Origin of the sequence: Rhodococcus sp. LB1, assembly GCF_001583455.1 — a bacterium.
In the GTDB taxonomy this organism is placed as follows: Bacteria; Actinomycetota; Actinomycetes; order Mycobacteriales; family Mycobacteriaceae; genus Rhodococcus_F; species Rhodococcus_F opacus.
Map to the genome: position 1 here is coordinate 1 of NZ_LTCZ01000156.1, position 46102 is coordinate 46102.

General features: G+C 65.3%; 37 protein-coding genes and 2 pseudogenes. 18 read left to right on the forward strand and 21 right to left on the reverse strand.

What is annotated here, in order from left to right; genetic code table 11:
* Positions 1-296: 296 nt before the first annotated feature.
* Positions 297-434 (forward strand): annotated as a pseudogene (locus tag AZG88_RS55635) (lipase); the annotation flags it as partial.
* Positions 435-443: 9 nt separating this feature from the next.
* Here AZG88_RS55635 and AZG88_RS21645 read toward each other — a convergent pair.
* Genes AZG88_RS21645 through AZG88_RS21665 form a run of 5 tightly spaced genes read right to left on the reverse strand, consistent with a single transcriptional unit; the run spans position 444 to position 6809 of the window.
* Complete coding sequence (locus AZG88_RS21645) at positions 444-1625, reverse strand: cytochrome P450 (RefSeq protein WP_061698961.1); 1182 nt, start codon at positions 1623-1625, stop codon at positions 444-446.
* A gap of 11 nt (positions 1626-1636) precedes the next feature.
* Positions 1637-2848, reverse strand: coding sequence for a cytochrome P450 (locus AZG88_RS21650; protein ID WP_061698964.1), 1212 nt, complete (start codon positions 2846-2848; stop codon positions 1637-1639).
* Positions 2848-3873: an ABC transporter substrate-binding protein gene (locus AZG88_RS21655; RefSeq protein WP_061698965.1), complete on the reverse strand. Its 1026-nt coding sequence runs from the start codon at positions 3871-3873 to the stop codon at positions 2848-2850. The genes AZG88_RS21650 and AZG88_RS21655 overlap by 1 nt, the downstream gene beginning before the upstream one ends.
* Positions 3874-3900: 27 nt before the next feature.
* The gene (locus tag AZG88_RS21660) at positions 3901-5667 is read right to left on the reverse strand and encodes an ABC transporter permease (RefSeq protein WP_061698967.1); all 1767 of its coding nucleotides are present in this window, start codon (positions 5665-5667) and stop codon (positions 3901-3903) included.
* On the reverse strand, positions 5664-6809 hold the full coding sequence (locus tag AZG88_RS21665; RefSeq protein ID WP_082833418.1) for an ABC transporter ATP-binding protein: 1146 nt from the start codon (positions 6807-6809) through the stop codon (positions 5664-5666). Before AZG88_RS21665 ends, AZG88_RS21660 begins: the two co-directional genes overlap by 4 nt.
* A 168-nt stretch (positions 6810-6977) precedes the next feature.
* On the opposite strand from AZG88_RS21665, the gene AZG88_RS21670 reads away from it, so the two are divergent.
* Entirely contained in the window at positions 6978-7910 is a 933-nt protein-coding gene (locus tag AZG88_RS21670) for a PaaX family transcriptional regulator (protein ID WP_061698969.1), read from the forward strand.
* A 527-nt stretch (positions 7911-8437) separates the two neighbouring features.
* Here AZG88_RS21670 and AZG88_RS21675 read toward each other — a convergent pair.
* The 9 genes from AZG88_RS21675 to AZG88_RS21715 form a co-directional block, all read right to left on the reverse strand.
* A complete protein-coding gene (locus AZG88_RS21675) occupies positions 8438-9673 on the reverse strand; it encodes an MFS transporter (RefSeq protein WP_061698971.1) in 1236 nt (411 codons plus the stop codon).
* 7 nt (positions 9674-9680) lie between these two features.
* Positions 9681-10943, reverse strand: a complete 1263-nt coding sequence (locus tag AZG88_RS21680) for a 2-hydroxyacyl-CoA dehydratase family protein (protein ID WP_061698974.1) — start codon at positions 10941-10943, stop codon at positions 9681-9683.
* A complete protein-coding gene (locus tag AZG88_RS21685) occupies positions 10940-12106 on the reverse strand; it encodes a 2-hydroxyacyl-CoA dehydratase family protein (protein ID WP_061698977.1) in 1167 nt (388 codons plus the stop codon). Before AZG88_RS21685 ends, AZG88_RS21680 begins: the two co-directional genes overlap by 4 nt.
* Positions 12103-13341: a CaiB/BaiF CoA transferase family protein gene (locus AZG88_RS21690; protein WP_061698978.1), complete on the reverse strand. Its 1239-nt coding sequence runs from the start codon at positions 13339-13341 to the stop codon at positions 12103-12105. Before AZG88_RS21690 ends, AZG88_RS21685 begins: the two co-directional genes overlap by 4 nt.
* Complete coding sequence (locus AZG88_RS21695) at positions 13341-14495, reverse strand: CapA family protein (RefSeq protein WP_197487893.1); 1155 nt, start codon at positions 14493-14495, stop codon at positions 13341-13343. The genes AZG88_RS21690 and AZG88_RS21695 overlap by 1 nt, the downstream gene beginning before the upstream one ends.
* Positions 14492-15313 carry an amino acid ABC transporter ATP-binding protein gene (locus AZG88_RS21700; RefSeq protein ID WP_061698980.1) on the reverse strand — a complete coding sequence of 274 codons (822 nt, stop codon included), beginning with the start codon at positions 15311-15313 and terminating at the stop codon, positions 14492-14494. Before AZG88_RS21700 ends, AZG88_RS21695 begins: the two co-directional genes overlap by 4 nt.
* Positions 15310-16140: an amino acid ABC transporter permease gene (locus tag AZG88_RS21705; protein ID WP_197487894.1), complete on the reverse strand. Its 831-nt coding sequence runs from the start codon at positions 16138-16140 to the stop codon at positions 15310-15312. The genes AZG88_RS21700 and AZG88_RS21705 overlap by 4 nt, the downstream gene beginning before the upstream one ends.
* 152 nt (positions 16141-16292) lie before the next feature.
* Positions 16293-17210: a transporter substrate-binding domain-containing protein gene (locus AZG88_RS21710; RefSeq protein WP_061698983.1), complete on the reverse strand. Its 918-nt coding sequence runs from the start codon at positions 17208-17210 to the stop codon at positions 16293-16295.
* A gap of 102 nt (positions 17211-17312) precedes the next feature.
* Positions 17313-18176 (reverse strand): PaaX family transcriptional regulator, encoded by an 864-nt coding sequence (locus AZG88_RS21715; RefSeq protein ID WP_061698986.1) that lies wholly within the window; start codon positions 18174-18176, stop codon positions 17313-17315.
* 242 nt (positions 18177-18418) lie between these two features.
* Between AZG88_RS21715 and AZG88_RS21720 the strand changes: the two genes are divergently transcribed.
* Positions 18419-19321 carry a PaaX family transcriptional regulator gene (locus AZG88_RS21720; RefSeq protein WP_063886861.1) on the forward strand — a complete coding sequence of 301 codons (903 nt, stop codon included), beginning with the start codon at positions 18419-18421 and terminating at the stop codon, positions 19319-19321.
* Between the two features lie 272 nt (positions 19322-19593).
* Here AZG88_RS21720 and AZG88_RS21725 read toward each other — a convergent pair whose 3' ends face one another.
* The 4 genes from AZG88_RS21725 to AZG88_RS21740 form a co-directional block, all read right to left on the reverse strand.
* The gene (locus AZG88_RS21725; RefSeq protein ID WP_005243533.1) at positions 19594-19875 is read right to left on the reverse strand and encodes a hypothetical protein; all 282 of its coding nucleotides are present in this window, start codon (positions 19873-19875) and stop codon (positions 19594-19596) included.
* A gap of 788 nt (positions 19876-20663) precedes the next feature.
* Positions 20664-22343: a PucR family transcriptional regulator gene (locus AZG88_RS21730; RefSeq protein WP_231914125.1), complete on the reverse strand. Its 1680-nt coding sequence runs from the start codon at positions 22341-22343 to the stop codon at positions 20664-20666.
* Between the two features lie 91 nt (positions 22344-22434).
* Positions 22435-23937, reverse strand: a complete 1503-nt coding sequence (locus AZG88_RS21735) for an amidase (protein ID WP_061698993.1) — start codon at positions 23935-23937, stop codon at positions 22435-22437.
* 162 nt (positions 23938-24099) lie between these two features.
* The gene (locus AZG88_RS21740; RefSeq protein ID WP_005243548.1) at positions 24100-25209 is read right to left on the reverse strand and encodes a ring-opening amidohydrolase; all 1110 of its coding nucleotides are present in this window, start codon (positions 25207-25209) and stop codon (positions 24100-24102) included.
* Between the two features lie 789 nt (positions 25210-25998).
* Between AZG88_RS21740 and AZG88_RS21745 the strand changes: the two genes are divergently transcribed.
* The 8 genes from AZG88_RS21745 to AZG88_RS21780 all read left to right on the forward strand — a co-directional run bounded on the left by AZG88_RS21745 (position 25999) and on the right by AZG88_RS21780 (position 36089).
* The gene (locus AZG88_RS21745; RefSeq protein ID WP_061040943.1) at positions 25999-26784 is read left to right on the forward strand and encodes an SDR family NAD(P)-dependent oxidoreductase; all 786 of its coding nucleotides are present in this window, start codon (positions 25999-26001) and stop codon (positions 26782-26784) included.
* Between the two features lie 302 nt (positions 26785-27086).
* On the forward strand, positions 27087-27791 hold the full coding sequence (locus AZG88_RS21750) for a FadR/GntR family transcriptional regulator (RefSeq protein WP_231914126.1): 705 nt from the start codon (positions 27087-27089) through the stop codon (positions 27789-27791).
* Positions 27792-28004: 213 nt separating this feature from the next.
* Positions 28005-29645 carry a GMC family oxidoreductase gene (locus tag AZG88_RS21755; protein ID WP_061040942.1) on the forward strand — a complete coding sequence of 547 codons (1641 nt, stop codon included), beginning with the start codon at positions 28005-28007 and terminating at the stop codon, positions 29643-29645.
* Positions 29642-30067, forward strand: coding sequence for a hypothetical protein (locus AZG88_RS21760; protein WP_061040941.1), 426 nt, complete (start codon positions 29642-29644; stop codon positions 30065-30067). Before AZG88_RS21755 ends, AZG88_RS21760 begins: the two co-directional genes overlap by 4 nt.
* 44 nt (positions 30068-30111) lie before the next feature.
* Positions 30112-31593 (forward strand): aldehyde dehydrogenase family protein, encoded by a 1482-nt coding sequence (locus tag AZG88_RS21765; RefSeq protein WP_082833419.1) that lies wholly within the window; start codon positions 30112-30114, stop codon positions 31591-31593.
* Between the two features lie 91 nt (positions 31594-31684).
* The gene (locus tag AZG88_RS21770) at positions 31685-33181 is read left to right on the forward strand and encodes a gamma-aminobutyraldehyde dehydrogenase (RefSeq protein WP_005243559.1); all 1497 of its coding nucleotides are present in this window, start codon (positions 31685-31687) and stop codon (positions 33179-33181) included.
* Between the two features lie 83 nt (positions 33182-33264).
* Positions 33265-34311 (forward strand): proline racemase family protein, encoded by a 1047-nt coding sequence (locus tag AZG88_RS21775; RefSeq protein ID WP_061040940.1) that lies wholly within the window; start codon positions 33265-33267, stop codon positions 34309-34311.
* Positions 34312-34553: 242 nt separating this feature from the next.
* Entirely contained in the window at positions 34554-36089 is a 1536-nt protein-coding gene (locus tag AZG88_RS21780; RefSeq protein WP_061698995.1) for an APC family permease, read from the forward strand.
* A gap of 359 nt (positions 36090-36448) precedes the next feature.
* Here AZG88_RS21780 and AZG88_RS21785 read toward each other — a convergent pair whose 3' ends face one another.
* The gene (locus AZG88_RS21785) at positions 36449-37327 is read right to left on the reverse strand and encodes a dihydrodipicolinate synthase family protein (RefSeq protein WP_061698997.1); all 879 of its coding nucleotides are present in this window, start codon (positions 37325-37327) and stop codon (positions 36449-36451) included.
* A gap of 298 nt (positions 37328-37625) precedes the next feature.
* Here AZG88_RS21785 and AZG88_RS21790 point away from each other — a divergent pair, with 298 nt between their 5' ends.
* Positions 37626-38321 (forward strand): response regulator transcription factor, encoded by a 696-nt coding sequence (locus tag AZG88_RS21790; RefSeq protein ID WP_231914127.1) that lies wholly within the window; start codon positions 37626-37628, stop codon positions 38319-38321.
* Between the two features lie 149 nt (positions 38322-38470).
* Positions 38471-38625: pseudogene (locus AZG88_RS53900) on the forward strand (acetyl-CoA C-acyltransferase); the annotation flags it as partial.
* Here the strand turns inward: AZG88_RS53900 and AZG88_RS50255 are convergent.
* Positions 38625-39047 carry an MmcQ/YjbR family DNA-binding protein gene (locus AZG88_RS50255; RefSeq protein ID WP_005243574.1) on the reverse strand — a complete coding sequence of 141 codons (423 nt, stop codon included), beginning with the start codon at positions 39045-39047 and terminating at the stop codon, positions 38625-38627. The pseudogene AZG88_RS53900 and the gene AZG88_RS50255 overlap by 1 nt on opposite strands.
* Before the next feature lie 163 nt (positions 39048-39210).
* Here AZG88_RS50255 and AZG88_RS52740 point away from each other — a divergent pair, with 163 nt between their 5' ends.
* On the forward strand, positions 39211-39693 hold the full coding sequence (locus AZG88_RS52740) for a GntR family transcriptional regulator (RefSeq protein ID WP_197487895.1): 483 nt from the start codon (positions 39211-39213) through the stop codon (positions 39691-39693).
* Here the strand turns inward: AZG88_RS52740 and AZG88_RS21800 are convergent.
* Positions 39681-40589 (reverse strand): hypothetical protein, encoded by a 909-nt coding sequence (locus AZG88_RS21800; RefSeq protein WP_061040937.1) that lies wholly within the window; start codon positions 40587-40589, stop codon positions 39681-39683. The genes AZG88_RS52740 and AZG88_RS21800 overlap by 13 nt on opposite strands.
* A gap of 377 nt (positions 40590-40966) precedes the next feature.
* Between AZG88_RS21800 and AZG88_RS21805 the strand changes: the two genes are divergently transcribed.
* Genes AZG88_RS21805 through lpdA form a run of 4 tightly spaced genes read left to right on the forward strand, consistent with a single transcriptional unit; the run spans position 40967 to position 45935 of the window.
* Positions 40967-41932 carry a thiamine pyrophosphate-dependent dehydrogenase E1 component subunit alpha gene (locus AZG88_RS21805; protein ID WP_025431990.1) on the forward strand — a complete coding sequence of 322 codons (966 nt, stop codon included), beginning with the start codon at positions 40967-40969 and terminating at the stop codon, positions 41930-41932.
* A 14-nt stretch (positions 41933-41946) separates the two neighbouring features.
* The gene (locus AZG88_RS21810; protein ID WP_005243580.1) at positions 41947-42978 is read left to right on the forward strand and encodes an alpha-ketoacid dehydrogenase subunit beta; all 1032 of its coding nucleotides are present in this window, start codon (positions 41947-41949) and stop codon (positions 42976-42978) included.
* 2 nt (positions 42979-42980) lie between these two features.
* Positions 42981-44516, forward strand: a complete 1536-nt coding sequence (locus tag AZG88_RS21815) for a 2-oxo acid dehydrogenase subunit E2 (RefSeq protein WP_061699002.1) — start codon at positions 42981-42983, stop codon at positions 44514-44516.
* A 9-nt stretch (positions 44517-44525) separates the two neighbouring features.
* A complete protein-coding gene (gene lpdA, locus AZG88_RS21820) occupies positions 44526-45935 on the forward strand; it encodes a dihydrolipoyl dehydrogenase (protein ID WP_005243582.1) in 1410 nt (469 codons plus the stop codon).
* The last annotated feature ends 167 nt before the right edge of the window (positions 45936-46102 follow it).

The window sequence follows — 46102 nt, forward strand, 5'->3', positions numbered from 1 at the left end:
CATATCCCCCGCAAGTGTGCCTCACAGTTGGGTGTCCACAGCGCGGGCGCGATCACTGCCGGTGTATCCGGCAGTGGGCTACGCCGACCCTGCGAATCCCCGCCTCGTCGCCACCGAAACAGATGATGGATACACCATTACCGGGCAGGCGACAGGCAAGGGAAGAGCACGATGGGTGGCGAGGTGGAAGCCGGCTCTCAATGCGTTTGCAATGACGTTCGAAGGGCGAATCATCCTGAGTAAGAACTAAACCGATGCGCCAGAGCTAGATCCACCGAAAACCTGACACTCCCTAATGCACCCTCGGCGTCGCAGTGCAGTCGTTGTTCACACCCTGTCCTGACCACCTGTCGGCGGCGGTGCTCGGTCTCGTGCCCGGCCTGGAATGGACGGACGCCCGATTCCGGGGAGACCCTGCACCGAGCACGTGCTGACGGGCGTAACTAGGACTTCGCGTCTATCCGGACCGCCTGGTATCCGAGTTCCGGCATCCGGGTAGGTACCGGCTCGCTGACTAGCGTAAGAGCCGTTGAGCCGTCGAGGATTGCGTCGAGCGCGACGTTGATGATCCCGCGGGCCAGGTGCATTCCGACGCACTGATGCCTGCCGATTCCGAAGCCGAGGTGTTGGGCGATGTTTTCTCTGTCGAGCACGAACTCGTGTGGATTGTCGAAGATGGCTGGGTCACGATTGGCTGCCGCATAGGTCAGGGTGATTGGCTCGGCAGGGGTGATGGTTGTCCCTCGGATCGTCGTCTCGCGGCTGACTGTCCGGGCGAATCCGCGATAGGGCGTGAAGAGTCGGATGTATTCCTCCGCTGCCGATGGTCTGATCAGGCGGTTGGAACGGAGTTGTTCCTGCAGTGCGGGTTCGGTAGCCAGGTGTCTGGCCATGGAGCCGATGAGCAGTGGCGGTGCCACCATGCCCACAACTAGCGATTGCCGGATCGCGCCGATGACGAGGTCCGTCTCGAGGGGTTGACCGTCGACGCGTTCGCTCAACAGCGAGCTGGCAGGGTCGGATGCGACGTCCCGGGGGTTGCTGGTTCGGTCGTCAACCAGCCAGCGTGCGACCTGATACATTTCCTCGCTGAATCGGGTGACCTGCTGAGAGTCCTGGTTCCGCCATGCGTCGACCCAGTCTGTCGCTGTTGTGGCGAGCCATTCGACACGCTGCTCGTCGAGGTTCAGCCACGTTGCTGCGGCGTACGCGGGAAGCAGGGTTCCGAAGGATCGCGCGATGTCCTGGTCCTGGCCCTCGACAAAGTCGGCGAACAGCGCGGCGGCGCGGGGGCGAAGGGCCTGCACGATCTGTCCGACCCTGGTGGTGGAGAGGGTCCTGAGTAGTGCACGTCGGAATGGAGTGTGCTTGGGTGCGTCGAAATTGAGGGGTGGTCGTCGGATCCCGCGGGGATCGCTGGGCACTACGGCCTTCACGGAGGAGATGAAGAGATCCGCGTTGACCGCCGCGTCGCGTACGTCGTCGTAGCGGGTCAGGGCCCAGTATCCGCCGTAGTCGGAGGTGTGTGCGACGGGACAGTTGGCTTGCAGATCCTGATACACCTCGAATACGTGGTCGGGATCGTCGTTGCCCGCAATGCTGAAATCGTCCGTGGTGGTTCCCATTCGTTGGTTCCTTACAGTCCGATGAATTCCAGCGGAACCGAGCGGGTGCCCCACTCCGCCCACATGGCCATGCCAGGTGAGTCCGTGAGGAGGAATTCGGCGCGGGAGAGGGCTTCTTCGAGAGTGACTGTGAGCATGATGCGCGCAAGTGGGGCACCGGGGCAGCTGTGGGTTCCTCTGCCGAAGCTGATGTGGTCTTTGATGTTGGGACGGTCGAGGATGAACTCGTCGGGGCGTTCGAACACGCGGGGGTCCCGGTTGGCGGCCGTGTACACCAATGCTATCGGGTCGTCTTGCAGAATTTCTTGGCCACCGACCGTGGTGGTGTCGCGGGCAGTGCGTGCCATGCCGCGGTACGGGTTGTACAGACGGAGGAATTCTTCGACCGCGGCGGGAATCTTGTCGGGGTTGGCACGGAGGAAGGACTGCAGTTCGGTATCGCGGCCGAGGTGTACGAACATGTTGCCGATGAACACGCTGGGCGCGACCATCCCGGTCACGATGAGTTGCCTCACGCATCCGAGGATCATCGCGGCCGGGAGAGGTTCGCCGTCGTGGGTGCCGTCGAGGAGGGCTGCGGTGAGGTCTTCATCGGGACTGTACGACCCGCTCGTTCGGTCGTCGATGATGGCCTGGGCGACTTGGTACAGTTCGCGGCTCAGTCGGCGGACGGTGTCGTGATCGAGGACTTGGATGGCGTCGACGTAGGTTCCGCTGATGCGCTTGATCTCGGAGCTCAATTCCACTGAGAGGTTGAAGAACTCGGCGAAGACGTGTGCGGGGAGCTTCTGGGAGTATTCGAGTGCTACGTCGACTTTTCCCTTGTGGATGAGGGGGTCGAGGAGTTCGGTCGAGCAGCGGCGGACCTTCGGTTCGATGGCTCTCATTTTCGGCGGTGTGAAGAACTGGTTGATGATTCGTCGATACGCCATGTGTTCGGGAGGATCCAGGTGGAGTGGTGGGCGGACGCCGGTGAATGCGAAGGATGGGATCGCGTTCTGTTTGGTGGTGGTGAACCGGGAGATGTCGGTGATGACTTCGAGCAGTTCGGGGTATCCGAGCATGGCCCAGAAGCCGCCGAATTCTTGGCTGCGGGCGACGGGGCAGCGATTGCGTAGTTCCCGGAACTGAGTGTGCGCGGTGTCGAAGGCTTCGGGTACCTGGGGGTCGAAGTCGTGGTCGTCTCGTCGTGAGCGGCTGGTCGGGGCGGATTCGTTGGTCATTAGTTGACTCCCAGTAGTGCGTTGATCTGAGCGGCGTCGGCCAGTTTGATGTTTTCTACCCGTGTGAATCGCTTCGTTCCCTCGGGGTCGTATGGTGAGATGCCGTCGGAGTCGTCGTTGAGCAGTTTGTTGCCGGCCTCCGACATCAGGTAGCTGGCGAGAAGCTTGGCGCCGGCGGGGTTGGATGAGTTCTTGGACAGTGCGAGTGCGGCTTCGGGGCCGGTGGTCGGTGCCAGGCTCACCAATTGAACAGGTGCGCCTTGTTTGGTGAGGTTGTTGACGATGGCGGCGACTCCAGGGAAGCCGACTTGTGCTTCACCGGCGGCGATTCCCTGTGTGAGCGGGACAGCGCTGTTCATGAATTGTGGCTGGTTGGCTGCGATCTGCTCGAGGAAGTCGTCGCCGTACTGCTGTTTCATCAGGCTCCAGAAGGCGATGTTGGCGGGTGAGGAGTCCGGCTTCGTCAGCATCAGCTTGCCTTTGAACTGGGTGTCGGCGTAGGCCTTCCAGTCCGATGGAGTGTCCGAGGTGTCGTCGGAGTTGATGACCATCTCGCTGGGGATGAGGGAGACCACCGCGGCGGATCCGTCGTGGGTGAGGTAGTCCTTAGGGAAGGTGTCGGCGGCCGGCGGCAGGTCTTGTTTGGCGATGGGGGTGATCCAGTCCTTGGCGAGGGCATCTGCGAAGAAGCCGGAATCGGTCAGCAACATGATGTCGGCGGCGCTCTCGCCCGATGAGGCTTCGGCCGAGTAGCGCTGGATGAGATCGGCGGTCACCAGTCGGACGGGTTCGACGCGGACTCCGTAGTTCTTGCTGAAGTCTTCGGAGAGCGCGCGCAAGGTGCTTTCGTCGAGCATGCTGTAGAAGGTGACCGGTCCGGCATTCTTCGCCTCCGTGACCAGGGCTTGGGTTTCTGCGTCGAGATTGGCTGCGGTGCCCCCGCTTGCGGAGTCGGTGCCGCCTCCGCCGCAGGCGGCCAGCACGGAGGTTGCGCACGCGAGTGCGAGGAGAGTGAGTTTCTTCATGGTCGTTCCCTGTTCACGAGTTGAGGGTCAGTGAGTAGATCGGGATTTGGCGACACCGAATCGTTTCGATGTCCAGATCACCAGCAGCAGAACTGTCCCGGTTACCAGGACAAGGACGGCGGACAGGGCGGCGAGTGTGGCGTACGAGCCCCCGTTGAAGACTTCGAGGATCCGGAAACCGAGGACGACGTTGTTCGTTCCGGACAAAATCGCCGAAGCCGTGAGGTCGCCGACGATGCGGATGAACAGCAGTGCCCATCCACCAACCAGTCCGGGCAGCATGAGGGGTGCGTAGATGCGTAGGAACGTTTTCCAGTCCCGGCCGCCGCTGATCCGGGAGGCCTCGGCGAGTTCGCGGCCGACGACGGCGACTGCCGCGTCGGAGGCGATGGATGCCTGTGGGAGGTATATCGCCAGGTAGCCCAGTAGCAGAATCAGCCAGGTACCGCCGAGGTGGAAGGGCGGGCCGCCGAGGAGGAGCAGGATTCCCACGGCGATGACCATGTGGGAGATCGACGAAGGAAGTTTGATGGCGGCGTCCAGGATTTGGGTCGCGCGAGTGCGGCGCTGGGCGATGTAGATGGACACGATTGCGGCAGCCGAGATGCCGATCAGTCCGCCGACGAGGCCCAGTCCGAGGCTGTTGGTGAAGGCCTGCTGTGTCTTGGGATCGGCGAACAGCGCGGTGTGGAAGGCTTCGAAGCCGAGCGAGTCCCATTTGATCTTGGGTGTCCAGTACCCGTTGAGGGCTACGAGAAACAGTCCGGCCATGGGCAGTACGGTCGACAAGGTGACGTAGAGCAGGACGACGCCGCGAACGACTGGCCGCCATCTGCCCAGGCGAGTAATTTTGTGGGTGGCGCTCTTGCCGGTCATGCTGCTGAAGCGCGAAGTCTTGAGAATTCTGTACTGGACGAAGTACGAGATCCCGACGAACACCATCACGATTGCACTCAACCCGAGTGCAAGATCTTCTTCCGGCGGGTAGGAGAAGGTCAATAGTTGCACGATGCGCACCGCGATGACGTCGATATGTGCGGGGGTTCCGATGATGGCGGCGATCGAGAACATGCCGAATCCGAACCATGTGCAGAGCAGGAAACCGGCACCGATCGAAGGAGCGAGGGCGGGAATGGTCACGCGGCGCAAGGTGGTGAGGTAGCTGGCGCCGCTCAGTCGCGAGGCTTCCTCGAGGCTGGAGTCGAACGTGGTCATCGCCGCGGAGACGTTCATGTAGACGTAGGGCACTGCGTAGATGGTGTAGACCATGATCAGTCCGTACCAGGTGTTGATATCGAACGGTCCGCTGTCGAGGTGGATCCCAATGAATTCCAGGCCATCCCGTAGCCATGCGTTGATCAGTCCGGCCTTGGGAGAGAGGAGCATCGTCCACCCCACCGCTCCGGCGATGGGGGGCAGCAGGAACGGCAGATACGGGAGAACGTCGTTGAGCATTCCCATGCGGGCGTCGGTGCGTTCGTTGGCCCATGCGATGAGGGTGCCGATGATGACGGCCATCAGGCTGCTGGCGGCGACGACGACGACCGTGTTCAAGATCAGTTTTCCGAGGTCGGGAATCGCCAGGGTGCGTCGAATGGCCCCGAAGCTGAGAGTGCCGTTCTGCCAGAACATGTCCACCACGACGTTCATCAGCGGAACGCACACGATGACGATCAGAGCCGCGGCGATCAGGATGGCGACGAGGTTGAAGCTCGAGGGTGCATTGAGTTTGCGTGAACGCGGGTTCTTTGCCGGCAGGTTGTCAGTGGGTGGGAGGGTCTGGGTGGTCGTCACGAGGCGGCCTTCTCGAGCTCGCGTGTATCGGTGGTGGAAGAGCCCGACGTGTTCGGGAAGACCATGACGTCCTCGGGGCGGATACCGATCCAGACGGTGTCGTCGACCTGGAAGCGTCCAGGTTGGCTCGTCCAGACTCTGGATCGCATCTGAGCAGACCGAATGATGTACTCGGTGTGTGTTCCCATGAACAAGGACGCGACGATCCGGCCCTCGAACCCGTTCATATGGGTCGGCGGCTCGTGAAAGAGGTGACCCGCTTCCGGTCGCCAGAGCAGGGTCGCCTGCTCCGGTGAGCCGGATTCCGGGCCGGTGTGTACCGCCCCGACCTCGGTCGCATACACGGCGGCGGCGCCACCTGTGACCCGGCGACCGGAAAGCTCGTTGGTGTTCCCGATGAATTTCGCGACGTATTCGGTCGACGGGTGACTGTAGATTTCAGCCGGCGTGCCGAGCTGCTGCACTCTTCCCTTGTCGAGAACTGCTATTCGGGTTGCCAGCTCCATAGCCTCGGCCTGGTCATGGGTGACGAACAGGGCGGTGAATCCGAGCCGCCGCTGGGTGGCGAGCAGTTCGATACGTAGTTGCTCACGGACTTTGGCGTCGACATTGGACAATGGTTCGTCGAAAAGCACGACATCGGAGTCGTTGACGAGCGCGCGGGCAAGCGCGACCCGCTGCTGTTGTCCACCGCTGAGCTGGGCGGGATATTGGTCGCCGAGGTCACCGATACCCACCAGGGTCAGCGCGGCGTCGACCTTGTCCTTCATCGCCGCCCGGGATCGGCGTCGAGTGCGCTGATTCTCGAGCGGGTATTGGACGTTCTTGCGGGCCGTCATGTGCGGCCAGAGGGCGTACGACTGGAACATCATGCTCAATTGGCGTCGTTCGGGCGATACATAGATTCCGTCTGCACCGTTGAAGACGGTGTGGCCGTTTACCTGAATTGTTCCCGAGTCGGGTGTCTCGAGCCCCGCTACCGAGCGCAGCAGGGTGGTCTTGCCACATCCGCTCGGTCCGAGAAGGACGATGAACTCGCCGCGGTCGATGTGGATGGTGGCGTTGTCGATCGCACTGACAACGGCGCCGTCTCGGCGTCGGAACCGTTTCGACAGATTTTCGATGGCCACGGAGTGATTCATGCTTCCTCTTTCCCAGTCAACGCCTGAGTTCGGACCTCCCCTGCCCAACAGGATGAGATCGGCGTCACTGTCGATGATTGTCGGCGTTTTTATGACGATCGTCAATATTTGTCATTCTATTTTTGCGTCTACGCTAGATTTCACAACACCCTCTCCCAAAGGAGTCGCATGGTCAGCCCAGGTCAGCACAACTTTCTCGAGCACATGCGAGTCCGCACCGCCGAAGGCACACGTGCGCGCCAGATCTTGATCACCTTGATGGCCGACTACTGGCTGACAGAGGGAGCGCTTGCGCCGTCCGGTGTCCTGGTAGATCTGATGTGCGATTTCGGCGTGTCCGAATCAGGCTGCCGCACCCTCTTGAGCCGACTGACCAAAGAGGGGCGCCTCGTCGTAGTCAAGGAAGGCCGGCGAACGTTCTACTGCCTGTCCGAGCAAGCCAGAGTCCGCCTGGCGTCGGGACTGCGGCGAATCGCCGACTTCGGCCACGCCCGTCGTGAGGGCCCGGACCAATGGACGTGCGTCGGCTTCTCGGTCCCCGAGCAACAACGTGCGCTGCGACAGCAACTCCGCAAGGGACTGTCCTGGTTGGGTTTCGCCCCGCTCTACGATGGCCTCTGGATTACACCGAGGCCGGTGGCCCGTGATGCGGCCGCGCTGATCACGAAGTTGGGCATCGAATCCGCCTCGCTCTTCGAAGGAAAGATCGGCGGTATCGGGCTCGGCCACGGCAACCCGACCGACGCCTGGGACCTCACCGTCATCGAGGGGTTGTACCGGGAGTTTCTCGACGGTGCGGAACCGCTGCTCGGGGGACTCGACGAGATGAGCCTCGACCCGGCCTCGGCGCTGGTCCTTCGCACCGAACTGGTCAATGTCTGGCGGTCGTTTCCGCGGATCGATCCCGATCTGCCACTGGATCTGCTTCCGGAGGATTGGCCGCGGTCGGACGCCCAAGGCGTGTTCGTCCGTCTCTACGACTCACTTGCTCCGGCCGCGATGCGCCGGGTGCGGGGCGTGTTGGATCGCAACGCCCCGGACTACGGACAGCACGTCTCAGCGCACATCATCGGAACGCGGACCAGCACCTGGCTCGATTGATGACGGCGAGGTAAAACGACATTCCACACATGCCTCACTTTTGGCACTATCGTCTAGAAAATGCGATATATCTGAGAGAGTGCTCCGCGGCAGCAATGCAGATCCGCGCGCTGAATCCAAGCATGATCGAACAGCGGATCGAGGAGTTCATCGCGTCCCGTTCCCGAGGTAGCGTCACGGGATCGTCGATGCCCGCAGTGGAGCACTTCGATATCCATCAGTTCCACGCTGCCTGCCATGGCGGAATCTTCCCCTGCTCAGGATAGTTCTGAGCCTTGTCAGAGCCAGCGGGCCCAAGCCCCTCCTGAGAACATCGAAGACCTGGCGCGCCTCGCCCTGGGGCCAGTCCGTCGGTAGCAACTGCTGTGGCGCGCGGGGGGACCAACGCGGCGATTCTGCGCCAGTCGCGCAGCACGGTCGTTGGTAGCACCAACGCTTGGTCCGACATCAGACGGGCGAGGAGCCAACGGATTCTCGACATCATTTCCTCCGAGGACGTTGCGGGGACGCGTCCAGCCGGCCGAACGTCAGCTGCGGGCAGGACGCTTGTCGTCCGTGCGAATGCGCGAAACGGTAGTGCGCGGCGTGCGCGCGAGGACCGCACCGCACACCAGACAGGCGAGTGTTCCTACGGCCATTGCCCAGCGCGCGGAGGCACCGTCGACGATCGAACCGGCGATGATCGCCCCGACGGGGGCGACGCCGACACTGCTCATGGTCAGCAGCGCCGAGGACCGGCCGAGTAGATGGGACGGGCTCAGGGTCTGGACGGCACTGCCCAGCGAGCTTTGGAACGCACCCAACCCTAGACCGATAAGAGGTGAAACAACGAGGAAGACAACAATATTAGGAGATAGCGCCGCACAGGCCAGCGCACCGCCGAGGACGAGGGTGGCGAGCGCGACGACGCGGAGACGCACCGGGGCCAGCATCGAGACGACGAGTCCACCCACGACCGCGCCGACCGCATTGAGTGCGTGCGCGGCACCGAGCTGCGGGGCACCGGCGTCCAGACTGATGGTCACCATCGCCGTGACGACCACCATGAAGTTCATCGCCAGCACAGTCACCGCGACGTTGGTCGCGAACAGTCTCCGCAACGTCCGGTCGGCCAGTAATGTGCCGATGGCACCCCGCGCTCCGTCCGAGTCGGCAGGTCGAACGGGACGCGCCACGAACCGCTTCGCGTTCATCGAACACAACGCCACGATCACGAATCCGTAGGTCGCGGCGTTGATGCCGAAACATGTGGCCGGACCGGCCACTGCGTAGGCGATGCCGGCGATGCCCGGGCCGATCGATCGGGCCGCCGACAGGGCAACAGTATTGAGCGATACCGCCACCCCGAGTTCACGTGCTCCGACGAGTTCGAACAGGAATGCCTGGCCCGCCGTACGGTCGAACGCCTGCACCACCCCGGAGAACGCGACGATTGCGAGCAGGACGGGAAGGTGGTCGATGCCGGAGCTCGCCGCAAGAGCGAGCATCGCCGCGGCGAGCGAGGACAGTGCCGCGGTGACGAACAGGATTGACCGGGGACGGAACGTGTCCGCGGCAGCACCGGCGACGGCGGATAGCAGCAGGATCGGTGCGAACTGGCATACCGTGACGAGGGCGAGTGCGCGGGCGCTCTCGGTTTCCTCGACAATCCACAGGCTCAATGCCAGGTTCTGGAACCAGACACCGGTGTTGGAGGCGATCTGGCCGGTGAAATAGAGGGCGAAGTTGCGCCGACGGAGCGGTAGCGGGACGAGGGAAGGCATCGGGGTCTCAGCCGAGGACTCTACCCTCGAGAAAGGCGCCGATCGCGTGCTCGACTACCGTCGCCGTGTCGCCGCGCGAATCCGCGTTGCTGGCATTGATTTCGAGTACGGGAATTCCGGCTTGCTCGAGTGCCGCGGTGGTGAAGGTCCCCCCGGGCACGTCGTCGGCCACGAGGTGGACGACCGCATCGACTCCATGGGCGAGCGCCTCCTTCACGTACCACTGCGACGACCACGGCGGTGTGTAGAGCTGGTCGGTGAACCCGACGAACCGGGCGGCGAGGGTCCGCATCGGGTCGTCGCCGTAGCGCGGGTAGCCGTCGGCCGCGATGGCCAGGTACATGGACCACACGAAGACGGCCCCGTACTTCTCCTGGAAACGCTGGTAAAGACCGAGGTCGAACCAGAGACCGCGTCCGATCCACATGAGGCGGACCCGCTCCTCCGGGCACACAGCCCGGCGATCGTGCACGGCCTGCTCGACCTCCTCATACAGCGCGCGTGCGGCGTCGCGCGCCCACTCGCTGCCGCGGTGCCACTGCGGGATCATCACGGCCGGGATGCTGTCGTTGACGGAAACGGGAGTGGGGCGGGAGGACGCGATCAGGTCCCGTGTCCGCCTGTTCCACTCGGCTTGCTCGTTGACCAGATCCATCACGGCGGCGAGGCGGTCGAGGTCGAACGTCCGCCCCGTGCGTTCGGTGAGGAACTCGACGAGTTGCCAATTCTCGTCGGTCATCAGGTCCAACCGGTCGGCAGCGTACGCCTGATCCCACCGATGCGGGACGAGGTCCCACCAATTGTCGGGTGCAGTGGTCGCCGAAGATCGCTCGAACGCGAAGAACTCGGTCTCCGGATGCTGCGCCCACAGGTCGAACACCTTCCGGGTGGCGTCCCCACTGCTCTCGGCGATAACGAAGTCCGGTCGGGGCAGCCCACCCCAGGGCGCCTGCTCGGCTGGGAGGTTCATCGATCCCAGTCCGATCGCGTCGTACTGGTACGAGTCGTCCGGATAGCCCAGCTCGGCAATGGTGTTCAGGCTCGCCGGGCCCAACCGTTTGGCGGCCACGACGGACGCCCACCACTGGTTGACCACGTACGGGATCCCCATCGCGCGCAGGATTTCCTGAGGTGCGTCCGCGTTGACCAGCGCAAGCGGGGCGCCGGCGGCCACCTCGGCTCGCATCTGCGCGAACCACTCCTTCTGGTGGGCGGTGGCCGCGGTCGCTGCGGCCAGCCGCTCCGGTGAAGCTGTATGTGCTGCGCTCATCGTGCGGAAACCTCGCAATCTTCCCTGGTCAACCCTTGGAGGGCTTCCCCCAGTTCCTTATCCGGCCAGGTACGACCGCCCCCGCGCACCTTCGCCGCGGGCACGCCGTCACCGAGTTCCCGGACCAGTGCGGGAAAGTCCCAGTCCGGTGCGGGATCGTTGCGGCGGACCAGGGACAGGACCGCATCCGCACCGGCGCGCCGCACCCCCTCGGCGCTGAATCCGGCGCGGTCGGTCAACCCCGACGTCTGCGCCATCGCCCCGCAGTACAGGCGATGCAACGCGATTGCGCTGTGGGCACTGTCTAGGTCGTCACCTGCGGTCGGCACCGGCCACAGGTCCGCCACGGGGTCGCCCCAGCTGTGGTCGTCGCCCACCACTAGCGCGCCGGCCGACTCGAGCGCGGCGTAGGCGTGGTCGTGGTCGTGTGAGCTGCCGGTGACGAAGACGCGCGACCCCGCCGGGATCGGTGACGGGTCCGCGAGCAAACCCTCCGCCAGTGCGATGCACTCGGTGGGTTCCGCGGTCTGGCTGAGCGCGTACAACCGGAGGGCGTCGAGACCCGACACTGTCGGAATGGCCGATCTCCGTCGTTCGCGGACCTCGACCAGTCGGCATCCGAGGCGGGCCCGGACACTTTGTGCTGCAAGAAGATTCTCGATCTTATACGGCCGGCCAGTCCATAGCGTGATGATCGCGGCGAGTCCGGCGATCTGACTCGTGTTGTACCTGCGCGTCGAATCCCGACGCAGATGGAGGGCGTCGAGCAGGTGGACGGGCGGCACCGGACGGCCCTGCGCCGCCAGCGCACGCAGTACGTAGAACACGCGCAGCGACGCCTGGCTGTCCCGCGACACGACCAGTCCGCGGAGGAAATCGACGTCCCCGGCGAGGATCTGGTCGAGGATCGAGTAGGCGGTCGCGTCGACCGCACCCCCGAGCAGCGTGACGGCTTCTGGACTGGGTGACCGGTCGACGCTGGACAGCCGGTATGCGAGTGCACCGCAGGACTCGAGGATCTCGGGCGGCACGTCCGCTCCGACGACCCCGATCACCGCCGTCCCGTCGGCCGCGGCGGTGCGCGCACGATCGAGCCGGCTGTCGTAGTGCCTGCGCAGCCGCGCCGATACGGACGATGCCGAAGACGCGGAGGACGCCGTCACAGCGCTTTACTCTCGACGAGGTCGGCGATGTGCGACTCGTCGTACCCGAGCAAATCTGCCAAGATCTGGGTCGTGTGTTCACCGAGCGCGGGCGCGGGACGGTCGAGCGTGGTCTCGCTGCCGGACATCGTGATCGGCAGCCCGCTTCCGAACAGTTCGACCACGTTTCCGTAGGTCGGGTGTGTCAGAGGTACCACCTCACCGCGTTCGACGACGATGGGGTCGCGCACTGCGTCGCGGGGCGAGCGAACCTCCGCACATGGCGCACCGTGGCTTTCGAGGTCCGTGATCACCTTTGCAAGGGGCTTGTCGGCCGCCCACTGTCCGATCATCGCGTGGAGATCGTCGGCATTGTGGACGCGGCCGTCGCGCCGGGCGAATCGGGGATCGGTGATCAGGTCGGGGCGCCCGATCGCCGTCAGGACTCCGTGCGCGAATCCGTCGGTGGGAGCGCAGATGGCGAAGTAGCCGTCCTCCGCCTCGAAGGTGCCGAAGGGGGCGAGCCGCGGCACGAGTGCGCCGGTGCGGGTGGGCAGTCCGATCATCTCGAACGCGTCGAAGGGTTCCGCGGCCACCATGGAAGTCAGCGCACCGAGCATCGAGACGTCGACGTGCTGTCCCCGGCCGGTGCTGTCGGCCTGGATGACGGCCGAGAGGGTGCCGATGACGGCGAACAAGGGCGCGACGAGGTCGCCGATGGGTAGACCGAAGCGGATGGGGGCGTCGCCGGGGCTGCCTGCGGTCATCATCACGCCGCTGAGCGCCTGGATGATGGTGTCCATGGCTTTGCCGGTGCCGGGGCCACCCTGACTGCCGAACCCGCTGATGGAGGTGTAGACCAGTCTCGGGTTGGCGGCGGAGAGGGCCGCGTAGTCGATTCCCAGTCGCGCGGTGACACCGGCACTGTAGTTCTCGACGACGATGTCCGCCTGCGCGGCGAGGTCGAGGAAGACCTGCTTGCCGTGCGGGTTCTTGAGGTCGAGGGTCATCGACTCCTTGTTGCGTCCGCGAGACAGCATCGACACCGACATGTCGTCCGCGCTGGTGCGTTGCACCGACAACCCGTCCGGCGTGACGTATGGCGAATTGTTGCGTGCGGCGTCCCCACCGCGCTCGGGGTTCTCGATCTTGATCACGCGGGCACCGAGACCGGCGAGGAGCAGAGTCGCGTACGGCCCGGCCAGTGCGGTGGTGAGGTCGAGGACGACCTTCCCTTCGAGGGGTCGCTGAGCCATTATCGGATCCTTTGCTGTGCAGTGGGTACGGTGACCATCACGAGGTCACCGTCGCGGTGGAAGTCGGTGTCGAAACCGGCTGCGCGGGTGATCGTCTCGATGTACTCGACCACGCTCTCGGTGCGGGAATCGTCGGCGGTGAGCGGCACCGGTCGCGCGTCGTCGTCGATCCAGCACGGAACGAAGCCGGCGGCGACCAGGCCGTCGGCGTCGAAGGTGCACGTCGCGACGGCGGTGTTGCGGCTCTCGGGGTGGAAGGGATAGGACGGCATCGCCGGATCGGGGCTGAAACCGAACATTTCCTGTCGACGGGCGGCCCACGCGCGGCGTTCGGCGGAGTCGCCGCCGACCGGGGTGAGCGCATGGGTGACCGTGACGAAGTTGCCGAGCCCGTGGAAGATCGGCTTTCCGCGGTAGAACTCGATGCCGCGCATGATGTGGGCATGATGCCCGATCACCAGGTCGGCGCCTGCATCGATCGCTGCGTAGGACACCGGGGACTCGTAGTCGGCGAGGACCGCCCGGGTATGCCCGATTCCCTTGTGCAGTGCGACGACGAGGACGTCGACCTGGGGTCGCAACGCGGAGATGTCCGCCTTCATCTGGGCGAGACTGTCCGGTGCCGCGAACGTGTAGACGGTCGGCGGTCCACCCGGGGTGGCGGAGTCGAGTTCGTAGTGGGTGAGCACCTTCACGTACGCGGCACCAGCTTTCTGGGACGCCGCCCACGACTCGCGCGGTCCGACGCAGTTGTAGCTGAGCACCCCGACGCGCAATCCGGCCGCCTCGGTGACAGCCGGTTCCCGCGCCTCGGCGAGGTTCGCTCCCCCACCCGCGGTCCGCAATCCGGCCTTGCGCGAGTGGGCGATGGTGTCGAGCACACCCTCGGTACCGACGTCGTAGAAGTGGTTGCCTGCGAGGGTGACGACATCGAACCCCGCCGCCGCGACCGCCTCGAGCGCCTGCGGGTCTGCCGGCGGCGCCGGCACGTCGGTACTCGCCTGCACGCTGCTGGTCGAGTGGGGCACCTCGATGTGCCCGATGGCCACGTCTGCCGACCGGAACAGGTGATTGCTCGGCGCTAAGTAGAAGGCGGGGTCTGGTTCGTCGAGGACGAGATCACCGACAGCCATGACGGTGCAGGTCCGGTTCACTGCAACTCCTTCACGAGTTCACGTTCCCGGCTTGCTGTCAGCGACTGGGTGAATCGGCTCAGGAATCGCTGCAGACGTTCGGTCTGTGGGCGTTCGAAGAACTCCTCAGTGGTGTTCTGCTCCACCACCTTGCCCGCGACCATGAACACGCAGCGGTCTGCGACCTGGCGAGCAAACTCCATCTCGTGGGTGACAACGATCATCGTCAGCCCGGCTCGGGCGAGATCCTTGATGACACCGAGCACTTCGTCGACCAGTTCGGGATCGAGTGCGCTGGTCGGCTCGTCGAACAGCAGCACTCGCGGACGGGTGGCCACCGCCCGCGCGATCGCGACCCGCTGTTGCTGGCCACCGGACAGTTGCCGAGGGTGGGCCTGCGCCTTGTCGGGCAGACCGACCTTCTCGAGTAGCGTCTCGGCACGGACCCGGGCGTCCTCACGCGAGAACCCATGGACCGCGATGGCCGCCTCGGTGATGTTGCGCAGCACGGTCCAGTGCGGGAATAGGTTGAACTGTTGGAACACCATTCCCATGCGTCGTCGTTGCTGGGCGACCTGTTCGTCGGTGAGTGGTCGCAGGGCGCCGTGCCGCTGGGCGAAACCCAGCAGCTCTCCGTCGAGGTACATGGCGCCGCCGTCGATCTTCTCGAGTTGGTCGATGCAGCGGACGAGGGTCGACTTACCGGACCCGGAGGGGCCGAGGATCACCACGACCTCACCTTCGGCTACCTCGAGGTTCACTCCGTCGAGCGCGGTCGTGCCGTGATAGGTCTTGCGTAGGTTTGCCACCCGGACGACGGGGGTAGTTCGGTCGGTCATCGCGAGGCCCTTCCTCGAAGAAACGTGGTGCGCCAGGTGGATGTACCGCCCTCGTCACGGCGCTGCCCCTTGCCGTACCGGCGTTCGAGTCGGCGTTGGACGAAAGTGAGCAGAGAGACGACGACCAGGTACCAGATGCAGGCCACCAGCAGCAGCGGAACCACCTGGTACGTGCGGTTGTAAATCAGCTGCACGGAGAAGAGGAGGTCGGTCATGGCGATCACCGAGACCAGGGAGGTGCCTTTGAGTAGCGAGATGAATTGGTTTCCGGTCGGGGGAACGATCACGCGCATGGCTTGCGGAAGGATGATGCGCGAGAAGGTCCGCCACTGGGTGAAGCCCATCGCGCGTGCGGCGTCGCGCTGGCCCGCATCGACCGCTCCGAGACCGGACCGGATGATCTCGGACATGTACGCGGCTTCGTGCAGGCTCAAGCCGATCAGGGCTGCGGTGAGCGGGCTGATCAGTGCGGTCGACGACCACGACCCGAACGTGGGTCCGAACGGGATTCCCACGGAAATTTCCGGCAGAAGATAGGCCAGGTTGAACCAGAAGATCAACTGCACCAGCGGTGGAATGCCGCGGAAGATGCCGACATAGGCCTGGCACACGATTCGTACGGGCCAGAAGTCACTGGCATGGCCGGCCGCGAGGGCGATGCCCAACAGCGATCCGACCGTCATGCCGACGATGGTGATGAACACCGACATCGCGAGACCCTGCAGCACCGTCGGGTAGAACAGGTAGCCCCAGACGATGTCCCAGGCGAACCGTTCGTTGGTCACCACGAAGTTGACGAATTGGGCGGCCAGAACCAGGAGGATCACCGAAATGATCCACCGGGCGGGGCGCAGGCGTGGCCGGGCCCGGGCGACGTCGGTCTCTTCGGGTCTCGGTCTGGAGTGAGGTTCCGCGGACCCTGGGGCGGTCATCGAGTTCCCCTGTTCTTCGGTCACGGCCGCGGCAGACAGGCGCGGGTTCATGCGGCCGGGGTGGGGTTGAGAACCGGAGCGGGAATGGCGATGTCCTCGAGCTGCCACTTCTTCACCAGCTCCTGGTACTGCCCAGTCTCGAACAGCAGCTTGAACGCCTCGTAGAAGACCGGTCCGAGCTCATTGGTCTTCGGCGTCAGGAGAACGAGCTGGTCGGCGAGTGCGCCCTGCTCCTCGGTTTGGGCGACGGTGCGCCACGTGTTCGGTTGCGCCGCTGCCGTATCGATCGCACCGCTCTGTGTCAGTGCCGCCGAATCGGCCCGGCCGGACTGCACTGCCAGCAGCGTCGCGTTGGTGTCGGCGAGACCGACGAACTCCACCCCCGGCTGCCCCTTGGCAGCGCACCAATCGGACAGTTTGTGGACCTGTTCCTCGGTGATGGATCCGACGACCCCCGCGGATCGGGTCCCGCAGAGCGCATCGGCGTTCTCGGCGTCGATGCCCCCGTTCATCGGGATGAGGTAGGAGGTGCGGCTGGTCAGCCACTGGACGCCGTCGAATTGTGCGAGCCGGTCCGGTGTCGCCTTCACCGGGCCGTTGAACGCGTCGTACCGGCCCGCGAGCATCCCGGACAGCATGGCGGGAAGACCGCTGGTGATCTCCGTCCGGACGGGAATTCCCAGTACTCCCGACAGCGCCTGCTGGACGTCGGGGTCCATCCCGGTGACCGTTTTGCCATCCGGTCCGACGGTCCGGTACGGGGGGTGCGAGTCGCCGGCGAAGACGATTTCACCTTTGTCCTTGATCGCCTGCGGCAGTTGGTCGTACAGGACGCCGGCGTTGGCGCCCGGTCCCGACAGCTTCTCGGTGTCGGCGGTCTTCTGATCGATCGACGTACAACCGGCCAGCGCCAGCGCCGACAACGCGACGGCGGCGCAGAAGGTCTTTGAACGAGTGAGCCTCATTGGTCCCTCACTTGATGGTCGAGAGGCCCCGAGACCCAACGTCCCTGAAGCCGAAAGTGATGCGTGCAACAGGGATGAAGTTAGTTCAATACTCTACTTCCGTCAATATTCTGACGAAGGTTCGTGCACCGCCATGTTTGCGGTCCGCAGATCGAGGCGTTCTCCGGCTTCCACCCGGGCGACCGGGTCGAGCTGGTCGTGCAACGCGCGGAACAGACGCTGCGCCGGCGCCGCGGGCCAGTCCGCGGGCAGGTGCTCGAGTGGCAACCGTGGGTCCTGACGAATTACCTCGAGCCACTCGGTGACCAACACCAATTGGGTGGCCAGCGCGCCGCCCGCACGACTGCCCGGGCCGTTCCACCGGTCGAGAAACTGCGCATATCGGTCGGCGATACCCGCGATGTCCCAGGCGTCGCACAGCATCGCGGGCACGTCCATTCCGGACTCGGCCCTGCTGTAGAACACTCGCACCTTGTCGCTGCCCTCGACCCCGTCGAGGACGTCGGTGACGTCACGCGTGGACGGTGAAACCCACAGTCCTCCTTGAAGTGAACCGAAACCGGCCCACTGCAGGCGCGCCCGGAGTTCGTGGCGCTGCTTCTGCCAGGAGTCGGGAAAGCTGAAACTGAGAAGGGTCCATGTTCCGTCCCAGCCGCTCTCGACGGCGCCGGTGCGCCAGATCCGGACGTGGCCGTCCTGCAAGATGGCTTCCGCTCGCGAGGTGAGTCCGACATACGAGCGCCTCCCGTTCCGGCACTTCGTCAGTAGACCGCGCTTGACCATCCGGTCGAGCGCCGAGCGAGTGGCATGCTCGCCGACGCCCACCGAGGTCAAGACATCCAGGATGCTCGACGTGCCGACAAGGACGTCGCGGCCAAGCACGTAGCGTCCAAGAACCGTCAGCAGAACGCTCTGCGCCTTCACACCGCTGGCGGACTCGTCATGCAGATCAATTGCGCTCGTCATAGATATGACAATAACCCGCGATGGCAACAAAGACATCACGGCACGCAGAAGCAGTCATGCGTTTTCACTCCCCGCCGCAAGGCGGGCCGACCCATCTGCCACGAAACGCTGATACGCGAGGCAATCACCCTTCATTTATGAGACACACTGTACATCGACCGGACATGATTTTGTATCGTGTTTGGTGCGGCTGCGGTTGGCGATGAAACGGCGATGAACGGCTGCACCGCTACCCTGTGTCGGTGAATGACAGCTCGGCGCGACCGCAATACCAGAATTCCCAGCGACTCCTGACCGCCCTGCTGGGCGACTACTGGTTCTGGCGCCGCGAGCCGTTGCCGTCCCGCGTACTGGTCGACCTACTCGCTGAGTTCGGTCTGGCCGAACAGGCTGCCCGCGCCGCGATCCGCCGACTCGCCGCGCGCGACCTCGTCACCGTCTCGAAAGTCGGCCGGACCACCTTCTACGGCGTCCCACCCAAGACCGAGGATCTGGCGATGCGTCGGCTCATCCGCATCTTCCGGTTCGGTTCGGGTGACCGCGCGTGGGACGGCCTCTGGACCTTCGTCATGTTCTCGGTGCCGGAGGAACAGCGTGAGCTCCGACGCATCCTCCGCACACGGCTGCGAGCCCTCGGCCTCGGCCCCCTCTACGACGGTGTATGGGTGTCACCGTGGGACCTCACCGAAGAGGCGTGCACTTCCCTGTCAGCCGTCGGCGTCGAGCGTGCGACCGTCAGCCGCGCCCGGACCACTGAGTGCGACACTCTGAACGGCAACCCCGTGACCGCGTGGGAGCTCCCCGACCTCGCGCGCGAGTACACCAGCTTCGTCGAGGACGCCACGCAGTTGCGCGCGCGTATCGCGGAGCAGCGGACCACCCCCGCCGACGCATTGATCATTAGAACGAAGGTGATGGCGCGATGGCGAAGCTTCCTCGACATCGATCCCGACCTCCCGGCCGAAGTGCTGCCCCATCCGTGGCCGCGGGACGAGGCTCGGCGCAACTTCGTAGACATCTACGACAACCTCGGCCCGCTGGCGGAGTCACGGATGCGGGAGATCATCAATCGACATGCGCCGGAACTCGCCGGTCTCGCTGTGCACCGCACGAGTACCAATTTGCAACGTGGCGCGGATAGCTGACCCGGCAAATGGCGAATGGCGAATGGCGAATGGCGAATGGCGAAGATTCCCACCGATGTACCCAGTGATACCCGCACTGAGCGGGGAGTGTCGAGGTGTCGGACGGTGCTCCAATTCATCCCCATAATCCGGCTGTTGCCAGCCCATTCGGCGAGGGCGAGCCACCGTCACTGACGGGATTACTGCGTGCTTTTCACAAAGATCTTGCGGATGGTCTCGTGGATCTCCCAATCCATCTTCTCGCCGGCGTCGACGACGACAAAATCCCCGGGCTAGCCCGATTCGGTCAATCGGGGCTCGATCACCAGGGCAATGGTCGCGGCCACGACGCTGCCGCTGAGGACTCCGGCAAGCGCGGTGGCCCACCGCTGCCCAACCGAAGCATCGATGGAGGTCAGTGCGCTTACCAGCATTGCGGCCGACCCAGCCAATGCCAGGGTGACGGTCGAGCGCAGAAACTGGCTGGCGCCGTTCTGGAATCGCAGAAGCGTCGGGGGGATCAGTACGTTCGAAACAATGAGCAGCGCAATACCGACGTAGAGCAAAGCATTCATTGGTTTCCTCTCACAGGGCGGTGGACGGTGAGGGGCGAGCTCCTAGCTTGCCGAAGACCAGTGCCACCCACCGACGTGACGGGTAGTCAAGGCGTCGTGGTTGCTCAGGCGCACGTGTCCTGACCTCCTTCCAGGAGTGTCGTTGTGCACACGCGCGGATATCGAGATTCCGGCAAGGGCACCGGGAGAGAAGAAGTGGCTCGCCGCCACGTCATATATCCGCGGGACTGCGTATGGGGTTACTCCCGCCAACTTCACCCACTCTTCCATTGATGCCCGGGCGCAACGCTGGTACTCCCCTACCAAAATTTGCCAACTAATTGAGCAAACATCGCCGATGCCTTCATGCGCGGGGCAGATGTTTTCGCGGCATGCGAGCGTTGATTGCCCCAGTCGCGCATGTCCCTCAGGTGAGGGTGAGGTTGCCGTAGGGGATGGCCGGCCCGCGCCACGGCTTTTGTCGTTCCCGAAGGGCCGCTCAACGACATTGCGGCCCTTGCACTTCTCCTCTTCGAGGCAAACAGGCAGACTATCACCGCCGCCCTTGCGGGCGCGTGTGCGCTTCCGGTCGTCCGCTTCGGCGATGACCGCCTCGATCCCCGCGGGCGCAGGTGGGTGCGGATCGCTTTCGGCGAAGACGCTCGTCACCCAGCACCGCTGGGACGAGTCCGAGCAGCTCGGATTCGTGATCGTTTATGACACAACATATTCTGCTGCTGTCGTTCGGACCCTTGATGCGTACCTCGCGAACCGGAGCGAGCGTTCTCGACACGGCCACCGCTGATCGGCTACAAACCCTCCATCTCCACGACCCGCAATGCAAGCGCCACATCCAAGCGCAGAATCGGATCCGTCGTGAAAGGGCCGACGATGCTCTCCAACTTACCGATCCGGTAACGCAACGTGTTGTAGTGGAAATGCAGGACGCGTGCAGTCTCGGCGACGTTGCAGTTGGTGTCCAGGAGTACCTGGAGTGTCTGCCGGAGATCGATCGCCTCGTCGGCGTCGCCGGCCAGCGAACCGAGGACCTCACTGGCGAAGGCTTGGAGTTCAGCGCTGTCGTCGACCAGGGAGAGCAGTCTGTGCACGCCCAGGCCGTCGAAGTGGGCGACAGCACCGTTCCCGCGCATGCGCCGCCCCACCGTCACCGCCTTCCGCGCCTGGTCGTACGCCTGCGGGATGTCGGCCACCGAGTCGATGACGCGACTGACTCCGGTGCAGAACGAATGCCGGCCGCCTCCACGGTCCCCGGTGACAGCCGCGATCAATTCCTCGATCACAGTTTTGGTGTCACTGCCGCCCACCGGCATCAACGCCACCACTTCATGACTGAAGCCAACTACCGGTGCGAACCGATCCCGGCGACGGACCACCTGCTGCCAGGCAGCGGTGAGCCGCTGCTGCGGCATTCGCCCGGCAACCGGCGGGGGTGTCGTCCGGCCGGCCGTCGCCGGATCGGCGTCCGGGTCGAGCTCGGCGACGACGACCACCATGCTGCGGTTCACGTCCCATTCGAGCTGCGCGCAATGTTCCGTGATCTGGGCGGCCGTCCCTGCCGTGCCGTTGAGAACATCGCGCAGGAAGTCGCCGCGAAATTTGGATTCGACGGCCGACACCGCGAGCTGCTTGGTGACCGCCAACGCGACAACGGTTGCGGCGCGCTCGAGCGCTTGCACGGTGACCGGGCCCAGTCCGCCATCTGCCACGAAGGCGACGATGAGGCCGTGGTCGGTGCCGCCGGCGACAACCGGCGCGACGGCGATCTGACCTGCCTCGGTGCCCGGTGCCGGCTGCAGGCCGTGGTGTAGGCGCTCGGTACGAAGCCGGCCGGACGGGTCGAACAGCGGCAACCCGTGCAGCGCCTGCAGGTTGGGAGTCGCACCCGCTGTCGCCTGCACTCGCCCGTCGGGCGTGCAGATGAGGACCGCGGCGTCGAACAGCGCCGCGACCTCGTCCGCAATCTGCGGCAGATCCCCGCCCTCGAGGACGATCTTGGTCAAGGCACGGTGCATGCGGTCCGCAACGTCCAGTGCCCACGCCTGACGATCGACGAGGTGGGTAAACACCTCGGACATCACCTCGTCGAATCCAATCTCCCGCGGGATGAGGAACAGCGGAAACCCGAGACGGTCGGACGCCTCGAGCATCGCGGCGGGAAGCTCGTCGAGGTACCGGCCCTCCTTCACACCGAGTGCGGCCGCGCCGCGCTGGGCGAGACCTTCGATGAGCTCGACCAGCGCGGCGGGGTCGAACGGCTGGCCCGAATCGGCATGCCGCAGCGGGAATCCGGTGGTGATCAACAGTTCGTTCGGCTTGACCCACGGCAGTATGTCCGGCACCTCGATGACGTTGACCCGCAGGACGATCTGCTCCAGGCCGCCAGCCCCCGCGATCAGCTTCGAGCCGGTCAGGCTAGGCAGGGTCAGCAGCTCTCGAACCGTCAACTCGTAGCCGACCAGTGTTGGCAAATCATGTGCCTGTGGCCGCTCTCCGTTGGCAACATCTTCCATATACCAACCGTACCTGGGCGACGATACAGCGCCGCGTCACCAGCACGGCTCAGCCCGGGAGGAGCGCGGGCGGAAGCACACGCTCCACCCACTTCGTTGCCTGCTCGTACGCGTGGGCGAGTTGGAGAACGGCCCGGTCTGCGCCGTGTCGTCCGATGATCTGTATTCCCATGGGAAGCCCGCGGCCATCGAAACCGACCGGCATCGCAGCAACCGGAAGACTCGCCATCGTCCACGGTGCGACGGTCTCCATCCACCGGTGATAGGTATCCATCGGCCGGCCCGCGATCGTCGTGGGCCAGTGTGTGGCCTTGTCGAACGGAAACACCTGCGCACTGGGCGCGAGGATGTAGTCATAGGTGTCGAACATCTTCGTGACGGCCGCCTGCCAGTCGTTGCGTGCCGCCGCAGCCCTGGTGACGTCGAGCGCGGAGAGAGCGATTCCGTGCTCCATCTCCCACACGAACTCGGGCTTCATCTGCGCGCGTGTCTGCGGGTCGTTGTAGAGGTCGACCAAGCCGAGTTGCGCCCACCAGCGCCACCTCAGAAACAGCTGCCAAATGTCCTCGGGCTTGTAGTCGGGGAGCGCCGCCTCGACGCGGCAACCGATGTTCCCGAACGCCTCGAATGCGGACTCGCACAGTTCGAGGACTCCGGGTTCCGTCGCCAGGTACCCGCCCCAGTCCCCTACCCATGCGATCCGCGTCCCGCTGAAGTCACGTTCGAGGCTCCGGGTGAATACCTCGGGGTCCTCGTCGATGCCCAGCGGGGCATTGGCATCGGGACCCGCCATCGTGGACAGCAGGTGCGTCACATCAGCCACCGACCGTCCCATTGGACCGACAACTGCGCCCTGCGCGATGAATCCGGCCTCGGGGATGCGGCCCCACGACGGGCGAAAGCCCACAACGTTGTTGAAGGCCGGCGGATTGCGCAGGGACCCCATGTAGTCGCTGCCGTCGGCAACCGGGACCATCCGCAACGCCAGGGCCGCAGCAGCGCCGCCGCTGCTTCCACCGGCGGTGCGGGAGGTGTCGTACGGTGTCGCCGTCGTGCCCCAGACCGGGTTGTAGGTTTGGGATCCGAGTCCGAACTCGGGGGTGTTGGTCTTGCCGATGATGATGGCACCGGCTGCCCTGATCCGGGTGACGAACAGTTCGTCCGCGTCGGCGATCCGGTCGGCAAAGATGGGTGATCCGGAGGTGAACGGTAGGCCCTTGACCGCGGAGAGGTCCTTGACGGCGTGCGGGAAGCCGTGCATCCAGCCGAGGTAGTGCCCGTCGGCCAGTTGGCGGTCCCGCTCGTGCGCCTCGGCCAGCAACTGGTCCCGGTCACGCAGGGCGACGATGGCGTTGACACTGCGATTGTGCAGTTCGATGTGGTCGAGATAGGCGGTCATGACGTCGATGCACGACACCTGGCGGCTCTTGATCGCACTACTGAGCGTCAACGCGTCACACATGACGAGCTCTCCGTATTCGCGCGGCTGGCCCGAGGGTCCCGTGCGAGGGCCGGAATCGCCGACGGTGACGGGGTCGATGACGTGTGACATGGGTGAACCTCTCCACGTTTCAAAAACGAATACCGGCGAACCGCCGACGTGCATGGACTCCGACCGCAACATCGTTCACAATCGGCGGTCGGTGTGGTCGAGGTCGCGCCGCGGCCCGGTTACCGGGCCGCGACACAACCTCACTCACGGTGTGAGCACGAACTATTGGCCGAGGTCGACGATGGCGGCCACGGGGCCGCCGCCCTCCGGACCCTGGTGTGCTGCCGACACCGACACGAACACCGCCGGATCCCCCGTCACCGACGACGCGACACCGCCCACGCAGGACTTGATCTGGCGGTGCCAGTGCACGTCCGAGTCATCGAGCATCGCGTTGCGGCGGCCACGAACCGTCCCGTCCTGGCTCGCTTCACACTTGAGGAAGACGTTGACGAGCCGGCCGTCCAGGTCGCTCGTGCGGGGCCGCTCGGGCAGCTCGAGTCCGGCGTCACGGATCGCCGCCCAGATGCCGTCCTGGTCGAGCGGGTCCTTCATCACGCTGTGCCCGATCCGGTATCGACCGCCGACGCCACGCGCATTGCCGACGACGACGACCTGGGCCCTGTCCAACTCGACACCCGACGAACAGGATGCCACCGACGAGAAGAGGTCCCGGCGGTGCATGACATCGGCATCGCTGGGCATGTCGACCTCGCCGAGCGCGACGGCAATCCCCAGTGCCGTAACACCGTTGGACAGGTCCATCGACTCGTGGGTGTGCTCGGTCCACACCGTCTCGCCGCGGCTCTTGGCGTCGCGGATGGTGTGGATCGTCAGCAACGGCGTCTTCGTCTGCACGTAGTGCACGTCGGCCGGGTCGCTGATGCCGGCATTGGCCATCGCCATCTTCACCGCCGCGGCCACCTTCGTGATCATCGGCGTGCGACCGATGTCCTCGGGCAGCAGCTGCTCACTCATCGCGACACCGACGGTCAGCCGCGGCTCGTCGGTCTTCGCCGCCTTCCCGGCTGGCACAGTCGCGAAGATCGTTGCGTGCGGGCTGATCACACCGTCGGTCCCGCCGGACCACACAATGGGCACCTCGGCCACCTCGTCGGCGCTGCGGCGGCCCTTCGCCGAGAGGACCTCACGAAAGGCTCGGTCCGCGATGATGCGCGTGTAGTCGTTGACGCCGCCGTTGCCTTCGGTCTTGCCGATGACAGCGACGACACGGTCCGCTTCGAGCACGCCGTCGTCGATGAGCTTGGCCAGCTCGCTGGCGTCGGACACGCTGTGCAGCGGAACCTTGCGGACCTCGATTGCGTCGGGCATTGACATCTCCTCTATGTGGGCTTGCGGGGTAGGAAAATCAGACGGTGACGATCGTTCGGCTGGCATCGGCGCGTCCACGGTGAACACGGTGCGGGATGTCGCGACCACCCCGCCCCATCTCAACGAATCGGCATGCGGGTCGTGACCTCGGCGAGCACCGCCAGAAGCCACCACCTACTGGGCGGATCACCGGGAACCCGATCAGAACTCTCACGCCGCCCACGCTATGAGGGCGACCACCTTTGGGCACTGGCAATATTTGCCCAAACCAGAGCTACAATTGGGCAGATCTGACTCGCCGCCGCCGCGCGGCGCGACGGCATCCCCGTCTCGCTGACCAGGTATGCCGGCGTCTTCCACGGCTTCGTCACCGAGATCGGCGCGTTCGCGCAGACGAAACAGGCGATCGACGAGGTGTGCATACACCTGCGCGAGACCGCGCGGGAATAGCTCCGCACCCGCGGTTCCGCCGAATTCAAGTCGCCCCTATCGACGCCCACGGAGGACGCGACCAACTCCGTGTCACTCGTGGTTCGGCTTCGAATCTTCGCAGGGAAGAGTGTGAGCACTTCTCCAAACGGAAGATGAGCGGGAGATAAGTAGGCTGCGCAAACCAGGGCCTCGGGTCACTTGCCACGGTAGGTTTTCGGAAATCGAACCAGCTTCCCGCCCGGTCGGCGAATCCTTGACCGAGACATTCGTGGAACCCGACGAGTGCCCGGTCGCGACGCGCCGGATCGGTTATCCCGCAACGGTTCTTCCGCGCGATCCCATACCTCGAGGAAACACATGCTCTCTTGCACAGCTAAATCCGGACTCGTCACCGGCGCCTCCGGTGGTCTCGGCCGAGCAACGGTTCTGGCGCTGGCCGCCCACGGCGCCAATGTCGTCGCCCTGAGCCGCAACGCCGACAAATTGCAGGAAACCGCACAGATGGCCCACGACCTGCCTGGGACCGTTTTTGCGGTACAGGCCGATGTCACCGACGAACGGAGCGTGGTCGACGCCCTCACGCGGGTCGAGACCAGCTTCGGAACACTCGACTTCGTGGTCAACAATGCTGGGCGTCAGATCGAACGGAACTTTCTGGAGACGACCAACGAGGACTGGGACACTATCGATCTGACCAACGTGCGCGGCCCCTTCTGGGTATGCAAACACGCCGCAGCGGCGATGCTGCGACACGGCCGCGGAGGGAGCATCGTCAACATCGCCTCCGTCCTGTCGGTGAGCGCCGACCCCATGCTGACCGCGTACACCGCCAGCAAGCACGCGGTCCTCGGACTTACTCGGAGCATCGCCGTCACGCGCGAATTGGCGCGCGCCGGGATTCGCGCGAACGCGGTGCTTCCCGGCGACATGAACACCCCGATGGTCCAGCAGTACTTCGCCGCCCACGCCGACCCCGAGCTGGCACGGCAGGAAATTTCCTCCGCCTATCCGATGGAGCGCATCGCCGAACCCGCGGAAGTCGCCAATGTGGTGCGGTTCCTCGTGTCGGACGACGCGTCGTTCGTCAACGGCGCGGCCATCGTCGTCGACGGCGGACTCGGCGCGGCCCTGTACACGAACTGACGTCGCGGCAGACACACGAAGACACCGCCGCGTACTTGTCGCTGAGGAGCCGACGACGTTCCTCGGCATCCATCCTCGAGGTCGACACCACACTCCGCTCTCCATTAGTGGACAGTGGGGCAGATGCACCGGGTAGTGCCGCGAGACCGCGCCAAACAAATCTGCGTCTCCAGCGGACACAACGACTAGCCATATTTGGCAGATGCCTTACCGTATAATGGTGTCGCGGACGGCGACGTACGAGGAGGGCAATCGTGAGGGACTTCAGGCCGGTACGGAGCCGTAGCGCGGGCGGTGACGTCATGCATCAGATCATCGACCGCATCAAGTCTGGTGAGCTGCGCGAAGGCGATGTTCTGCCCGGGGAGCGGGCGCTCGCCGCACAGATGGACGTCTCGCGTCCGACGGTCAGTAGCGCGATCTCCAAGCTGGTCGAGGCGGGCATCCTCAGGAGCCGCCCGGGCCGGCACGGCAATCCCGAGGTGATCTCGATCTGGATTCCCGAGGGCCTCGAGAATTTGCCGGAGGCCGACCCGCTCCAGGCGGACGAGATCTTTCGCATTCTGGAGGCGCGCAAGACCCTCGAGCCGCGCGTGGCGCAGCTGGCCGCCGTGCGTGCCACGGACGAGCACTACCAGCTGATGCAGCATTCGATCGATCTGCTGCGCGCCCACAAGGACCACCTCAGCCGGGCCGCTCAGGCCGAGCTGCTGTTTCACCGGACCATCTGGCGCGCTGCGGGCAACCCGTCCCTCGAGGCGATGATGAAGGGACTGGAGAAGGAGCTCGCGCCCGTCCACGACATGATGCTGCGCACCCCGGAAGACTACGAATGCGGGGTGGAGTTGCACGAAGCGACGCTGGCGGCCCTCAAGCGGGGCGACCCGGTCGAGATCGAGCAGGAGATGTACCGGCATCTCGGCCACTTCGAGAGCATCGTCGCGGACGTTCTCCAGCGCACACCGCATCGGCAACTGCCGGCCTTCCTCACCGCGGGAGTCCCCTGACCCGTGCCCTTCCCTTCCCCCTGAGGCGGATGATCTGACGATCATCCGCCTCGGCTGTATTTACCTTGCCAAAAATGGCCAAGTTAATTATCCTCTTGGGTGTGATCGGCGTCTCGGCGCCGCGTGAGTGAACAGACGAGTGAATGCGCGACCCGCGGTTGCCGTCTCGCTCCGGTACGACCCAAGGCCGTGAGGCCGGGAGGAGATATCCCGATGACAATCGGCGATGGGACACCTACACCTTCGGATCGGGCGGACGTCCTGATCATCGGCGCCGGCCCCTCCGGGGGTGTCGTGGCCGAGCACATGGCCCGGCACGGGTTCTCGGTGGTCTGCCTGGAGCAGGGCCGCTGGATCAACAACAGTGAGTTCCCTGGCGACAAACCGGAATTCGAACTGCTCTCGCAGAAGCAGTGGTACCCCGAGCCGAACGTGCGCGGCACCGCAACCGACTATCCGACCAACGTGTCCGAGTCGGACGTCTCCCCGGTGATGTTCGCGGGCGTCGGGGGCAGCACGCTGATCTACAGCGCGCACTGGATGCGACTGCTGCCCTCGGACTTTCGGATCAAGACCCTCAACGGTGTCGCCGACGACTGGCCGATCACGTACGAGGACCTCGCCCCGTACTACGACCGGATGGACGCCGCCGTCGGCCTCGCCGGGCTCGAAGGCGACCCGATGTACCCCGACGGCATGGTGCCTCCGCTGCCCCCGCACCCGATCGGCCGGATCGGGCGGATCGCGGCCCGCGGAATGAACAAGCTGGGCTGGCACTGGTGGCCCTCCCCCAACGCGATTGCCTCCCAGAAGCATGGTGAGTTCGCGCGATGTGCCCGGTGGGGCACCTGCGAGAGCGGTTGTCCGGAAGGGGCGAAGTCATCCTTCGACCTCACCCATTGGCCGACCGCCATCCGGCACGGCGCCCGGCTGATCACCGGCGCCCGGGTCAGCACGATCACCGTCGACGCCAAGGGCCGCGCAGACGGCGCCGTCTACGTCGACGCCGCCGGACACGAACACCGGCAGAAGGCCCGGTTGGTCGTCGTGGCCGCGAACGGCATCGGCACCCCACGCCTGCTGCTGCTCTCCGCGCACGGCGGCGCCCCGAACGGGCTGGCGAACTCGTCCGGTCTGGTCGGCAAGCGGCTGATGCTGCACCCGAACGCCGAGGTCACCGGCATCTACGACGAGCCGCTCGACAGCTGGCTGGGGCCGGCCGGGCAGGCCATTCACTCCCTCGAATTCTACGAGACCGACCCCTCCCGCGGCTTCGTCGGCGGCGCGAAATGGCAGGTGATGCCCATCGGTGGGCCGCTGCGCGCGCTGTCGCTACACGATCGGCGCCCGTTCGCCGAAAAGTGGGGGCCTGCCGTGCACGATCGCATGGACGAAACGCTGGGCCGCGGCCTGCAGTGGGGCATCAACTCGCAGGACATGCCGGAGGAGACCAACCACGTCGATCTCGACCCGACGCTCACCGACTCGAACGGAATCCCGGCTCCGCGCGTCCGCTACCGGTTGTCGGAGAACACGAAGAAGCTCCTGCAGTTCAACCTCGAACGCGCCGTCGAGGCGCACGAGGCCGCCGGAGCGGTGCACACGGTGGCGACCGACCTGTGGCCGGAGCAGCCCGGACACCTGCTGGGCACCGCCACGATGGGCACCGACCCCGCCACGTCGGTGGTCAACGAGTGGAACATCGCGCACGACGTGCCGAACCTGGCGATCGTCGACGGCAGCGTCATGCCCACCTCGGGTGCGGTCAACCCGACCGCGACCATCACGGCACTGGCGCTGCGTGCCGCCGAACACCTCACGAACAACGCACGCTGGCAGGAGATTTCCGAATGACCCACCTGAGCGAGCAGGAACGGCAGACGCTCTGGCACATCGCCGACGTCCTCATTCCCGCCACGACGACCCGGCCCAGCCTCCGCGACGCCGACCCCGAGGGCATCTGGCTCGAGCGAGCTCTCACGGCACGCGTGGACCTGGTCGGTGCGCTGCAGGCGGAGCTGGCACTGCTGGCGACGGCCTCAGACCTCGAACCGGCAATCGTCGACCTGCACGAGAGCGACCGGGCGCGGTTCGACGTGGTGGCCACCGCGGTCAGTGGCGCCTACTACCTCGTCCCCGAGGTACGTGGCCTGATCGGTTACCCCGGTCAGCATCGCAACCCGCCCCGACTCGAGGAAGCCGCCGAGGAACTCTCCGACGAGATCTTCGAGGCAGCGATGAACTATCCCGGCTCCTACCGGCCGACACCTCGATAGCCCCCGTCACCCATCACACCTGCCTCACAGCAAAGGACTCCACCATGACCCTCTCCACGATCGGATCCGACCAGCGTTCGGTTCTCCACAAGCTCGCGGGACGAGTGGCCGGCAACTTCGTCAACGGCCGCTGGACCCCGTCGAACTCGCCGGAGACCATCACGGTGCTCGACCCGTCCACCGGCCGCGAGATCGGAACGGTCCCGGCTTCCTCCGCTGCCGACGTCGACGCAGCGGTGGCCGCCGCCCGCGCCGCGCAGCCCGGATGGGCGGCCCTCACCCCCGCCGCGCGCTCGAAATTCCTGCTCGACATCGCCACCCTGACCGAGGAGCTTCTCGAGGAGATCTCGGTCATCGAGGCCGTGGATGCGGGCAAGCCGATCACCGCGGTCCGGGACGAGGAACTGCCCGGAGTGATCGACGCGATGCGGTTCTTCGCCGGCGCCGCCCGCACCCTGCCGGCCCCCTCCAGCGGCGACTACCTCGAGGGCGTCTCCTCGATCATGCGCCGCGAACCGATCGGCGTCGCTGCAGGCATCACGCCGTGGAACTACCCGCTGCTGCAGGCGGTCGCGAAGGTGTTCCCCGCGCTGGCCACCGGCAACACCTACGTCCTCAAGCCCGCCGAGACCACTCCGTACTCGACGGCGTGGCTCGCCGAGATCATCGCCCGGGTCCTCCCGGACGGAGTGTTCAACGTCGTTTTCGGCACCGGCGCCGTCGCCGGTGACGCACTGGCCCGGCACCCGAAGGTCGACGTGGTCTCCTTCACCGGCTCCATCGACACCGGCCGCAAGGTCGGCATCGCGGCCGCCGACGGCATCAAAAAGGCCATCATGGAGCTCGGCGGCAACTCCCCGGTCATCGTGTTCGGCGACGCCGACCTCGAATCCGCGCTCGATGCGATCGCGACCGGTGGGCTGTACAACACCGGTCAGGAGTGCATGTCCGCAAGCCGGGTCATCGTGCACGCGCCCCTGCTGGACGCGTTCGTCGACGGACTGAAGGAGCGGTGCAGCCGGGAGAAACTCGGTGACGTCCTCGACCCCACCACCACGGTGGGACCGATGAATTCGGCTCTGCAGCGTGACCGGGTGCTCGCCAAGATCAACGGCCGCAGCACCGGCGCCCGCGTGGTGTCCGGCGGCGAGAGCTGCGAGGGTGACGGGTTCTTCTTCCCGCCGACGATCGTCGTCGGAGTCGCCGACGACGAAGAACTGGTCCAGGAGGAGATCTTCGGGCCGGTGTTCACCGTGCAGACCTTCGAGACCGAAGAGCAGGCGATCGCGCTGGCCAACGGCACCCGGTACGGGCTGGCGTCGTCGTTGTTCACCAGCAACGTCGGTACCGCCACCCGCGTCCAGAACGCCTTGAACTTCGGCACCGTGTGGGTCAACAACCACCTGGTCTTCGCCGCGGACCTGCCCGTCAGCGGATTCGGGGCCTCGGGCATCGGCACCGAGAACGCCGAGTCCGGACTGCTCGAATACACCCGCCTCAAGCACGTCATGGTGGACAACCGCTAACCGGCCCGCCGCGACCTCGACCCCACCAACCCTCCCCTGTCCGGGCAGCGTCACTCCGCCCGGACAGGTCGGAAGAAACGAAGGAATCACTGTGGCGCAACATATTTGGGACCGCCCCGCGCAGTACATCGGGGGCCGTTACCGAGACGGAAAATCCGCCGACACGTTCGACGTGCTCGACCCGTCCACCGGTCGGACCGTCGTCACCGGCCCCCTGGCGTCGACCGAGGACGTCGACGACGCCGTCACCGCGGCCACCGGCGCCCTACCGGAATGGGCCGGCGCCACCCCGGCCCACCGCTCCGAGGTGATGACCCGGTGGGCCAGGGAACTGGAGACGATCGCCGATCAGCTCGCGACCGTCGAGTCGGCCCAGGCAGGTAAGCCGATCAAGTTGACCACCGAGTTCGACGTGCCGGGCAGCATCGACAACGTCGCATTCTTCGCCGGCGCGGCGCGCAACCTCGAAGGCAAGGCCTCGGGCGAGTACTCGGGCGATCACACCTCGAGCATCCGCCGCGAACCGATCGGTGTCGTCGGGTCGATCGCCCCGTGGAACTACCCGCTGCAGATGGCCGCGTGGAAGATCCTGCCCGCAGTGGCCGCCGGCAACACGATCGTGCTCAAACCCGCCGAGATCACCCCGCTGACCTCGTTGCTGTTCGCCGAGGCCGCCACCCGCGCCGGGATCCCGGACGGGGTGATCAACGTGATCACCGGAAGGGGCACCAGCGCGGGCAACGCACTGGTGACCCACCGGGACGTCAGCATGGTCTCGTTCACCGGATCCACACCGGTCGGACACAGCATCGCCGCCGCGGCAGCCGGCAAGCGGCTGCACCTGGAACTGGGCGGTAAGGCCCCGTTCGTCGTCTTCGACGACGCGGACCTCGACGCCGCCGTTCAGGGGGCGGTCGCCGCGTCGCTGATCAACACCGGCCAGGACTGCACCGCAGCGACCCGCGCCTACGTGCAGCGCCCGCTGTTCGATCGGTTCGTCGACGGTGTCGCTGCCGTGATGGACACCGTCCGGCTCGGTCCCACCACCGACCCGTCCACCGATCAGGGGCCGCTGGTCTCGCGCCGTCAGCAGGGGCACGTCGCCGGGTTCGTCGACCGCGCCCGCGCCGGTGGGGCCACGATCGTGCGGGGCGGGAGCATCCCGGGCGGCGACCTCGCCGACGGCTTCTACTACGAGCCCACCCTGGTCGTCGGTGCCACCCAGGACAGCGAGATCGTGCAGCAGGAGATCTTCGGCCCGGTCCTGGTCGTGCTCCCCTTCGACAGTGACGACGAGGGCATCGCTCTAGCCAACGACACCCCGTTCGGTCTCGCGGCGTCGGCGTGGACCCGGGACTTGTACCGGGCGCAACGCGCCACTCGCGATATCGCCGCCGGGTGCGTGTGGGTCAACGACCACATCCCGATCATCAGCGAGATGCCACACGGCGGATACAAGCAGTCCGGCTACGGCAAGGACATGTCGACCTACTCGCTCGACGAGTACACCAACGTCAAGCATGTGATGTCGGATATCACCGGCGTCGCCCACAAGGACTGGCACCGGACGATCTTCGGTGACCGGTAAGTCCGTCTGCCCACCGGACCCTGCGGGTACCCCGAAAGACAACCTCAGCGCGCATCGGTAGCGCCGAAAGAAGAGAGCGAACAATGCGATTCAGCCGCGTACTCAATGTGGTCAACTGCCACGCAGAAGGCGAGGTCGGCAACGTCATCGTCGGGGGCATCGGCGACGTTCCCGGCCAGACGATGTTCGACAAGCGCGTCTACCTCGAGGAGAACCTCGATCAGATCCGCCAGCTGATCCTGTTCGAGCCGCGCGGTGCCGCAGTGCAGAACGCCAACATCATCCTGCCGTCCAACCACCCCGACGCCCCGCTGGGCTACGTCATCCTCGAGTCGACGGAGTACCCGGCGATGTCGGGATCGAACACCATGTGCGTGGCGACCGTGCTGCTCGAGACGGGGATGCTGCCGATGTCCGAGCCGGTCACCGAAGTGGTCCTCGAGTCCCCGGCCGGCCTGATCAAGGTGCAGTGCGAGTGTAAGGACGGCAAGGTCGAAAACGTTCGGCTGACCAACCAGCCGGCCTTCGTCTACCACACCCAGGTGCCGCTGGAGGTCCCGGATCTGGGCAAGCTCACAGTCGACATCGCCTACGGCGGAATGACCTACGTCGTCGTCGACGCCGCCGAAGCAGGTTTCGACCTCGAGCCCTCCGAAGCCCGCGCCCTCTGCGAACTCGGCCAGCGCATCAAGCAGGCCGGCGCCGAACAGTACGAGGTCAAGCACCCCGAGAACCCGGAGATCCCCGGCATCACCCAGACGGTCTTCACCGGGCCGCTGTCCCGGCAGGCCGACGAGAACGGCGAGTATCTGACGTCGAAGAACGCCGTGGTCGTCTCCCCCGGCCGGATCGACCGGTCCCCGTGCGGCACCGGCACCTCGGCACGAGTGGCGGTCCTGCACGCCCGCGGCGAACTCGCCGTCGGCGAGCGATTCGTCCACGAATCACTGATCGGCACCAAATTCGACTCCCGCGTGGAGTCCGTGACCACCATCGGCGGGTACGACGCGGTCATCCCCAGCGTCGCCGGACGGGCCTGGATCACCGGAACCACCCAGCTCGGGCTCGACCCCAGCGATCCCTTCCCGAACGGCTACACCCTGGGCGACACCTGGCTCACCGCGCTCTGAACAAACACACACGGAAGACCGAACCAGCCTGCACGGCCCCGTATTTCGGGGGCGTGCAGACTCGTGTTATCGCAGTCCCAGTACTGCCACACAACATTTACCGGATAGCATTGCCAAAAATGGCCAGTTGAATTAACCTTAATGGCACAGTGACATGCATCACTGAGAGGTCGAGTTGAAGTCGATCCGCACACTGCGTCGATCTTCGATTCACTCGGTCAGTCCCCATCCCCGGAGGAAACATGCTAGAGACGCGCGATACGGGTAACAGCCGCGAAGTCGCCCCCCATGGAGATGACGAGCATCTCCGCGCCCTCGGTTACGAACCGAAATTCGAGCGCAAGATGAACCTGTGGGCGAACTTCGCCCTCGGCTTCATCTACCTGTCCCCGATGGTCGGCGTGGTCTCCATCTTCGCGCTGGGAATCTCCACTGCCGGACCCCCAGCGATCTTCTGGATCTTCATCGTCGGCTTCGGACAGCTGCTGGTCGCCCTGGTCTTCGGTGAGATCGTCTCCCAGTTCCCGCTCGCGGGCGGCCTGTATCAATGGGCGCGCCGGCTCTGGAACGGCCAGTACGCCTGGCTGATGTCGTGGGTCTACATCTGTGCCATCACCATCGGCATCACCACCACTGCCATGTTCAGCTCCGACTTCATCGCAAGTTTGCTGTTCGGCACCGCGGACGAGCCGTCGGTCTCGGCCACCGGGCTGCAGAAACTCGTCATCACCCTGTCGGTGCTGACCGTCTGCCTGCTGTTCAACCTCACCGGCACCAAGACCCTCGCCCGGATCTCCGTCGTCGGCCTGACCGCAGAACTCATCGGCGTCGTCGCGATCGGCCTGTATCTGCTGATCTTCGAGCGCAAGCAGCCCTTCTCGGTCTTCTTCGACACCATGGGCGCCGGAGGCGGGCAGAGTTACATCTATGCCTTCATCGGAGCATCACTGGTGGGCCTGTACATGTTCTACGGCTTCGAGGCCTGCGGCGAGGTCGCCGAGGAAACCCCCAATCCGGCCCGCGCCATTCCTCGGGCGATGGCATTGACGGTCCTCGTCGGCGGCGGTGCCGCCCTGCTCGCCTTCTCCGGATTCGTCCTCGCCTGCCCGGATCTGGCCGCCGTCGTGGCCGGGGAGGACGCCAACCCCATCCCGACGATCCTGCAGGGCAGCCTCGGCACGGTCGGTTCCAAGGCGTTCCTCATCATTGCACTGACCTCCTTCCTGGCCGGTGTCATGGGCCAGCAGACGGCCGTCAGCCGGCTGGTGTACTCGTTCGCCCGCGACGACATGTTCCCCGGCAGCCACTTCTTCGCCCGCACCTCCTCGAGCCACATCCCGGTCAACGCACTGCTCGGTATCAACGTCGCGCCGGTGCTGCTCACGGTCTTCGTCTACTTCTTCCCCGACTCGCTGTTCCGGATCGCCGCGTTCCAGGTCATCGCCGCCTACTTTGCCTTCCAGATGGTGGTCCTGGCCGCGCTGCGGATGCGGTTCAAGGGCTGGAAGCCGGGCGGACCGTGGACCCTGGGCAAACTGGGCGTCGCCGTCAACATCGCTGCCCTGGTCTACGGCATCATCGCCATGATCATCCTGGCCCGGCCCAGCGGCGACGAGAGCCTCCCGTTCGTCGACCGCTGGATCGCGCTGATCGGGTTCTCCATTATCACCGTCGCCGGGTTCCTCTACCTGGTGATCGCGAAGCCGGGCGCCGACTCCACCGCACCCGAAGGTGACGCCATCGAGGTCGCCGAACGGCTCCGCGCCGGTCGCGCATGAGACCAGACGGCGACGGTCACTAGGCCGAAATCCGCACGGCGGGGGACGAAGTCACGACTTCGTCCCCCGCCGTTCGTCGTGCGTCGGAGCGGACCGACGCCGCCGCCCGCGCCGAGGCACCATGACGGTACGCACTCGGCTCACTGCGCGACATGACATGGCAAGGGCGAGACCGACTCGTGGACAGAGCACTCCAGGTCGTCCTCGACGCGATCGAGAACACACCACGGTCGATCATCTCCCGATCGGTGTGGCCGATTCAGATTCCCGCACAGCAAGAAACCCCGCCCACAACGATGATCGCCGGCCCCATGTCGGGGCCGGCGATCATAGATGCCGACGGGGCGGGATGTCCCCGCTTACAGTGCCGCGAGGGCCTTTTCGAGCTCGCGAAGGCGAGGACCGGTCAGGGCGGCACCGGGTGCCCGCTGCGGCCCGGCGGGGTGACCGACCAGTTCCATGCCGGCCTTGACGGCCGCGGTGTATCCACCGCTGACGAGGGTGCTCATCACCGGGAACAGCGTGGCCCACAGCTTACGAGCCAGCGCGAGGTCGCTCGCCTGGATGGCGTCGTACACGGCGATCAGCTGACGCGGCACCACGTTCGCCGCACCGATGACCGAACCGGCGGCACCCTCGAGCAGGGCGGCATAGAAGAGGGTGTCCCAACCCACGAACACCGAGACCCTGTCCCCGAACTCATGGATGAGCTGCGCCGCGGCGGTGAAGTCACCGCTGGTGTCCTTGACGTATTTGACGTTGGGAACCTCGTCGATCAGTTCACCGAGGATCTGCGGGGTCAGGTTCACCCCGGTCGCGGCCGGCAGGTTGTAGGCCATCACGGGGATCGACACCGATCCGGCGACGTCCTTGTAGTAGCTCTTGACCTCTTCGATGCTGAACGGCTCGTAGTACGGCGCCACCAGCATCAGCGCGGTCGCACCCGCCTTCTCCGCGTGCTGGGACAGAGCGATCGCCTCGGCGGTGCTGGTCGCACCGGTGTGCGGCACCACCGGCACCCGCCCTGCGGTCTGCTCGAGCACCACCTCCAGCGCGCACTCGCGTTCGCCGCGGCTCAGGGCGAAGAACTCACCCGTCGAGCCCAGCGGAACGAGCCCGTGAATCCCAGATTCGATGGTGCGGTCGACCAACCGGCGCAGACCGGCCTCATCGAGATGCTGATCCTGGGTGAACGGAGTGGCGACCGCCGAGTAGACGCCCTCGAGATCTTCTGACATGGATACCTCCTGGGGAACAAGTGACCCATTAATGGTAAATGAGCCTTGCCAATAACGGCAAGCATGGGATGTAATTGGGGTCACGATGAAGCCGGGCAGCGTGCCCGACGGACTGGAACGTCCCCAGGGCGCCACCGCCGCCCCCGAGCAATCCGGAGTTCGCAGATGAACGTGACCGCAGGTGAACTTGCCCCGCCCTCCTGGGCCGTGCTGTGCCGAGACCTTCTTCGCGAGATCTGTTGCAGCATGCCGATGCAGCTGTCATCTCCGTTGGTACTTCCGGAAGAGGATCGGATCCGTGACTTGCCTCGCGTCAGATGAGCTCACACAACCCTCGGTACTGCTGGTGGGCGTCGGGTCGCCGAACCTGCTGAGCAAGCTCGGATCCCACGGCCTTCGGGTGTCCTGCACCGACCTCCGCGACCTGACTCCGAGCAGACTCGACGCACTGCGCCCCGATTTGATCGCCTACTTTCAACGAGAGGGGGTCGAGATCGTGTCCACGGTTCAACGGCAGCGACTCGACGGAGTCGCTGCCGGAATTTGTGTCATCAGCAGCACCGCGTCCAGCGCCGACCGCATCGCCATCCTCGATGCCGGCGCCGACGACCACGTGGTGATGCCCTGCACCGTGCCCGAACTCGCAGCGCGGTTCCGCGCCGTTCTTCGCCGTGTGCGCTGGGCACCGGTCGAGGACCTCGCCTTCCCCGCGTTGACCATCAGCCTTACCGGGAGAACCGTTCACTCCAACGGCCAATGGGTCGACGTGAGCCGACAGGAATTCAATGTTCTGGTCGTCCTTGCCAAGGAGGTCGGGCGCGTCGTTTCCCGCGAAGATCTCCTCCGCACCATCTGGGCGCTGCCGGTGTCGATGGCGGCACGGTCGAACGTGCTGAACGTGTGTATCAGTTCGCTGCGAGGCAAGCTGGAAGCCACGGGCGCTCGACGAATGATCCACACCGTACGGGGGATCGGTTACGTCTTTCGGGCGTGACAGGGGCGATCCCGGCACGAGGTCCGGGCGGTCGGGCAGTCAGGTTGCGGCGCGACGCTAGGCCACTAGCGCGACCAGCTCTCTGCCGGGACTTGCCCCTGCGGGGCACTTGGCGGCTCGATCGCCGCGGCACCGGCGGCCCGGTGTGCGATGTGATGGTGCTGAACGAGGCGTTCGCGTCGAAGGCGGTCGCGGTGATCCGGGACGCGAATCCGAACCCGGAGAAGACCAACCCCAACCCTACGGTGGTGGGATCGCGCTGGGTCACCCGGTCCGGGCGACCGGGGCGATCTTGAGCCTGCGCTACGAACGACGGTGCGCGGCGAGCCACGCCGAAGCCCTGGCCGGAGATGCCCGACAGAGCCAAGCATCCTGAACCACCTCAGTCAGCTCCTGCAGCGTCAGATCACCAATTCGACTTGCCCGCAGTAGCACCGACGGATGTCCGTCGAAATGCGGAGTGGTAAAGAACGGCGACGCCGGGTCTTGAACCATTGCTTGCTTGTCGGACTCGGAGGGCACCCAGAACACGATCACATCCGTATATCGTTCACCGGTACGAGGATCGAAGGCATCGGGGCGAGGCGTTCGGAAGAACACAAACGATTTGCCGCCGACCTGATAGACAGGATTGCCCCGCGGCCCACATTCGACCTTGACGTGGGGCATACCCAAGGCCAACTCATGCACATCGTCCACCCGTGCGCGGCGCGGATCTGCCCTCATCGCAACATCATAGAACGGGACCCGCAGGTTCGTGCGAGTCACGTGGGAACTATGCGGAACGAGGGCATTCGGACTCGTGGCTCGCGCAACTGAACTCGATCACCGAAGTCCTCGACCCTCGGCAATCGCCGGGACTGCGCGATCTCGCACACGAGGTGCGCCGGTGGGCGGAGTAACCGATCACACCGTTTTCGTGGGTGCTTTCCAGCCGGGGCAGCGCATCGCGGAAAAGCCTCTCGCCACCCGGCTCGGTGTCTCCCGCGGACCGATCAGGGACGCCCTGGACGACGTCGTCCGGAATGTCGCGCATGCGCGACATTCCCGGCACGGGCGACGCCGACATCCGGTGGCAGGACGCCCTCGCTGCCGCAGCCGACATGCCGAGAATCGAGAAGATGTTTTCCGACTGTCGCTGCAGTTGCGGATGTTCGTCTCGATTCTCGGTCTGGAATACGCGTACTCGGTCGATGAGATCGTCGCCGACGACACCGCGATATTCCATGCTCTCGAGGCCCACGAGTCCGAAGAGGTGACGCTGCTCTGGCGCCGCAAAATCGACAACGCCGTGACCTACATGGTCGAACAACTCGGCCATCTCGACGTCAATGCATCTCGCCGGGCTCCGGAATCGAGTCACTGGAAGTAGGACGCATAGTCGCTGAAAGGAATCTGACCGGTGGGGCTCGAGTGTATTGCGTCGGCGACCGGCGGCGGAATGGGAGTCCAGTGGGCAGGCATCGCGGCCGCCAGGGAAGGATTCAGTATGTAGAGCAGGGCAAAGTTCACTATCCAGAGCGGCGGCGCCATCGACATGCCTACCTCCGAACTCACACCCCCCTTGGTGTTCGTCACCAGTTGAGCTGCGCCCGAAATCTGTTGCGCTGCGAAGCCGTAGACCGCTTGCACGGTGTACGCCGACCGGTAGAGAGCTATCAGGGTTCGTGTCGCATCATTGTTCCTCAACCAGGTACCCACGAACCCGCCGGGAGCGATCAATGAGTTCACCTGCCTCGTCGGGGCGTCCGCGTTGGCCGGACTCTCCAACAGTCCGCTCGTGTTCACGTAGAGCCCGTAGCCGGCCAGAACCGACGGTGTGAGGTGTCCATCGACGTTGGAATACAGCGGACGGCCGTTCGTGTTGGTGAGGATCTGGGCGCATGCATCGATCACCTCGGCAGCTTCGCGGCTGCCGCCGACTCCGCCGCCGGTGATGAGGTCGCGATACTGCTGTTCGGATAAAGCGTCAGCCCTGGTGAGCCCCACCTGGCCGGCAATCTCGTCCGCCGCTTGCTGACCGAGTGGCTGGTTGAGCTGCCCCGGACTGGTCACTTGCGTCGGAGCCAGGCTCTCATAGCCGGGTGCCCCGGCGAAGGGGATCGCGAACCCGGTGTCGACGGTGGCCGCTGCCGGGTCTGCGCTGGCTGTCTGGGTGATTGTCGGGGAGAGAACGCACACACCCACCAGTGCCAGTACCCAGATGGTCCTGCGATGGGAGGTTGCTCCGCGTCGGTGGCCCGGACCCGTTAACCCTGTGCCGCGCATACGTCAACCTCCCAGAACACCATCGGGCGAGCCCACACGAGCTTGCGTTCCAGTCAAACGCCGTGATCAATGCTGTGTCAATCCCTTCCGACTACGAGTCCTTCACCTCGGTCTCGGTGACCCCGAGTGCCGCCATCACGGGCGGCCGTCACGTTCGGAATATTGACCCTGACGAGCTTTCGATGAACCTCGTCCGCGTCGTTGTTTCGCATCCCTCGATCGAACCATTGCAATCGGCTGCAACGTTTATTGCGCACGTCATATCTCCCTACATTCATGTCCCGGGTTACACGAGGCACGAACCGTTCCGACGCCGCAGTGCGATCGGAGACGGGCCCCGACGTGGCCGGCGACAACGGAGAAACCAAGGGAGTGCAATGGCGCTGAACAAGAACTCGCTACTGAGCGCGTATCGGAGGATGTCCGAGATCCGCGCGTTCGAAGACCGTCTCCACGAAGAGAACGCCACCGGCGACATCCCCGGCTTCATTCACCTGTACTCCGGTCAGGAAGCCATTGCCGTCGGCGTGTGCGAGAACCTGCAGGACACCGATTACATCGGGTCCACCCACCGCGGCCACGGGCACTGCATCGCCAAGGGTTGCGACCTCCACGGGATGATGGCGGAGATCTTCGGCAAGGACGACGGCCTCTGCCACGGCAAGGGCGGTTCCATGCACATCGCCGACCTGTCCGTGGGCATGCTGGGCGCGAACGCCATCGTCGGCGGGGCACCCTCCCTGGCCATCGGTGCGGCGCTCAGTGCGAAGACATTGCGAAACGGCGGCGTCGCGGCCTCGTTCACCGGCGACGGCGGCTCCAACCAGGGGACAGTCTTCGAGGCCATGAACATGGCTGTCGTACTCGACCTTCCCATCATCTTCGTCACCGAGAACAACGGATTCGGCGAGGCCACCGGACGGGACTACGCCGTCGGCGCACCCAGCATCGCCTCCCGCGCGGCATCCTTCGGGATGCCCGCCGTCACCGTCGACGGAACCGACTTCTTCGCCGTGCACGAGGCGACCCGTGAGGCTGTCGAGCGTGCCCGGATGGGAGGCGGTCCCACCTCGATCGAGGCGATCGCGTACCGCTGGCACGGACACTTCGAAGGTGACGCGCAGCTGTACCGCACCGCGGAGCAGGTCGCGGAACTGCGCAAGACGAAAGACCCGCTGCTGAACTTCCGCAACCACCCGGACAGCAAGAAGGTGTCGGCGAAGGAACTCGATGCGATCGATTCCGACGCACGAGCCCGCGTGGACGACGCCGTCGCGAAGGCGCGGCAAGCCGAATATCCGCCGTTGGCAAACCTTCTGACCGACGTCTACGTGTCGTACTGAGAGTGAGAACAGAGATGACAACGTCGAAGACGACGTACCGCGAAGCAATCAAGGCCGCGCTCGCCCAGGAGATGGAACGCGATGCGACGGTAGTGCAGATCGGTGAGGATCTGCGTGGTGGCCAGGCGGGGACCAACCCGGAACTCGAGTCCGGGAAGCTCGAGGCGTTCGGTGGTGTGCTGGGTGTGACCAAGGGCTTGTGGACCGAATTCGGTTCCGACCGGGTCATCGACACCCCGATCACCGAGTCCGCGATCATCGGCATGGCGGCCGGCGCCGCGTTGACCGGGCTGCGTCCGGTCGCCGAACTGATGTTCATGGACTTCTTCGGAGTCTGCTACGACGCCCTGTACAACCAGGCCGCGAAATTCCGCTACATGTTCGGCGGGAAGGCGCGCACCCCACTTGTGGTGCGCGGCATGATCGGCGCCGGATTCTCGGCGGCGGCGCAGCATTCGCAGTCCCCGTACAACGTGTTCGCCGCGGTCCCCGGCCTCAAGGTGGTGGCCCCGTCCAACGCGTACGACGCCAAAGGCCTTCTCATCCAATCTATTCGCGATGACGACCCGGTGGTCTTCTGCGAGCACAAGACACTGTACGACCTCAAGGGGGAGGTGCCCGACGAGCCGTACACCATCCCGTTCGGCGTAGCCAACTACACCCGGGAAGGCACGGACGTCACAATCATCGCGCTCTCGGCCATGGTGAATGCCGCCAACACGGCCGCCGACAAACTTGCCACGGAAGGCATCTCCGTCGAAGTGGTCGACCCGCGGACCGTCTCACCCCTCGACGAGGAGGGCATCCTCGAATCCGTCGCGTCCACCGGGCGGGTGGTGATCGTCGACGAGTCCGCGGCACGCTGCGGATTCGGCCACGACGTCGCAGCGCTGATCGCCACCAAGGCGTTCGGTTCGCTGAAGGCACCGATCGAACTGGTCACCCCACCGCACACCCCGGTGCCGTTCTCCCCCGTGCTCGAACAGGCATGGCTTCCCAACGCGGCACGCATCGAGGCCGCGGTACGCAAGGTGGTGACCGCCTGACCATGAGTGACATCAAACTGATCGAAGTTCCCAAATGGGGCCTGTCCATGGACGAGGGCACCGTCACCGAGTGGTTGATCGACGAAGGAACCCCCTTTTCGAAGGGCGATCTGATCTGCGAGATCGAGACCAGCAAGATCACCAACGAGTTGGAGGCGCCGTTCGACGGAGCGCTTCGTCGCATCGTCGCCAGGCCGGGTGCCACGTTGCCGGTGGGTGCGGTTCTGGCCGTGTCGGCTGACGCGGCCGTTTCCGACGCCGAGATCGAGGAATTCCTGACCGGCATCGGAGCGGATTCCGTCCCCGCATCCGAGCCCGAGCGGTCGCCGGGTGGACAACCCACCCCCGCGGAACCGCGCGTGACACCCACCCCGTCAGCGCCGGCGGCACAGGAGTCGGCGAGGACTCCCGGCACAACCACCGTCCCGGATTCACTACGGGGACAGACGATGGGTGACGTGTTCGCGACACCACACTCCCGCCGATTGGCAGACGAATTGTCGATCGACCTGCGCCGTGTGGCCGGGACCGGTCGCGAAGGCCGGATCTCCGTCGCGGATGTCCACGACGCGATTCGTTCGGCAGGTGGAACCGTCGCGGAAGCACCGTCTCCGACCCGATCGAGTGTGCCCGGACGCACCTCCGACGACGACAGCGGAGTCGATGCGACGCCGGTGGCGCGTCGACTGGCGAAATCCCTCGGCATCAATCTGCACGATTGCCGGGCCACCGGTTCGCGGGGACGCGTCTGCGAGGCGGATGTCCGGGAGGCCGAACGGACGTTTCGGCTCGTTCCCGATCCGATGGCGGCGTCCACGGGCGGCGCGGACACCCCGCAGCACACGGCACCCGAGTTCGAGACGATCCCGTTCAACTCGATGCGCAAGGCGATCGGTCAGCGTCTGCAGGAATCGAAGCGCAACGCCCCGCACTTCCGGCTCACCGTGGACCTCGAGATCGACAATCTCCTCGCACTCCGCAAGGAGATCAACGCGACAGTGCCCTCGGTCAAGCTGTCGGTCAACGACTTCGTCGTCAAGGCCTGCGCGGCGGCGCTGCGCAAGGTCCCCGATGTCAACGTCCAGTTCGACGAAGCGGCACAGGCGGTGCTGAGATTCTCCGCCGCCGACATCTCGGTGGCCGTCGCCCTGCCGTCGGGTCTGATCACGCCCATCGTTCGGGGGGCGGAGAGCAAGAGCCTCGCCGAGGTCTCCGGTGAGGTCCACGCACTGGTGACGAAGGCCAAGACCGGCAAGCTGACCCCCGCGGAGTTCCAGGGCGGCACGTTCACCATCTCGAACCTCGGCATGTTCGGCGTGCGCGAATTCGACGCGATCATCAACCCACCACAGGGCGCAATCCTCGCCGTCGGGGCGGGGCAGCAACGGCCGGTCGTCGTGGACGGCCGGGTGGAAGTCCGCACGGTGCTGACCGTGACGCTCTCCTGCGACCACCGGGTGATCGACGGCGCCCTCGGCGCGACGTTCCTGCAGGAACTGCGGCGCTTCATCGAATCACCCGCGTTGATGCTGGTCTAGGGGGTATAGATGACTGACAAATACGACGTTCTGGTGATCGGAAGCGGCCCCGGCGGCTACGTCGCCGCCATCCGCGCCGCTCAGCACGGACTCCGCACCGCGGTGATCGAACGGGACAGGCTCGGCGGTATCTGCCTCAACTGGGGTTGCATTCCCACCAAGGCACTCCTGCACGGTGCCGACGTTGCCCACACGCTGGCGAATCTGCGTCCCCTCGGATTCTCCACCAGCGGTGTGGAATTCGACATGGCACAGCTGGTCGAGTTCAGCCGTGGGGTGTCGGGCCGGTTGTCCGACGGCATCGGATATCTGATGAAGAAGAACGGTATCGACGTGATCACCGGCACCGCACGCCTGACCGGAAAGGGCGTCGTGGGGGTTCGGGAGACCGCGGACTCGGGTTCGCCGCTCACCGAGTACCGGGCCGACCACATCGTCCTGGCCACGGGTGCGCGCCCACGGTCGGTGCCCGGGGTGACACCGGACGGCGATCGGGTCTGGACCTACTTCGACGCACTGGTTCCCCAGGACCTACCGAAGTCGTTGCTGGTCATCGGCTCCGGTGCCATCGGCGTCGAGTTCGCCAGCCTCTACCACGATCTGGGCAGCGAGGTCACGCTCGTAGAGCTGGCACCGCAGATCATGCCAGTCGAGGATGCCGCGGTGGCCGGCCACGTGCGCCGGCAGTTCGAGAAGCGCGGGATCGAGATCCACACCGGCGCCTCGGTATCCGAACTCACGGTCGGCGCGGACTCCGTCGCTGTGACGGTGAGATCGGCGGACGGAACCCTCGAACAGCGTGTCGTGGAGCGGGTTCTCGTCGCAGCCGGCATCCAGGGCAACGTCGAGGATGTGGGACTCGAGGACCTCGGCGTCGAGGTCGACGGTGGCTTCGTCACCACCGACCAGTGGTGCCGCACGACCGCATTCGGGGTCTACGCTATCGGCGACGTCGCAGGCGCCCCGTGCCTCGCCCACAAGGCCGGCCACGAAGGCGTGCTGTGTGTCGACAAGCTGGCGGGCGTCGCGCACGTGACCCCGCTGGACAAGGACTATGTCCCCGGGTGCACGTACGCCCGGCCCCAGGTCGCCAGCCTCGGCCTCACCGAGGACCAGGCGCGGGCGACCGGTCGTTCCCTGCAGATCGGGCAGTTCGATCTGCAGGCCTCCGGCAAGGCGCTCGCCATCGGTGAAGGGGACGGGTTCGTCAAGACCATCTTCGACGCCGACAGCGGGGAGCTACTTGGCGCCCACATGGTCGGTCCCGATGTCACCGAGCAGATCCAGGGCTTCGGCATCGCCCGATCCCTGGAGGCCACCGGCGACGATCTCGCGGAAGTGATCTTCGCGCACCCGACGCTGTCCGAGGCCATGCACGAATCTGTCCTGGCCGCGCTGGGTCGCCCGATCAACATGTAGCACTCCCGCCGAGCCGTGGTCGCCCTCCGGCACCACGGTTCGGCGGAACCACCCCCCAGGAATCGACACGTGACTGCCACACCAGGAACATCGTCCGACGCCGCGCAGGCCCCGCCCGGCCGCAAGCTGCTTCGACTGGAGATCCGGAATGCGGAGACTCCGATCGA

Coding starts and splice junctions, on each gene's coding strand:
- AZG88_RS21805 (WP_025431990.1), top strand. CDS start 40,967: ATGGCGCTGAACAAGAACTCGCTACTGAGCGCGTATCGGAGGATGTCC.
- lpdA (WP_005243582.1), top strand. CDS start 44,526: ATGACTGACAAATACGACGTTCTGGTGATCGGAAGCGGCCCCGGCGGC.
- AZG88_RS21785 (WP_061698997.1), bottom strand. CDS start 37,327: ATGTCAGAAGATCTCGAGGGCGTCTACTCGGCGGTCGCCACTCCGTTC.
- AZG88_RS21655 (WP_061698965.1), bottom strand. CDS start 3,873: ATGAAGAAACTCACTCTCCTCGCACTCGCGTGCGCAACCTCCGTGCTG.
- AZG88_RS21680 (WP_061698974.1), bottom strand. CDS start 10,943: ATGAGCGCAGCACATACAGCTTCACCGGAGCGGCTGGCCGCAGCGACC.
- AZG88_RS21690 (WP_061698978.1), bottom strand. CDS start 13,341: ATGGCTCAGCGACCCCTCGAAGGGAAGGTCGTCCTCGACCTCACCACC.
- AZG88_RS21670 (WP_061698969.1), top strand. CDS start 6,978: ATGGTCAGCCCAGGTCAGCACAACTTTCTCGAGCACATGCGAGTCCGC.
- AZG88_RS21740 (WP_005243548.1), bottom strand. CDS start 25,209: ATGCCCGACGCAATCGAGGTCCGCAAGGTTCCGCTGCACAGCGTGTCC.
- AZG88_RS21675 (WP_061698971.1), bottom strand. CDS start 9,673: ATGCCTTCCCTCGTCCCGCTACCGCTCCGTCGGCGCAACTTCGCCCTC.
- AZG88_RS21735 (WP_061698993.1), bottom strand. CDS start 23,937: ATGTCACACGTCATCGACCCCGTCACCGTCGGCGATTCCGGCCCTCGC.
- AZG88_RS21765 (WP_082833419.1), top strand. CDS start 30,112: ATGACCCTCTCCACGATCGGATCCGACCAGCGTTCGGTTCTCCACAAG.
- AZG88_RS21725 (WP_005243533.1), bottom strand. CDS start 19,875: ATGAATGCTTTGCTCTACGTCGGTATTGCGCTGCTCATTGTTTCGAAC.
- AZG88_RS21645 (WP_061698961.1), bottom strand. CDS start 1,625: ATGGGAACCACCACGGACGATTTCAGCATTGCGGGCAACGACGATCCC.
- AZG88_RS21665 (WP_082833418.1), bottom strand. CDS start 6,809: ATGAATCACTCCGTGGCCATCGAAAATCTGTCGAAACGGTTCCGACGC.
- AZG88_RS21760 (WP_061040941.1), top strand. CDS start 29,642: ATGACCCACCTGAGCGAGCAGGAACGGCAGACGCTCTGGCACATCGCC.
- AZG88_RS21780 (WP_061698995.1), top strand. CDS start 34,554: ATGCTAGAGACGCGCGATACGGGTAACAGCCGCGAAGTCGCCCCCCAT.
- AZG88_RS21745 (WP_061040943.1), top strand. CDS start 25,999: ATGCTCTCTTGCACAGCTAAATCCGGACTCGTCACCGGCGCCTCCGGT.
- AZG88_RS21775 (WP_061040940.1), top strand. CDS start 33,265: ATGCGATTCAGCCGCGTACTCAATGTGGTCAACTGCCACGCAGAAGGC.
- AZG88_RS50255 (WP_005243574.1), bottom strand. CDS start 39,047: ATGAGGGCAGATCCGCGCCGCGCACGGGTGGACGATGTGCATGAGTTG.
- AZG88_RS21710 (WP_061698983.1), bottom strand. CDS start 17,210: ATGAGGCTCACTCGTTCAAAGACCTTCTGCGCCGCCGTCGCGTTGTCG.
- AZG88_RS21750 (WP_231914126.1), top strand. CDS start 27,087: ATGCATCAGATCATCGACCGCATCAAGTCTGGTGAGCTGCGCGAAGGC.
- AZG88_RS21755 (WP_061040942.1), top strand. CDS start 28,005: ATGACAATCGGCGATGGGACACCTACACCTTCGGATCGGGCGGACGTC.
- AZG88_RS21815 (WP_061699002.1), top strand. CDS start 42,981: ATGAGTGACATCAAACTGATCGAAGTTCCCAAATGGGGCCTGTCCATG.
- AZG88_RS21650 (WP_061698964.1), bottom strand. CDS start 2,848: ATGACCAACGAATCCGCCCCGACCAGCCGCTCACGACGAGACGACCAC.
- AZG88_RS21800 (WP_061040937.1), bottom strand. CDS start 40,589: ATGCGCGGCACAGGGTTAACGGGTCCGGGCCACCGACGCGGAGCAACC.
- AZG88_RS21810 (WP_005243580.1), top strand. CDS start 41,947: ATGACAACGTCGAAGACGACGTACCGCGAAGCAATCAAGGCCGCGCTC.
- AZG88_RS21700 (WP_061698980.1), bottom strand. CDS start 15,313: ATGACCGACCGAACTACCCCCGTCGTCCGGGTGGCAAACCTACGCAAG.
- AZG88_RS21715 (WP_061698986.1), bottom strand. CDS start 18,176: ATGACGAGCGCAATTGATCTGCATGACGAGTCCGCCAGCGGTGTGAAG.